51 protein-coding genes, 1 other RNA gene and 1 pseudogene (1 of these 53 running past the window's edge) are annotated in these 57,671 nt (G+C 40.7%); 47 read left to right on the top strand and 6 right to left on the bottom strand.

All coding sequences use genetic code 11. The features are described 5' to 3' along the window. The 22 genes from DXB52_RS06305 to DXB52_RS16795 all read left to right on the top strand — a co-directional run. Positions 1-1,077, top strand: partial view of a Y-family DNA polymerase gene (locus DXB52_RS06305; RefSeq protein ID WP_118106772.1) — the 3' portion only. The gene continues 159 nt to the left of window position 1, outside the view; 1,077 of the gene's 1,236 nt are visible here — the last part of the coding sequence; the start codon falls outside the window, past its left edge; the stop codon is at positions 1,075-1,077. A gap of 15 nt (positions 1,078-1,092) precedes the next feature. After that, positions 1,093-1,551: an acyltransferase gene (locus tag DXB52_RS16815; protein ID WP_472519992.1), complete on the top strand. Its 459-nt coding sequence runs from the start codon at positions 1,093-1,095 to the stop codon at positions 1,549-1,551. Next, positions 1,527-2,105 (top strand): acyltransferase family protein, encoded by a 579-nt coding sequence (locus DXB52_RS16810; protein WP_472519991.1) that lies wholly within the window; start codon positions 1,527-1,529, stop codon positions 2,103-2,105. The genes DXB52_RS16815 and DXB52_RS16810 overlap by 25 nt, the downstream gene beginning before the upstream one ends. A gap of 111 nt (positions 2,106-2,216) precedes the next feature. Beyond that, positions 2,217-3,683: a UDP-N-acetylmuramoyl-L-alanyl-D-glutamate--2,6-diaminopimelate ligase gene (locus tag DXB52_RS06295; protein ID WP_118106771.1), complete on the top strand. Its 1,467-nt coding sequence runs from the start codon at positions 2,217-2,219 to the stop codon at positions 3,681-3,683. 4 nt (positions 3,684-3,687) lie between these two features. Then, positions 3,688-5,913, top strand: coding sequence for a replication restart helicase PriA (gene priA / locus DXB52_RS06290; RefSeq protein ID WP_118106770.1), 2,226 nt, complete (start codon positions 3,688-3,690; stop codon positions 5,911-5,913). A gap of 18 nt (positions 5,914-5,931) precedes the next feature. Next, the gene (gene def, locus DXB52_RS06285; RefSeq protein WP_117497775.1) at positions 5,932-6,429 is read left to right on the top strand and encodes a peptide deformylase; all 498 of its coding nucleotides are present in this window, start codon (positions 5,932-5,934) and stop codon (positions 6,427-6,429) included. A gap of 3 nt (positions 6,430-6,432) precedes the next feature. Further along, complete coding sequence (fmt, locus tag DXB52_RS06280) at positions 6,433-7,371, top strand: methionyl-tRNA formyltransferase (protein WP_118106769.1); 939 nt, start codon at positions 6,433-6,435, stop codon at positions 7,369-7,371. 46 nt (positions 7,372-7,417) lie between these two features. Next, the gene (locus DXB52_RS06275) at positions 7,418-8,125 is read left to right on the top strand and encodes a zinc metallopeptidase (RefSeq protein WP_117497779.1); all 708 of its coding nucleotides are present in this window, start codon (positions 7,418-7,420) and stop codon (positions 8,123-8,125) included. 66 nt (positions 8,126-8,191) lie between these two features. Further along, the gene (rsmB, locus tag DXB52_RS06270) at positions 8,192-9,583 is read left to right on the top strand and encodes a 16S rRNA (cytosine(967)-C(5))-methyltransferase RsmB (protein WP_118106768.1); all 1,392 of its coding nucleotides are present in this window, start codon (positions 8,192-8,194) and stop codon (positions 9,581-9,583) included. 88 nt (positions 9,584-9,671) lie between these two features. Beyond that, entirely contained in the window at positions 9,672-10,712 is a 1,041-nt protein-coding gene (rlmN, locus tag DXB52_RS06265) for a dual-specificity RNA methyltransferase RlmN (protein ID WP_118106767.1), read from the top strand. Between the two features lie 5 nt (positions 10,713-10,717). Next, positions 10,718-11,458: a Stp1/IreP family PP2C-type Ser/Thr phosphatase gene (locus DXB52_RS06260; protein ID WP_020436380.1), complete on the top strand. Its 741-nt coding sequence runs from the start codon at positions 10,718-10,720 to the stop codon at positions 11,456-11,458. After that, positions 11,455-11,670, top strand: a complete 216-nt coding sequence (locus DXB52_RS16805; protein ID WP_472519990.1) for a hypothetical protein — start codon at positions 11,455-11,457, stop codon at positions 11,668-11,670. The genes DXB52_RS06260 and DXB52_RS16805 overlap by 4 nt, the downstream gene beginning before the upstream one ends. Further along, positions 11,652-13,667 carry a Stk1 family PASTA domain-containing Ser/Thr kinase gene (gene pknB, locus DXB52_RS06255; protein WP_472519993.1) on the top strand — a complete coding sequence of 672 codons (2,016 nt, stop codon included), beginning with the start codon at positions 11,652-11,654 and terminating at the stop codon, positions 13,665-13,667. The genes DXB52_RS16805 and pknB overlap by 19 nt, the downstream gene beginning before the upstream one ends. Before the next feature lie 17 nt (positions 13,668-13,684). Further along, complete coding sequence (rsgA, locus tag DXB52_RS06250) at positions 13,685-14,563, top strand: ribosome small subunit-dependent GTPase A (protein WP_117542236.1); 879 nt, start codon at positions 13,685-13,687, stop codon at positions 14,561-14,563. A gap of 4 nt (positions 14,564-14,567) precedes the next feature. Continuing rightward, complete coding sequence (rpe, locus tag DXB52_RS06245) at positions 14,568-15,230, top strand: ribulose-phosphate 3-epimerase (RefSeq protein ID WP_015528369.1); 663 nt, start codon at positions 14,568-14,570, stop codon at positions 15,228-15,230. Then, entirely contained in the window at positions 15,223-15,882 is a 660-nt protein-coding gene (locus DXB52_RS06240) for a thiamine diphosphokinase (protein WP_117861767.1), read from the top strand. Before rpe ends, DXB52_RS06240 begins: the two co-directional genes overlap by 8 nt. A gap of 316 nt (positions 15,883-16,198) precedes the next feature. After that, entirely contained in the window at positions 16,199-16,765 is a 567-nt protein-coding gene (locus DXB52_RS06235; RefSeq protein ID WP_118106766.1) for a type III toxin-antitoxin system ToxN/AbiQ family toxin, read from the top strand. Between the two features lie 211 nt (positions 16,766-16,976). Further along, positions 16,977-17,630: a response regulator transcription factor gene (locus DXB52_RS06230; protein ID WP_118106765.1), complete on the top strand. Its 654-nt coding sequence runs from the start codon at positions 16,977-16,979 to the stop codon at positions 17,628-17,630. Position 17,631: 1 nt separating this feature from the next. Further along, positions 17,632-18,585, top strand: coding sequence for a sensor histidine kinase (locus DXB52_RS06225; protein ID WP_227159278.1), 954 nt, complete (start codon positions 17,632-17,634; stop codon positions 18,583-18,585). Between the two features lie 68 nt (positions 18,586-18,653). Continuing rightward, positions 18,654-19,337, top strand: coding sequence for an ABC transporter ATP-binding protein (locus DXB52_RS06220; protein ID WP_118106764.1), 684 nt, complete (start codon positions 18,654-18,656; stop codon positions 19,335-19,337). A gap of 11 nt (positions 19,338-19,348) precedes the next feature. Continuing rightward, on the top strand, positions 19,349-20,605 hold the full coding sequence (locus DXB52_RS16800) for an FtsX-like permease family protein (protein ID WP_472519989.1): 1,257 nt from the start codon (positions 19,349-19,351) through the stop codon (positions 20,603-20,605). Between the two features lie 20 nt (positions 20,606-20,625). Next, positions 20,626-22,089, top strand: a complete 1,464-nt coding sequence (locus tag DXB52_RS16795; protein WP_472519988.1) for an ABC transporter permease — start codon at positions 20,626-20,628, stop codon at positions 22,087-22,089. A 424-nt stretch (positions 22,090-22,513) separates the two neighbouring features. Here DXB52_RS16795 and DXB52_RS06210 read toward each other — a convergent pair whose 3' ends face one another. Further along, a complete protein-coding gene (locus tag DXB52_RS06210; RefSeq protein ID WP_118106763.1) occupies positions 22,514-23,665 on the bottom strand; it encodes an IS91 family transposase in 1,152 nt (383 codons plus the stop codon). Next, positions 23,658-24,509, bottom strand: coding sequence for a tyrosine-type recombinase/integrase (locus DXB52_RS06205; protein ID WP_118106762.1), 852 nt, complete (start codon positions 24,507-24,509; stop codon positions 23,658-23,660). Before DXB52_RS06205 ends, DXB52_RS06210 begins: the two co-directional genes overlap by 8 nt. A gap of 287 nt (positions 24,510-24,796) precedes the next feature. Between DXB52_RS06205 and DXB52_RS06200 the strand changes: the two genes are divergently transcribed. After that, complete coding sequence (locus tag DXB52_RS06200) at positions 24,797-25,114, top strand: hypothetical protein (protein ID WP_081733101.1); 318 nt, start codon at positions 24,797-24,799, stop codon at positions 25,112-25,114. Between the two features lie 289 nt (positions 25,115-25,403). On the opposite strand, the gene ssrA is transcribed toward DXB52_RS06200, so the two are convergent. After that, positions 25,404-25,748: a transfer-messenger RNA gene (gene ssrA / locus DXB52_RS06195) on the bottom strand. 292 nt (positions 25,749-26,040) lie between these two features. Between ssrA and DXB52_RS06190 the strand changes: the two genes are divergently transcribed. The 7 genes from DXB52_RS06190 to DXB52_RS06165 all read left to right on the top strand — a co-directional run bounded on the left by DXB52_RS06190 (position 26,041) and on the right by DXB52_RS06165 (position 37,568). Next, positions 26,041-28,779, top strand: coding sequence for a response regulator (locus DXB52_RS06190; RefSeq protein WP_118106761.1), 2,739 nt, complete (start codon positions 26,041-26,043; stop codon positions 28,777-28,779). Between the two features lie 369 nt (positions 28,780-29,148). After that, positions 29,149-29,970: a zinc dependent phospholipase C family protein gene (locus DXB52_RS06185; RefSeq protein ID WP_117825874.1), complete on the top strand. Its 822-nt coding sequence runs from the start codon at positions 29,149-29,151 to the stop codon at positions 29,968-29,970. A 76-nt stretch (positions 29,971-30,046) separates the two neighbouring features. Next, positions 30,047-30,751 carry an ABC transporter ATP-binding protein gene (locus tag DXB52_RS06180; protein ID WP_015529299.1) on the top strand — a complete coding sequence of 235 codons (705 nt, stop codon included), beginning with the start codon at positions 30,047-30,049 and terminating at the stop codon, positions 30,749-30,751. 9 nt (positions 30,752-30,760) lie between these two features. Next, positions 30,761-31,822, top strand: a complete 1,062-nt coding sequence (locus tag DXB52_RS16790) for a hypothetical protein (protein ID WP_472519987.1) — start codon at positions 30,761-30,763, stop codon at positions 31,820-31,822. Between the two features lie 80 nt (positions 31,823-31,902). Next, the gene (locus DXB52_RS06175; protein WP_318550715.1) at positions 31,903-34,347 is read left to right on the top strand and encodes an FtsX-like permease family protein; all 2,445 of its coding nucleotides are present in this window, start codon (positions 31,903-31,905) and stop codon (positions 34,345-34,347) included. A 252-nt stretch (positions 34,348-34,599) separates the two neighbouring features. Beyond that, on the top strand, positions 34,600-34,911 hold the full coding sequence (locus DXB52_RS06170) for a metal-sensing transcriptional repressor (RefSeq protein WP_015529301.1): 312 nt from the start codon (positions 34,600-34,602) through the stop codon (positions 34,909-34,911). A 59-nt stretch (positions 34,912-34,970) separates the two neighbouring features. Then, a complete protein-coding gene (locus tag DXB52_RS06165) occupies positions 34,971-37,568 on the top strand; it encodes a heavy metal translocating P-type ATPase (protein ID WP_118106760.1) in 2,598 nt (865 codons plus the stop codon). Positions 37,569-37,651: 83 nt separating this feature from the next. Here DXB52_RS06165 and DXB52_RS06160 read toward each other — a convergent pair whose 3' ends face one another. After that, positions 37,652-38,920, bottom strand: a complete 1,269-nt coding sequence (locus DXB52_RS06160; protein ID WP_117542020.1) for a dihydroorotase — start codon at positions 38,918-38,920, stop codon at positions 37,652-37,654. A gap of 168 nt (positions 38,921-39,088) precedes the next feature. On the opposite strand from DXB52_RS06160, the gene glf reads away from it, so the two are divergent. The 5 genes from glf to DXB52_RS06135 all read left to right on the top strand — a co-directional run bounded on the left by glf (position 39,089) and on the right by DXB52_RS06135 (position 45,196). Then, positions 39,089-40,189, top strand: a complete 1,101-nt coding sequence (gene glf / locus DXB52_RS06155; protein WP_015529304.1) for a UDP-galactopyranose mutase — start codon at positions 39,089-39,091, stop codon at positions 40,187-40,189. A 158-nt stretch (positions 40,190-40,347) separates the two neighbouring features. Next, positions 40,348-41,364 (top strand): hypothetical protein, encoded by a 1,017-nt coding sequence (locus DXB52_RS06150; protein WP_118106759.1) that lies wholly within the window; start codon positions 40,348-40,350, stop codon positions 41,362-41,364. A gap of 475 nt (positions 41,365-41,839) precedes the next feature. Beyond that, a complete protein-coding gene (gene modB / locus DXB52_RS06145; RefSeq protein WP_118106758.1) occupies positions 41,840-42,544 on the top strand; it encodes a molybdate ABC transporter permease subunit in 705 nt (234 codons plus the stop codon). 3 nt (positions 42,545-42,547) lie between these two features. After that, complete coding sequence (locus DXB52_RS06140; protein WP_118106757.1) at positions 42,548-43,606, top strand: sulfate/molybdate ABC transporter ATP-binding protein; 1,059 nt, start codon at positions 42,548-42,550, stop codon at positions 43,604-43,606. Positions 43,607-43,828: 222 nt separating this feature from the next. Further along, a complete protein-coding gene (locus tag DXB52_RS06135; protein WP_118106756.1) occupies positions 43,829-45,196 on the top strand; it encodes an MATE family efflux transporter in 1,368 nt (455 codons plus the stop codon). On the opposite strand, the gene DXB52_RS06130 is transcribed toward DXB52_RS06135, so the two are convergent. Beyond that, complete coding sequence (locus tag DXB52_RS06130) at positions 45,184-45,498, bottom strand: hypothetical protein (protein ID WP_118106755.1); 315 nt, start codon at positions 45,496-45,498, stop codon at positions 45,184-45,186. The two genes, DXB52_RS06135 and DXB52_RS06130, sit on opposite strands and share 13 nt — an antisense overlap. Positions 45,499-45,621: 123 nt before the next feature. Further along, positions 45,622-46,692, bottom strand: coding sequence for an ABC transporter substrate-binding protein (locus DXB52_RS06125; RefSeq protein WP_118106754.1), 1,071 nt, complete (start codon positions 46,690-46,692; stop codon positions 45,622-45,624). A gap of 137 nt (positions 46,693-46,829) precedes the next feature. On the opposite strand from DXB52_RS06125, the gene DXB52_RS06120 reads away from it, so the two are divergent. The 12 genes and pseudogenes from DXB52_RS06120 to DXB52_RS06060 form a co-directional block, all read left to right on the top strand. After that, the gene (locus tag DXB52_RS06120) at positions 46,830-46,976 is read left to right on the top strand and encodes a helix-turn-helix domain-containing protein (protein WP_181989170.1); all 147 of its coding nucleotides are present in this window, start codon (positions 46,830-46,832) and stop codon (positions 46,974-46,976) included. 394 nt (positions 46,977-47,370) lie between these two features. Beyond that, a pseudogene (gene dfrF / locus DXB52_RS06115) lies at positions 47,371-47,866 on the top strand (trimethoprim-resistant dihydrofolate reductase DfrF). Positions 47,867-47,970: 104 nt separating this feature from the next. Continuing rightward, positions 47,971-48,627 carry a hypothetical protein gene (locus DXB52_RS06110; RefSeq protein WP_002303420.1) on the top strand — a complete coding sequence of 219 codons (657 nt, stop codon included), beginning with the start codon at positions 47,971-47,973 and terminating at the stop codon, positions 48,625-48,627. 181 nt (positions 48,628-48,808) lie between these two features. Continuing rightward, on the top strand, positions 48,809-49,339 hold the full coding sequence (locus tag DXB52_RS06105; protein WP_002303421.1) for a dihydrofolate reductase family protein: 531 nt from the start codon (positions 48,809-48,811) through the stop codon (positions 49,337-49,339). A gap of 398 nt (positions 49,340-49,737) precedes the next feature. Then, the gene (locus tag DXB52_RS06100) at positions 49,738-50,952 is read left to right on the top strand and encodes an XRE family transcriptional regulator (protein ID WP_009243662.1); all 1,215 of its coding nucleotides are present in this window, start codon (positions 49,738-49,740) and stop codon (positions 50,950-50,952) included. Between the two features lie 985 nt (positions 50,953-51,937). After that, on the top strand, positions 51,938-52,147 hold the full coding sequence (locus tag DXB52_RS06090; RefSeq protein WP_002303258.1) for a hypothetical protein: 210 nt from the start codon (positions 51,938-51,940) through the stop codon (positions 52,145-52,147). 111 nt (positions 52,148-52,258) lie between these two features. Beyond that, on the top strand, positions 52,259-53,872 hold the full coding sequence (locus DXB52_RS06085) for a recombinase family protein (RefSeq protein ID WP_009243663.1): 1,614 nt from the start codon (positions 52,259-52,261) through the stop codon (positions 53,870-53,872). A gap of 64 nt (positions 53,873-53,936) precedes the next feature. Further along, a complete protein-coding gene (locus tag DXB52_RS06080) occupies positions 53,937-54,683 on the top strand; it encodes a transcriptional regulator (protein WP_237985236.1) in 747 nt (248 codons plus the stop codon). A 33-nt stretch (positions 54,684-54,716) separates the two neighbouring features. Further along, positions 54,717-55,355, top strand: a complete 639-nt coding sequence (locus DXB52_RS06075) for a methylated-DNA--[protein]-cysteine S-methyltransferase (RefSeq protein ID WP_055147406.1) — start codon at positions 54,717-54,719, stop codon at positions 55,353-55,355. Between the two features lie 173 nt (positions 55,356-55,528). Continuing rightward, the gene (locus DXB52_RS06070) at positions 55,529-56,485 is read left to right on the top strand and encodes a ketopantoate reductase family protein (protein ID WP_118106752.1); all 957 of its coding nucleotides are present in this window, start codon (positions 55,529-55,531) and stop codon (positions 56,483-56,485) included. Positions 56,486-56,522: 37 nt separating this feature from the next. Continuing rightward, positions 56,523-56,783, top strand: a complete 261-nt coding sequence (locus DXB52_RS06065; RefSeq protein ID WP_015529502.1) for a hypothetical protein — start codon at positions 56,523-56,525, stop codon at positions 56,781-56,783. A 141-nt stretch (positions 56,784-56,924) separates the two neighbouring features. Then, a partial coding sequence (locus tag DXB52_RS06060; protein ID WP_147343354.1) for a HipA domain-containing protein occupies positions 56,925-57,671 on the top strand: 747 nt, incomplete at its 3' end.

Below are 57,671 nucleotides of genomic sequence, written 5' to 3'. Positions count from 1 at the left end.
TCACTTGCCAAATCCTATGGGATTCAGACGGGTGAACCTGTAGTAAATGCATTTCGAAAATGTCCGAATCTTGTGACAGCACCGCCGAATCATAAGATGTATCGAGAAAAGAGCCGGATGCTGATGGATTTCCTGCGGACATATACAAAGAAGATCGAGCAGGTCAGTGTCGATGAATGTTATATGGATTTTACAGAGCTTGTCGGGCGATATCCAACACCGGTGGACGGTGCAATGGAGATCAAAGAAGAAGTGAAGAAGCGTTTTGGATTCACGGTGAATATTGGAATCTCCAGTAATAAGTTACTAGCGAAGATGGCTTCGGATTTTCAGAAACCGGATCGGATCCATACATTATTTCCGGAAGAGGTTCCGCAGAAAATGTGGCCGCTTCCGATTGGAGAACTCTTTATGGCAGGGCGTTCAAGTGTGGAGGTCTTCAAGAAACTTGAAATTAATACAATTGGAGATCTTGCTCATGCGGATGTAAATGTAATTACGCTGCATTTAAAAAGTCATGGACGGATGCTTTGGAATTTTGCAAATGGAATTGGAGACGATAAGGTACAGTATGAACCGGAAGAGGCAAAGGGAGTAGGAAATTCAACGACTCTGTCGGAGGATGCAACGACTTATGAAGAGGTGAGAGATGTATTTCGTGAGCTTGCGCAGAGCGTGGGGAACAGGCTGAAGAAGGCAGGAAAGAAAGCCGGGATGGTGAGCATGGAGGTTCGCTATTATGATTTCAGAAATATGTCGCATCAGGTGCAGCTTCAAAAGCCGACGAATGATCCGGTTATCTTATGTGAGACAGCCTGTAATTTGTTTCGTGAAAGCTGGAGTGGAGAACCTGTCCGTCTGCTCGGAATCCGAACGTCAAAGTTAGTAGAAGAGAATGCACCGGAGCAGCTGACAATTTTTGATATTGAATTTCCAAAAGAACCGGACGAGAAACATAAGAAATTAAATGCCGCATTGGAACAGCTGAACAATCGTTACGGAAAGGGTGCGGTTGTGAAAGGCACATTTTATAAACCGGACGGAAACAAGAAAAAAGATGAAAATCAGAAGAGATAGAAAGAGGAATGTGCATTGAAAGAGAAAAATTATAATCTGGAATTGATTCGAATGATTTCCTTTATATTTGTTATTGTGATTCATGTATCGAATTATTATTGCAGAGCCTATGGCGATATTACGATTGGGGAGTACAGTTTTTCACTGCTATTAAATCTGCTGGCAAGGATAAGTGTACCATGTTTTTTCATGATTACAGGAGCACTTCTGCTTGGAAGACAGGAATCACTTCATAAACATGCAAAAAGAATCTTTCGTTTTCTAATTGTTCTGCTTGTGTGGAGTGTAATATATATGATCTGGAATGCAGTTTATATGAAGGATCCTTATCAAATCAAAGATTTATTATATAAGCCGGTAGAACAGCATCTGTGGTATCTGTATGCAATGATTCCGATCTATCTGGTACTTCCTTTTTTCCAGGTTATGTGTAAAGGGATGAACCTCGGATGGAACGCGCATTTCTTGTGGTGATTACGGCGGCTGTTTTGTTCAATTATATTTCCACATTTTTTGATGAAAAGATGTATTATTCCGTCCCAATGGTGGGGGACAGAATCTATTCTTATTATGTATTTATCGGATATTATATATATAAATATCGTAAGCATGTGATGAAGGGGAAAATGATTCCGGCAGGTATTTTTGTAGTATGCATGGTATTAAATTATGGGCTGACTTACGCGGTAACCTTGCAGGATGGAGAACATTATGAACGTCTGCTGGAATATGGTAATCCACTGCTTGCACTGGCAGCAGCGATGGCATTTCTTATGTTAGTACGATTGAAAAAGAGCGAATTCAATCCGTCCGAACAGGCAAAGAAGTGGATTGACAGATTTTGTGGATGTTCCTTTGGAATCTATTTGATCCATATCATGTTTCTTGATGTTTATAAGAGAAATATTAAGCCAGAGACATTTTCAGCCTGGATCATGATTCCGGTAGTGAGTGTGGGACTTGTGTTATTGTCATTTGGATGTGTCTGGCTGATTCGAAAGACGAAAACAGGACGAAAGATTATGTAGGTTTTTTTGCATATGCGGTGAGATTATGTTATTCTATAAAGGTTAAGACAATCGTTATTTGCCTGAAAGTCAATGATGCAATACACCAGTTCAGAACAGGAGGGTTAGATCATGAAATTAGATAAATTATTAGAACGCCTAGACTACACAGTAGTACAGGGAAGTGATTCTACGGAAGTAACAACACTGATCAATGATTCAAGAAAAGTGGAAGAAGGATCTGTTTTCGTATGTATCAGCGGAGCAGTATCTGATGGACATAAATATGCAGCGGATGTTGCGGCGAAAGGCGCGGCAGCTGTTGTTGTAGAGAAAGATGTCGAAGTGCCGGAAAATGTGACTGTAATTAAGGTAGAGGATACTCGTTATGCACTGGCTCTGATGTCAGCAGCTTACTTTGGATATCCGGCAGATAAGATGAAAGTCATCGGTATTACAGGAACAAAGGGAAAGACAACAACAACTTACATGATCAAGTCTATTCTTGAAGAGACAGGACATAAGGTTGGATTGATCGGAACAATCGAGGCAATTATCGGAGACAAGAAGATCCCGTCATGCAATACAACTCCGGAGTCTTACACGATCCATAAATATTTTGCAGAGATGGTAGAAGCAGGTTGTGACTGTGTTGTTATGGAAGTTTCTTCTCAGGGACTGATGCTTCACAGAACAGCAGGAATCCCATTTGAGATCGGCATTTTCACAAATCTTGGAAGAGACCATATCGGACCGAATGAGCATAAGGATTTTGATGATTACAAGAGATGTAAAGGTCTTCTGTTCAAGCAGTGTAAGCTCGGAATCGCCAATGTGGATGACAAGTATTTTAAAGATGTATTTGAAGAATCTACATGTAAGATCGAGACATTCGGATTTTCACCGGAGGCGGATCTTCATGCAGAGAATGTAGAACTTGTATCAAGACCGGGATATCTTGGTGTGGCATATCATGTTGCAGGCGTGATGGATTTTGATGTAGAGATTGATGTTCCGGGTAAATTCAGTGTTTACAATTCACTGACTGCTATTTCTGTCTGCCGTCATTTCCAGGTGCCGGTTGAGATGATCAAGGATGCACTCAAGAAGGCCAAGGTAAAAGGACGTATTGAGATGATCAAAGTGTCTGATGAATTCACATTGATGATCGATTATGCACATAATGCGATGAGCCTTGAGAGTCTTCTGACTACATTAAAGGAATATAACCCGAAACGTCTGGTATGTCTGTTCGGATGTGGCGGAAACCGTTCCAAAGACAGAAGATTCGAGATGGGTGAAGTATCCGGAAGACTGGCAGACTTGACGATCATTACATCAGATAATCCGAGATTTGAAGAACCACAGGATATTATTAATGACATCAAGACCGGAATTGCGAAGACAGATGGAAAATATGTGGAGATCTGTGATCGTAAAGAGGCAATCAAATATGCGATCGAGCACGGCGAACCTGGGGATGTTATTGTACTGGCAGGAAAAGGACATGAGGACTATCAGGAGATCTGCGGCGTGAAGCATCCGATGGATGAGCGTGTGCTGATCAAGGAAGTTCTGGAAGAATTAAAAGAGAAATAAGATTGTGTTTGCAGATGTTATTGTAGATATACAACATGAAAAACTGGATAAGATCTTTCAGTACCGAATACCGGAACGACTGAAAGACGAGCTGCATCCGGGGATGGAAGTAATTATCCCTTTTGGAAAAGGAAACCGACAGATCAAAGGTTATGTGACTTCATTATCAGAGACTTGCAATTATGATCTGTCAAAGGTGAAGGAGATCACAGACATTTCCAGAAACAGCGTGGCAATCGAAGCGAGACTGATCGCGCTGGCGGCATGGATGAAAGAGCAGTATGGCGGAACAATGATCCAGGCACTTAAGACAGTGCTGCCAATCAAGCAGAAAGAGAATGCGAAGGTGAAGAAACATCTCCGTTTGCTGCTTACTGAGGAAGAGAGTCGGGAGAAGCTGGCTTTTTATCAGAAAAAGAATCAGAAAGCAAGAGCGAGACTTCTGGAAGCTTTGATGGAAGTACCGGTTCAGGATTATGAGCTGGTGACGAAAAAATTAAATGTGACGTTGCCTGTGATCCGGGCATTGGAAGAGCAGGGCGTGCTGAAGATAGAGTCAGAGCAAGTATACCGTAATCCGGTGAAACAGGCAAAGAAATCACAGCAGGAAATCATCTATACAGAAGAACAGCAGCATGTGATCCAGGGATTCCGGCAAGACTATCTGTGTGGAACAAGGAGAACTTATCTGCTTCACGGAGTGACCGGAAGTGGGAAGACAGAAGTCTATATGGAGATGATTCGCACTGTGGTCGGGCAGGGAAGGCAGGCAATCGTTCTGATTCCGGAGATCGCACTGACCTATCAGACAGTGATGCGGTTTTACCGCTGTTTCGGCGACAGAGTTTCTATCATGAACTCAAGACTGTCTGCCGGAGAACGTTACGATCAGATGATGCGTGCAAAGAGGGGGGAGGTCGATGTGATGATCGGACCACGTTCTGCACTTTTTACTCCATTTCCGGATTTGGGGCTGATCGTTATTGATGAAGAACATGAACCAACCTACAAGAGTGAGCAGGTGCCACGCTATCATGCAAGAGAAGTGGCAGTCCACAGGGCAGAAGTAGAAGATGCCAGTGTAGTGCTTGGAAGCGCAACTCCGTCCATGGAGGCCATGTATCGGGCAAGACTTGGTGAATATCAGCTTTACGAGATGAAGAACCGTTCCCATATGCAGCAGATGGCAACTGTGTATACAGTAGACATGCGTAAAGAACTGAAGAATGGAAACCGATCCATCTTGAGTGAGAAGTTGCAGGAACTGATCGAAGACAGATTGAATGCAAAAGAGCAGATCATGCTGTTTTTGAATCGCAGGGGATATTCTGGTTTTGTTTCCTGCAGAGAATGTGGCCATGTAGTGAAATGCCCGCACTGTAATGTATCCTTGTCGGTACACAAAGGTGGAAAAATGGTCTGCCATTACTGTGGATATGAGCAGCCGAAGGTGACGAAGTGTCCGGAATGTGGATCCAGGTATATCGGAGAATTCCGCGCAGGAACTCAACAGATCGAGGATATGGTGAAGGCAAGATTCCCACAGGCAAGAGTACTACGCATGGACATGGATACAACGAAGAAAAAGGATTCCCATGAACAGATTTTATCTGCATTTGCGAATGAAGAGGCAGATATTCTTGTGGGAACACAGATGATTGTAAAAGGGCATGATTTTCCAAAGGTCACGTTAGTCGGTGCATTGGCAGCGGATATGTCACTTTATACAGATGATTATCGTTCCGGTGAGCGAACATTCCAGCTTTTGACACAGGCAGCAGGCCGTGCCGGAAGAGGTGACAGACCGGGTGAGGTTGTGATCCAGACTTACGATCCGGAGCATTATGCAATCGAGGCTTCAGCAGCGCAGGATTATGAAGCATTCTATGAGAAAGAAATTCGCTACCGCAGTCTGATGGGATATCCACCGGTGGAGAACCTGATGGCAGTACTTGCGGCATGTGAAGATGAGGCGCTTTTGGAGAAAGCGTGCAAGTATCTGAAGGAATACATTTTGCGGATCAAAGGGCAGGCACAGCTCAATGTGATCGGCCCGGCAAGTCCGGGAGTGGATAAGATCAAAGATATTTACCGGAGAGTGGTTTACGTAAAAGCTCCGGAATACCGAACCTTAGTTGTATTAAAAGACAGGATGGAACAATATATAGAAATTAACTCAGGGTTTCAGAAAATGAGAATCCAATTCGATTTTAACCCAATGAATTTATAGAAAAGAGAGGAAAGAATAATGGCAATCAGAGAAGTAAGAGAGATGGGCGATGACGTTCTTGAAAAACAGTGTAAACCAGTGACGAAGATGACACTTCGTACAAAGATTTTAATTGAAGACATGCTTGATACGATGTATGAGAAGATGGGTGTGGGTCTTGCCGCACCGCAGGTTGGTATTCTCAAACAGATTGTAGTGATTGATGTCGGAGAGGGTCCGATCGTTTTGATCAATCCTGAGATCATTGAGACATCCGGTGAGCAGACAGGCGAAGAAGGTTGCTTAAGTGTGCCGGGAAAATGGGGAATCGTGACTCGTCCGAATCACGTAAAGGTACGTGCACTGGATGAAAATATGGAGGAATTCGAGATAGAAGGAGAAGAACTTCTTGCAAGAGCATTCTGTCATGAGATCGATCATCTGGGAGGACACCTCTATGTAGAGAAAGTAGAAGGAGAACTGCATGATTCACCGGCCTACAACGAGGAAGATATGGAATACGAAGTGGAGGAATAATTGATGAGAATAATTTTCATGGGAACACCGGATTTCTCTGTGGGAACACTGGAGGCACTGGTGGAAGCAGGACATGAGGTATGTCTCGTAGTGAGCCAGCCAGATAAACCAAAGGGACGCGGCAAAGAGATGCAGCCAACTCCGGTGAAAGAAGCTGCGATGAAACATGGAATTCCGGTTTATCAGCCTAAGAAAATCCGTGATCCGGAATGTGCAGAGGAACTGAGAAAATATAATGCAGATGTGATGGTTGTCATTGCATTTGGTCAGATCATTCCGAAAGAAATCCTGGAGATGACACCATATGGATGCATTAATGTACATGCTTCACTTCTTCCAAAATACCGTGGTGCCGCGCCAATCCAGTGGTCTATCATCAATGGCGAGGAAGTAACAGGTGTTACAACAATGCAGATGAACGAAGGACTGGATACAGGAGACATGATCCAGAAAGTCGAAGTGCCGATCACAGAAGAGGAGACAGGAGAAAGCCTTCATGATAAGCTTGCTGAAGCGGGAGCGAAACTTTGTGTAGAAACTCTGAAAGCCATTGAAGATCATACAGCAACTTTTGAGAAGCAGGGTGAGAGTCCAACAGAATATGCTAGAATGCTCGATAAAAAGCTTGGAAATATTGACTGGAATACATCCGCAGTACAGATCGAACGTCTGGTGCGTGGCCTGAATTCCTGGCCAAGTGCTTATACACATTGGGGCAAAAAGGTAGTGAAGATCTGGAGAGCAAAAGCTGAGGCTGACGGAACAGCAAAAGCAGAGCCTGGAACAGTTTTGAGCGTAGAGAAAGATTCCTTTACTGTTCAAACAGGGGATGGAGTCTTACGAGTTCTAGAACTTCAGATACCGGGGAAAAAGAGAATGGATACAGGAGCTTTCTTAAGGGGATACACAATTGAAAGCGGAGTTAAATTTACACAGGAATAAGAGTACTCTTGGAGGGGGACTACAGATAACAGGAGGTAATTAAAGTATGTATTATGGATTTTATTATGACTGGACTTATATACTGGTACTGATCGGTGTGGTTCTCAGCCTGTTTGCATCGTCCCAGGTGAAAGGAACATTTGCAAAATATTCGAAGATCCGCAGTTATTCGGGGATGACAGGACGAGAAGCGGCAGAACAGATTCTCAGGAGAAATGGAATCTATGATGTGCAGGTGACTCATATAGCGGGAAATCTGACCGATCATTATGATCCGAGAAACAAGACACTGGCGCTTTCTGATCCGGTTTATAATTCAACTTCTGTAGCAGCAATCGGAGTTGCGGCACATGAGTGTGGCCATGCAGTACAGCATTTTGAAGGGTATGCACCTTTATCAATCCGTGGGGCACTTGTGCCGGTCGTAAATTTCGGCTCCATGATTTCCTGGCCGTTGATCATTATCGGCCTGTTTATGAATGGCCAGATGTCCAGCTTCCTTATTGATATTGGAATTCTCCTCTTTATGGTAGCTGTGGCATTTCATCTTATAACACTTCCGGTGGAAATCAATGCTTCCAGAAGAGCAGTGAAGGTGCTTGGAAATTCAGGAATGCTCCGTGAAGACGAAGTTGGTGGAGTGAAGAAGGTACTTCGGGCAGCCGCAATGACATATGTGGCAAGTGCGGCCGCAATGATTTTACAGCTTTTACGTTTGTTGATCCTGACAAACGGACGAAGAAGGAATGACTGATAAAAAGAAAAAATGCTGTAACTGTTCAGAGCCAACCTCCAAAATGCGGAGAATAGGAGATTATTTATGGGAAAGCAGATCAATGAACGAGAGATCGTTCTAGAGATTTTGATGGAAATAACAGAGAATGGAGCATATAGTCATAAGATTCTTGGAGATGTTCTGTCAAAATATCAATATCTTGAGAAACGTGAGCGTGCATTTATCACCAGAGTTGTGGAAGGTACTCTGGAACATATGATAGAAATTGATTATATCTTGAATCAGATTTCTAAGACAAAGGTTAAGAAGATGAAACCGGTCATCCGTAATATTCTTCGCAGTAGTGTCTATCAGCTGAAATATATGGATAGCGTACCGGATCATGCGGTGTGCAGTGAGGCAGTAAAGCTTGCGGTTCGAAAAGGATTTTCAGGTCTGCGGGGATATGTGAATGGAGTTCTGAGAAATGTTGTCCGCAAGATGGACGAGATCGAGTATCCAAAAGAAGATGTACAGAGATTGTCTGTGAAATATTCTGTTCCGGAATGGATTCTTTCTTTATGGAAGAAAGAATATGGGGAAGAGATCACAGAGAAGATGGCAGCAGATTTTCAGAAAGAGAAGCCAATTACGATCCGCTGTTGTATGAACCGGGTTACACCGGAAGTATTGAAAGAAAAATTGGAAGCAGAGGGAGCGAAGGTAGAAGCACATCCGTATCTTCCTTATGCGTTTTATCTTTCAGATTATGATTATCTGGAAGGCCTGGAAAGTTTTCAGGAAGGACTCTTTGCAGTGCAGGATATCAGTTCTATGTTTGTCGGAGAACTGGCAGCTCCAAAAGTCGGCGATCAAGTAATTGATGTCTGTGCGGCACCGGGAGGAAAATCACTTCATGTGGCAGAGAAACTTCAGCTGGCAGATGAAGCGGCAGCGAGAGAGAACGGAACAGAAGAAAAGGTAGGACGGGTTGAAGCAAGAGATCTGACTGAATATAAGACAGATTTGATCTGGCAGAATATCGACCGTTCTGGACTTGGAAATATTTGTGCAGTATGTAAGGATGCGTCAGTGTTTGATAAATATGACGAGGAAGCAGCAGATCTTGTGATCGCAGATCTTCCGTGTTCCGGGCTGGGAGTGCTTGGCAAAAAGCCGGATCTGAAATATCGTGTACAACCGGAAGATCTTGAAGAACTTGCAGATCTACAGAGAAAGATCCTGACTTGTGCACAGGCAATTGTTAAGGAAGGCGGAACATTGCTGTACAGCACATGTACCGTGAATCCGGGAGAGAACATAGAGAATGTGCACTGGTTTTTAAAAGAATATCCACAATTTGAGCTGGATGATATTACAGAAAATATTTGCAAAGAGTTAAAAAGTGATGTGATCGAGAAGGGATGTATCCAATTCTTCCCGGGAGTTCACGATTGTGACGGATTCTTTATTGCAAGATTTAAGAAAAAAGCATGATTTTCAGGAAATGTGAAAAAATAGAAAAAGCAGATAAACAATGTGAATAACTCACAGAAAAAACGAAATACAGGAGGAAAACTTTAAGATGAAGAAGGATATCCGTGCTTATGGATATGAAGAATTACAGAAAGAGATGGCAACGATCGGAGAAAAAGCATTTCGTGCAAAACAGATTTATGAATGGCTGCATGTGAAGCTGGTAGATCATTTTGATGAGATGACGAATCTTTCAAAGGTTTTGAGGGAAAAACTGGAAGAGAATTATGAGATTCTCCCGGTTGTTATGCTGGAGAGACAGATTTCCCAGATTGACGGTACGAACAAGTTCTTGTTCCGTCTTTATGATGGAAATGTAGTCGAAAGTGTTCTTATGAAATATAAGCATGGAAATTCTGTCTGTATTTCCTCTCAGGTCGGTTGCAGGATGGGATGTGCATTCTGTGCATCAACGATCGGAGGTCTGGTGAGAAATCTTTCTCCGTCTGAGATGCTTGGACAGATTTATCAGATTCAGAAGATAAGTGGTGAGAGGGTTTCAAATGTAGTGATCATGGGAACCGGTGAACCGATGGATAATTACGATAATTTCCTGAAGTTTATTCATTTACTTACAGATGAGAATGGATTGAACATCAGTCAGAGAAATGTCACCGTATCAACCTGCGGAATAGTTCCAAAGATGAAAGAACTGGCGAAAGAGCATTTACAGATCACACTTGCACTTTCACTTCACGGTTCCAATCAGGAAAAGCGAAGAAAATTGATGCCGGTTGCAAATAAATATGATATCACAGAAGTACTCGCGGCCTGTGACGAATATTTCAAAGAAACCGGCCGGAGAGTGAGTTTTGAGTACAGCCTTGTGCATGGTGTGAATGATACGGATGAGGATGCACAGGAACTGATTCATTTATTAAAGCACAAGAACTGTCATATCAATCTGATACCGGTCAATCCGGTAAAAGAGCGTGATTTTGTTCGTCCAAGCCGGAAAAGTGCTTTGAATTTCAAAAATAAACTTGAAAAAAGCGGAATAAATGTTACTATAAGAAGGGAAATGGGCTCTGATATTGACGGAGCCTGCGGTCAGCTCAGGCGCCGCTACGTAGAAACTGAAGGAGAATAGAAGGTATGAAGACATTTTCAATTACAGATGTTGGAATGGTGCGACAGGTAAATCAGGACTACGTCTTTACGACGGGAAAACCACTGGGTATTCTCCAGAACCTGTTCGTGGTAGCGGATGGTATGGGTGGCCATCAGGCAGGAGATTATGCTTCCAAGTGTACTGTGGAAGTGATGATCAAAGAGATTGCGAAGAGCGAGGGCGAGGATATTGAACGTGTTCTTGTAAAAGCAATCAAGGCTGCCAATCGTGAGATTATCAAAGAAGCATCCGGTGACGAACATCTGAAGGGGATGGGAACAACGGTTGTTGCCGCTACTGTGAAAGAACAGATGCTGTATTTTGCCAATGTGGGAGACAGCCGTCTGTATCTGATCAATCAGGGGATCCAACAGCTAAGTAAGGACCATTCTCTTGTAGAAGAGATGGTACGTCTTGGTGGAATTAAGCCGGAAGAAGCGAAGCATCATCCGGATAAGAATATTATCACAAGAGCGATCGGGGCAAAAGCTGATGTGGATGTGGACTTTTATGAACACCGTCTGAAACGGGGAGACATCATTCTGATGTGTACAGACGGATTAAGTAATATGGTGGAAGATGAAGAACTTTTCCATATTGTGCAGGGAAGCCGGGATATCGTCGAGGCAGGTGAGATGCTGGTGGAAGCAGCAAAAGAGAATGGAGGAACAGATAACATCGGAGTGGTATTGTTTGAGCCATTTGCAGATGAGGTGAGTGTATGATTAAAGAAGGAGTATTTTTAGGGAAACGATACGAGATACTTGGCCGTATCGGTTCTGGCGGAATGGCAGATGTCTATAAAGGCAAGGATCATAAGCTGAATCGTTTTGTTGCGATCAAGGTGCTGAAGAGCACGTATCGTTCGGATGAGACGTTTATTAAGAAGTTTTTAAGCGAAGCTCAGGCAGCAGCAGGATTGATGCATCCAACGTAGTTAATGTCTATGATGTAGGGCAGGATCGCGGTCTTTATTATATGGTCATGGAGCTTGTAGAAGGAATTACGCTGAAGGATTACATTGAGAAGAAAGGAAAGCTTTCAGCAAAAGAGACAATCAGTATTTCCATCCAGATGGTGACAGGTATTCAGGCAGCGCATAACTGCCATATCATTCACCGGGATATTAAGCCGCAGAATATCATTATTTCCAAAGATGGAAAGGTTAAGGTTACTGATTTCGGAATCGCGCGGGCTACGACATCAACGGCAACACAGGCAGTAACAACGACAGTGATGGGATCTGTACATTACACATCTCCGGAACAGGCCAGAGGCGGTATTGTAGATGAGAAGAGTGATATCTATTCAGCAGGTATCACGATGTATGAGATGATCACCGGGCATGTTCCGTTTGACGGAGATTCGACAGTGACGGTTGCTTTGAAACATTTGAATGAAGTGATCAAGTCTCCAGCAGAAGAAGTTCCGGATATTCCGTACAGCCTGGAGTGCATTATTATGAAATGTACGCAGAAACTGCCGAATAAGCGTTATATGAGCTGCGAGGAGCTGCTTCAGGATCTGAAGCATTCACTGGTAGATCCGGAAGGGGATTTTGTTGTTCTTGATGGTGTGACAAAACGTATGCCGGCAACATCCCAGGATACAGGTCGGACTACGGTTGTTATGTCACCGGATGAACTGAATCGTATGAAGAATCGTCAGAATTATAATGATGATTATGACGATGATTATGATGATGATTATGAGGACGACTACGATGACCGCCGTAGAAGCCGTTATGATGATGACAATGACTACGACGACCGCTGCAGAAGCCGTTATGATGATGACGATGACTACGATGATCGCCGCAGAAGCCGCTATGATGATGACGATGACTACGACGACCGTCGCAAAGACCGTTATGATGACCGGAATCGCCGTAAGAAGAATGAAGTAAATAAAGACACGAAGAAGATCATGAAGATTCTTATGGTTGTTGCCGGTGTTGTGATCGCACTTTTGATCATGTTCCTTGTAGGAAATGCAGTGGGCGTATTTAAAGGTGGAAAAGGAACGACTACACAGCAAACAGATTCAGAGATGGTAAAAGTACCGGATGTGACAGGCAAGACATATGAGGAAGCACAGAAAGAACTGAACAAATATGATCTCGGAATCCATAAGTCAACTGCGCCTTCCGATACTGTTGCAAAAGGAAAGATTATCAGCCAGGATCCTGCTGATGGAAAGAAAGTAAAGAAGCATACAACAGTCAATGTTGTGATCAGCAGTGGTGAAGAAGCTAAGATGACAACGATTCCAAGTGTTGTTGGTTTGGCAGAAGCTGATGCAGAAAAAGCACTTCAGGCGAAGAACCTTGTTGTGAAGAAAGGTGATCCTGTTTACAGTGATGATGTGGAGCAGGGAGAAGTTGTTTCTGTTAGTCCAAGTGAAGGTGCAGAAGTAAAAGAAGGAACAACGGTTACTCTTGTAATAAGCAAGGGAAATCAGCCGACAAAAGTTCCTAAACTTACCGGAAAGTCCCAGTCGGATGCTGAAGCAGCCCTTTCACAGGCAGGTTTGTCCGGAAATGCAACTGAAGATTACAGTGATACTGTAGAAAAAGGATTGGTTATTTCACAGGATACAGATGCCGGAAAAGAAGTATCTAAAGGTACAACAATTGGATATGTGGTGAGCAAAGGACCAAAGCTGACGGTGGTTCCAGTGCCAAGTATAATTTCTTTTGATAAGAATACAGCAGAGAAAAAGCTGAAAGAAGCAGGATTAACACCAGAGTATATTGGTGATGACTATAGTGATAATTATCCGAAAGGTCAGGTATTTTATCAGTCTGTCAGCGGTGGTACTCAAGTGAAAAAAGGAACAACAGTTCAGTATATGGTCAGCAAAGGACAGCAGCCTACAGATCCGGGACAGGGCTCTGGAACTGGTTCTGAAACAGAAGATTCTGGAAATCAATGATAACAGAGAGCAAGTATATGCAGGGAAAGATAATAAAAGGAATTGCCGGATTCTACTACGTGAATGTAGTAGAATCCGGAATTTTTGAATGTAAAGCAAAAGGTGCCTTTCGAAAAGACGGAATCAAGCCGTTGGTCGGTGATGATGCTGTGATCGAGGTGCTTGATGAAAAAGAAATGACAGGAAATATCACAGAGATCCTGCCGCGTAAGAATGAGTTGATTCGTCCGGCAGTAGCCAATATTGATCAGGCACTGGTTGTGTTTGCAGTGACAAAACCGAAACCGCATTACAATCTGTTAGATCGTTTTCTTGTCATGATGGAACGAAAAGAGATACCTGTCGTATTATGTTTTAATAAGACAGATATTGCAAGCCATCCTGAAATTGCAGAATTGAAAGAAGTTTATACCGGATGCGGATATCCGGTGATCTTTACAAGTGCAAAGGAAGAAGAAAATATCAGTGAGTTAAAATCACTTTTAAAAGGAAAGACAACTTCAATTGCAGGTCCTTCCGGTGTCGGAAAGTCTTCTCTGATCAATCTTCTTCAGAGTGAAGTGAAGATGGAGACAGGAAGTATCAGTAAGAAGATTGACCGAGGGAAACATACAACAAGACATTCCGAACTGATCGTGATCGGAGAAGAGTCTTATATTATGGATACTCCGGGATTCAGTTCTCTTTACGTCAATGATTTCGAAAAAGAAGATTTAAAATATTATTTTCCGGAATTTACACCGTTTGAAGGACAGTGCAAGTTCAATGGCTGTGACCATATTCATGAACCCGGATGCGCTGTGAAAGAAGCAGTAGAAGAAGGGAAGATCCATAAGATCAGATATGAAGATTATACGGAGATGTACCGTGAACTAAAGGAAAGAAAGAGGTATTAAGTTTATGAAAAATATTTTGGCACCATCTATTCTCTCAGCAGATTTCAAGATTTTAGGAGAGCAGTTGAAATTAACAGAAGAAGCAGGCGCAGAGTATATTCATTTTGATGTGATGGACGGAATGTTCGTTCCAAGCATTTCCTTTGGAATGCCTGTTCTCGCATCAATCAAGGGAGCAACAACACAAACACTGGATGTTCATCTTATGGTGACAGAACCGATCCGTTATGTGGAAGAATTCGTGAAAGCAGGAGCAGATATCGTTACAGTTCATTATGAAGCATGTGAAGATCTGCAGGCAACAATTGATAAAATCCATGCAGCAGGAGCGAAAGTGGGAATTTCTATTAAACCGAAGACACCGGTTGATGTACTGCTTCCATATCTGGATCAGGCAGAGATGTTTCTGATCATGTCTGTAGAACCGGGATTCGGCGGACAGGCATTTATTCCGGAATCACTGGAGCGTATCAGTGAATTGAGAAACCTTCTGAATGAAAAAGGACTTACAACTGATATTGAAGTAGATGGTGGAATCTATCATAAAAACGTGGCAGAAGTACTTGCAGCCGGAGCGAATGTAATGGTCTCAGGTTCAGGAGTTTTTAAAGGCGACATCAAAGATAATACAGCAAAGTTTATGGAGATTTTAAACGGCAATGTGTAAGAGAACAGTTATTGTGAGCGGGGGAATGCTGGAAGAAGATTTTATCCTTCCAATTCTTGAGGCAGAAGAGACAGAATTTATTATCGGAGTAGATAAAGGACTCGCATTTCTTTATGAACATAAGATCAAGCCGGATTACATTGTGGGAGATTTTGACAGTGTACCGGAAGAAGTGATCGATTATTATAGAAAAGAAGCAAGTGTACCGATCCGGGAGTTCAATCCGGTAAAGGATGCGTCTGATACGGAGATTGCACTTCGTATGTGTCTTGGACTCAGAAGAAAAGAAATCTGGATTCTTGGAGGAACAGGAAATCGTTTGGATCATTTCTGGGCCAATGTCCAGTGCCTGAATATTGCACTTGAAGCAGGATCTCAAGCGATGATCTTAGACAGTCATAATAGAATTCGTCTGCTTGATCATGGAATCGCAATTCGCAGAGAAGAAGCTTTCGGAAAGTATTTTTCAGTATTTCCGATGCAATTTCCGGTTGAGGATTTCTGTATCAGCGGTGCAAAATATCCATTGCAGAATCATTTGCTCTCATCAGGAGACAGCTTGTGTGTGAGTAATGAGTTCGCGGAAGGTGAAGATGAAGTGAAGATCTCTTTTGTGTTTGGAAAAGTTGTTTTGATGGAAACGAGAGATTGAAATAAGGGATTTATAGGAGCATTCATGTAAGTTTTTGAAGAATTGCCCACTTTGTGGCTCACTAATCTTGGATGTTTTTATCGAAGCTTTAATGCAGTAACAACGCAACAATTACATAAAAAGAGTTGCTATTTTTATGAATTTGTCATATACTATTCTTAGATAGAGAGCCTATCTTCGGGAGAGTTCCTGCCATATAAGTGGAAGATTTTAAACTCGGGAGAGCTCCTGCCATATAAGTGGAGAATTTTAAACTCAAAGGGAGCGTTAGCTCCCTTGTTTTCGTATAAGGAGAAATAAATAAAAGGAGATACGGATGGAAGAATTCAAATTATATAGTGTTTCGGATGATTATGTGGAATGGTTGCGTAAGGATTTTCCAAACGTATATTCTAACAAAATTAATTCTAGAACACATACTAGGAAATATTTGGGTGTAGTTTTGCAGATTGGACAATATCTTTATTATGTTCCGATGTCATCGCCCAAAGATTCGGATTATCAGATTGCAGGAGCAAATAAGGTCATTAAGAAAAGCATTGTGCCAATTATACGAATTGTAGTAAAAAATAAAGATGGTGAAAAAGAATTAAAGGGCACACTCAGAATTAGCCATATGATTCCGGTACCTACATCAGAACTTGAATTATATGATTTGGAAAATGAATCAGATAGTACGTATAAGGATCTCGTTCACAATGAAATGATTTTTATACGTAAACAACGTGAGAAAATTATTTCAAATGCCAAAGTGATGTACAATCAAAAAGTATCAAATGATACAACGGCTGGGTATGTGAAATCAGCACTAGATTTTCAAGCACTAGAGGTGCTATGTGATAAGTATGAAACAATAGATTCAAGCCTGTACCCAGTAGTATAAAATAGTAGATGAAAATTTAGTAGAAAACATATTGATTTTGTGAATGAAATTGGGGAATATATGCACATAAAATAAAAACTTTCGAGGTTTTTATCGGAAATGGTGCTTGCACCAAGTCTGGGTTTGAAAAAGTCCGTTACAATATACAGAGGTGTTATATATATTGTAATGGACTTTTTGTATTACATTCTAGAAAAATCAGGAGGTGTGTATGGTAATAGGAATTATAGAAGATGATAAATTGTTAAGAAAAGCATTAGATAGATCTTTGAAAAATCAAGGTTATACAACGATTCTTGCCGCTTCAAGAAAAGAGGCAATTAAAAATATAGATAGTTCTGTAGATTTGTTGATCGTAGATATTGGATTGCCGGATGGGGATGGAATAAATCTATATCAAGAGCTTCAAAAAAATGGAAAAATTCCAGCTATTTTTTTAACAGCAAAAGATGATGAAAAAGATATGTTAAAAGCGTTTGATACAGGAGCAGATGATTATGTGGTCAAACCATTTTCAATAAAGGTATTGCTAAAACGTATAGAAGTTGTTTTAAAGAGAAAGTCAAATGAAAATACTTTTATATGCGGACAAGTCATTTTGTATTCTGATAGAAAACAGGTTTTCGTCGGAGAGACGGAAATATTTTTGACAGTCAAAGAGTATCAGCTTTTAGAATATCTTATTATGAATCAGAATCAGGTTCTTACAAAAGAGATGATAATGGAAAATATATGGGGAATCGATAGTGAATTCATTGATTCTAACACAATTAGCGTTATGATCAGCAGACTGAAAAAGAAATTGAATGATTCATCGAATGTTATCAGTAATGTATTTGGAATGGGATATAGAATGGGAGATTAGCATGGTTGTAGCAATTTCTACAGTACTTTTAATAGGTTTCATACTCGGAGGAAGTACTGTATATTTAGTGGAAAATCATTTAAGAGCGAAGGAAATGAATAAAATATATAAATTGACGGAATCCTTAATAAACGGCAATGAATTAGATGGTTCAGATATCGGGAAGGAAACGCTTTATTCCAAAACTAGCAATCAGCTAATCCGTTTACAGGAAATGTTAGAGGGAAGAAGAAAAGAGGCCGAAAAAAGTCGATATGAGATACAGAAATTGATTTCTGAGATTGCGCATCAACTACGGACACCGCTGTCAAATATAAAAAATTATACAGAATTGCTGCAAGAATCATTGAATGAAACGCAAGAAGTATTGAATGCAGAATACATGAAAGACTTGCGAATAAGTGAAGAACAATTATGCTTTTTGGTGGAGAGCTTTATAAAAACTGCCCGATTAGAGCAAGGAATCATACAAGTTCACATGCAAAAAGAAAATCTTGTCGAAACGATTCTAAATGCGTTGGGGCAAATACAGAAAAAGGCAGAAGAGAAAGAAATCTTTTTTCAAGTAGAATTGCCAGAGAAAATCATTTGCGAACATGATAAAAACTGGATGTGTGAGGCGTTTTATAATGTGTTTGATAATGCAGTCAAATATAGTAAAAACAACAGCACGATCAATATCACAATGAAACAGACAGAAATGTTTTATAAAATTCAAGTAAGAGATTATGGAATCGGGATAAGAGATGGAGAAGAAAATAAAATTTTTCAAAGATTTTATCGTGGTGAGCAGGCAAGAGGGCAGGAAGGATGCGGAATTGGTTTATATCTTTCCAGAGAGATTGTTCTATTACAAAAAGGGATGATGAAAGCAAAACAAATGAAGCCAGGGCTGCTTATAGAGGTAAATCTTCCGGTAGAGACAGTTCATATGCAGCTTGTAAGAAGTTTGTAAGAGGTACCATGTATAATAGATTATGGCTGAGTTAAAGGTAGCATTTACGAAAGGAGTTTACAGAAAAGATGGATATAATCAAAGCCATGAATCTAAAAAAATATTATACATCCGATACATATGAAGTGCGTGCTTTAGATGGTGTGTCGTTGACTGTGGAAGATGGTGAATTTATAGCAGTTGTCGGTACGTCAGGATGCGGAAAGACAACACTTATGAACATCTTAGGAGGTCTTGATACTCCGGATTTTGGAGGTGTCTGGATCAGAAATACAAGTTTAAAAGATCTTAACAAGGAAGAAAGAACGATATTCAGAAGAAGAAATATCGGATTTGTATTTCAGCAATATAATTTGATACCTTCTCTTAGTATACGTGAAAATATTGTCCTCCCAATGAGACTGGATGGCAAGGAAATCGATGTAGATTTTTTCAATGAGATTATAGAAATACTAGGACTAAAAGATAAATTAGAACGTCTTCCATCAACGCTGTCCGGCGGGCAGCAACAGCGAGTTTCTATAGCACGGGCATTATTAACGAAACCGGCTATTGTCCTGGCGGATGAACCGACCGGAAATCTGGATTCTGTTACAAGTATGGAAGTCGTAGGATTACTAAAATCCTGTGCCGTCAGATTTCATCAGACGATATTGATCGTGACGCATCAAGAGGAAGTAGCGCAGATGGCAGACAGAGTAATACGTATGTCCGATGGGAAAATCTATACAAGAGATTGTAACGATTGTTAGGAGGTATCACTATGTTTCATAAGAACATTCCAAATAACAATGAAGATATAATCCGATTCCTGGCTAAAAATTTTGCGGGCACAAAAAAGGTGAGAAATACGATTTTATTTTGCTCAGTAGTAATCGGTATTGTTGCTATAACCATGGTCTTCGGAATCTCCTGTGGAAAAATACAAGCAGAAGAAATAAGATTAACCCGAGAAAATGGAACTGCTTCTTCGGGCAGAATAGAAGATGGAACAGAAGAACAATATGCAAAATTAAAACAACTGGATTATATAAAACGGGTTGGAAAAAGTATTTTTGTAGGTGAAGCTACAGACATTTCAGATGATAATGCAAAAACGATATGTGATGTAGTATGGGCTGACTCAGAAAGCTGGAACAATTTTTTGAAGCCTGCATATACCAATATAATTGGAAGCTACCCACAGAAAAAGGATGAAATTCTATTGTCTAAGCGGGCATTGAAAAAACTTGGTATTTCTGAACCGGAACAGGGAATGGAAATAAACTTAGATGTATACAAAGGTCTGTTCGAACATTCGAAAGAAAAATTCAAACTATGTGGATGGTATACGGACTCTGGAAATAAATTAGCAATCGGATATATTTCACATGACAAAATTAATGAGTTAAACCTGGAAAAGGGTCCCTATACTTTACTTTTCAGTCAGAGCAATCATTTAAGCAGAAGCAAAACAGAAGAAAAATTATATCAGGCATTGCCGATGAAGAGTGCAGATCAGAAGATATACGTTTCTGATACAGCACAATATACTGCCGTTTCTAAATTCGCAGGTGGATATGAGATGGTGATATTAGGAACGCTAGGTATTTTGTGTGGAATATATTTCCTTGTGCGTAATGTTCTTTGGATATCCATGAGTGAAGATATTCAAAATCTCGGATTACTCCACACGATTGGAGCCACAGAAAGACAGATCACAAAAATATACCGGAAACAAATGCGGTTACTCATGTTAAAAGGTTCTGTCTTAGGGAGTTTGATTTCTGTATTGATTTTGGTCTTATTGATACCGGAAATATTAGGGTTTCATTTTTATCAGGAAATGGGAGGAAATATGATACTTTCCTTTTTCAGACCATGGATTCTTTTTCTTTCTGTTGTATTTGTAAATGGAATTTTGTGGATGGCATCAGAAGGCGTTATTAGAAAAATCACGAAGCTGTCTTGTGTCGAGAGTGCCACTTATGATGGAAATATGGGTGACAAAAAAATAAAACATCCTGGAAACTGGTGTTGAAACGCTCTGAGACAGGAGAAATGTTTTATATTGCATGGGGAAATATAACACGTCATAAAGCACGATTTATCATTACAAGTATTTCCATCTTTTTAGGAGTCCTGTCTTTTATTCTAATGAATGTACTTACAAATGGATGCGATTATAAGCATCTTCTTGAGAAACGCCCTGATTTTTTGTTGGCAGGAGAGTTTAGCGAATTCGGGAAAAGCCAGGGATGTGGGGAAGAATATAAAACCAGAGAAATCGATGTTGATCCTTTGTTAACACAGGGAGACGGTTTGGAACTGTTGTATGACAATGATTATGATGAATTTTCACCAATCTCTCAAGAGTTAGAGGAAAAACTACACGAGATAGATGGCATTGATTGGGAGAACTCCAATCTGATCGAAGGAGCCTATGTAACTACGGTTATATCTAAGAAGGGAATTCGTCCTTATGACGAGGGGCTTTCGAATCTTACAGATGGCAATATGGTGGAAGGATTTAGCTGGGATACTGTACAAGTTATAGATGAAAATCAAATCTTGTCACTTAAGAAATACGTGCAGGATAATCAATTGAATATTGACGTAAAATCTTTGGAAGAAGGAAATGGCGTATTAATTATACATGATCATATGCTGACTCCGGAACAGCAAAAACTTGCAGATGAAGCAATTGGAGAACCGGTATATTTTAAAACGCTGCTTTCAAAAGAAGATGCAATTCGTAGAAAAGAACAAAATAATTCTGATAGTAAAGAGAAACAACAGGAAGACGATTTCCTACAAAAGGAATCCGCAACATTTACTCTATGCGGTTATTTAGACCAGCAAAGCGATAATTTCCCGGAAATACATCAATCCTGGCATGGAGAAGGCAGTTTATATTATTTTATCAGTGAGAAAGGTTTTCAAAAGATACCGACTGAGAAAAAGATATTAACAATGGAATTAACTGCTGATCCGGAAAAAGAACCTTATGTGAAAACACAGATCAATGAGCTGATATCCGAGGAAAATAAGAAACGATCCGAAATGACAGAAGTATCAATGGATGAGGGAACCGGCGAAGCAGGAGTTTTTGTTATCTGTAAATCAGATCTGATGCAGCAAAAAGAAACATATATGAGAGGAAATCGAATTCTCTTAGGTGCTGTAAGTATCATATTATTCATTGCGGGATTGACTAATTATTGTAATGTTGTATTTACCGGGATGTACACTCGGAGAAAAGAATTTGATATTATGAAAAGCATTGGGATGACCGATAAGCAAATGAAATTAATGCTTTTTGGAGAAGGCAGTTTTTATTTTATGTGTGTGATGGGATTGTTGTTTACTGTAGGAATGGTCACTTTGGTTGGAGTAAAGATTTATATGGAAAATAAATTGTCATATTTTACATTTCATTGGCCGATCCTTAGTACTGTAGGTGTAATGTTTTCTTTAGTGCTTATTAATGTTGTGGTTACACATTTCATATGTAAGAAGACCTGAAAGGGAAAAGCCTAAGTGGGAAGATACCATCACAAACCGAATGATGCACTGGGCATATACACCGGAATAGAAAGAAGCAGTAGGATATCGCATAGGCACAGTGGATATGATATACTGTGTCTATGCGATATAAAAGAAAAGTACAAATTCTTTAGGTTAGAATCGATGATGGGGTAAACGAAAAAGCAGTTTTGACATTTCAGTGAACTGCCCCTTCGTTTACTCCATTTTCGATTTGACCTTATTGAACAAAGTGAGCGTCCGAGTAGATACTACCTATGGACTTTTAATCTTTTGTTCTTATCCATGATTATACAGGATTTCCTATGCAGACGCTACAGAAATCAAGGATTTTTAGATAAATAGATACAACAATAAAACCTCAGGATTTTGAGGCTTAAAAAACATATAAAAGATTTAGATTTTAACACCTTTGCGGTATTCTCAGTTGTGGTTTTCCAAGATGTCCACCGCAGGATTTACATACACAGATGTTTATCCCGTATAGCTGTTTCAGTATTTCCGGCATTTCCTTATCCCTGAGCTTTGAAAGATATTTTTTGCATCCGAGAAGATTCCGGCATAAAGTGAGTTTTTTGTGTTTGCTGCGGGAACATAGAAGTCCATAATGCCGGATCCTGACAAAGCGTCTGGTGGGCACATGCATCAGAAAACGCCGTATAAATTCAATGCCGGAAATGGTCAGTTCCTTCCATTGTCCTTCTTTCCGGTAATCCTTAACAGAAAAAGTAACATTTTCATCATCCATATGGATGATGCGGTGATTGCTGATAGCGATCCTATGGGTATATTTTCCAAGGTAATCAATCACAGATTGTGCACCGTTAAAAGTTTTCTTACAGTAAGGAACCCATTCTGTGTCATAACAGGAATCTATAAGTTCTTTGAATTCATAATGATTACGGTATTTTTCTGCTGTTCCATGAAACTCAAGCTGATCTGTATTCCAGAGATTTTTCAGTTCATCCATATATTTCCCACGAAATACTTTGGAGATAGCCCATATAGGGAGAAAAAACTCCGTACCATTATCTTTCCACTCATTTTTCGGTGTCAGTCCACCGCCGAGCAGTATCATATGAATGTGAGGGTGGAAGTTCATTTCAGAGCCCCATGTATGAAGGATGCAGATATAACCAACGGAAGCTCCAAGGTGCTTTGGGTCTGATGTAAGTTCTTGAATAGTAGCAGAGGCTGCATGATAGAGCGTGTCATATAACAGTTTCTGATTACTGTAAATGACTGGGTTCAGAATATCAGGGACTGTAAACACCAGATGGAAATAAGGTGCATCAAGTACATCTTCCCTGAGGGCATCCATCCACATTTCCTTTTGGACTGCCTGACACATGGGACAACAGCGGTTACGGCAGGAATTATAATGGATCTGGACAGCACCACAGTCTTCACATACACTGATATTTGCACCATAAGCTCCTGTTTTACAGTTCAAGATGTTCCGGGCAGTTTTTGCCTGTTCCGGGGATGGAGAATACTTTTCAAGGTATGCTGTATAAAAATGTCGAAAAATATCCTGGACAGTGGGTTTATTCATGGTCAGCACCATCTTTCCTGTCAAAAGGGCTTTGAATGCCCATGAGGGATTTGTTGCTGACATGAAGATAAACTTCCGTAGATTTCGGATCACGGTGTCCAAGCAGTGCTTGAATGTTATGCCGTTCTATGCCCTGTTCCATCAGATGGGTTGCAAAGCTATGGCGGAGACAGTGCGGGGTTGCTGTCTTTGGAAGTTCTGCATCAGCTACTGCCCGTCGCATTACCTGTTCCAGAGTACTGACTGTTAGATAATTACCGGTAAATTTATTCGGAAACAGGATGCCACGGGGACGACCTTTCTCAAACCAGTATTGTGTAAGGATATCCAGACAACGTTTGGAGAGAATGGTATAACGGTCCATTCTATTCTTGGTATCCCGGACATGGATCTGCATATTTGAACGGGAGATATCATCATAATGAAGATGGATCACTTCAGAAACTCTCATACCTGAGGAATATATGACTGCGAACATAGCCTTATATTTGATATCATCAACAGCATCTAACAGGCAGTCAATCTCAGTGGCAGTCAGTACAGTAGGAAGCTTATGTTCTAGGATCATACGTGGAACTGTGATGTCATCCCAAAGGATATGCAGGACATTTCGATAGAAAAAACGGATGGCAGAATTGTAAAGATTCAGAGTTGTGGCTTTCAGTCCTTCCTCTTTTTTCGCAAGCAAAAAAACCCTGACATCCTGACAGGTAAGTTCTTTGGGATTCTTATTCTGATATTTCAGAAAGTAAGAAACATAGTTTTTATAGCAACTGATGGAACGTTCTTTGAGGTTACGGATTTTCCCGGCTTCCTCAAGCTGTTCTAAATATTTTTCATACATAATAAAATCCTCCATATAAAATCAGTAGTTATCAGAAACACTGCTTTATACGGAGGGGCATTGGGGTCATAAAACCGCTTGCCAACCAAGTGGAAGGGTGGTATTCTTTTCATAGGCAGTGGAGAGGTCGATCCTGTTTGATTGTTATTTTGTGGTGATTTAACAATACTACTTTTAGGACTTGCTTTCCACTGTTTTGTTATAGAAAACAGAAAATCGCTATGCCACAGCCTCGGCAGGCCATCGCGTAGCGATTTTGTTCAATCGGGATTTGAAAGGATGATGATATGATGGATAAATTAAAAAAGAACATGGTTTTCTACCTACTGTTGCTGATAGATTTTTATATCGTTCCTTGGTTTATAAAAAACACAGGAAGTGCAATGATTGTTATGTTAGTAATTATTCCTCTAATATGTTTAATAACCTCTGTTTTTTATGGGATTAGGAATGGTTTTAACTTCTGGTATATTTTGATTGTAGCAATAATGTTTGCGCCATCTATATTTATATTTTATAACTCAAGTGCATGGGTTTATGTAGTTGGATATGCTGTTATTGCATTATTGGGAAATTTAATAGCATTGCCATTAGGAAAAAGATAACTTCAAGTTTGTATGCGACAAACATTTGAACACTTTTTGAACACCGCAACCGTGATGAAGTCTTCAAAGCCCCTTTCTATCAGTATTTGAGATTAAGTAAAACGGTTCGATTCCGGTCTGCGGCATTATTTTTTCTCTGAGATTCTTGTGAAGTCAATGTTTGCGAGCATCTCAGAGTTTTTTATGCATTCCATTTGCAAGTAAGGATATTATTCAAAAAATAACAGCATTGCATCTCATCTTACGAGATACAATGCCGTTATTTTGAAGTCTTCACACTTTCATTGAAAAGTGGACCTGGCGGGAATCGAACCCGCGTCCAAAAACCTGTCCCATGTACTTCTACTATCATAGTCAGTTATTTGACATTCCCTCTGCCGTACGAAAACTAACATCCTTACGGGTTCAGTAGCTTCATAATACGCCTGACGGCTCAAAGCTTTGCCATCATCGTTTCTCACATAGTCGGTGCCAGATTCCTAAAGTGTGAGTGCTTCAGGGCTGACATGCAGCATTTAGGCTGCAGCTAATTCGAAATTATCGTTAGCGTTTAATTTTAAGTTTGCGATTTAACGCATCAGCCTACGGATAGCTTCTCCATCTTCGAGATCCCTGTCGAAACCAGTACAAGCCCTGATCAGGTAGAGTAATGAATACTCTCTACTGTAACAGACACGTCCTTGCGTGTGCTGTACATATTAATATAGTAAAAAGAAATATAAATGTCAAGTGGTTATTGCGTTAAAAGAAGTAAAAAAGCAGTAAAAAAGTTACTGTTCACACGCTACTATCCTGCGAGGCGTTTTGGCATGAATATGCCAAAATCCCGAAACATTGTACAACCTTTACAAATTCATCCATTATCATTGCTATTTTTTAGTAAAAAGAGTATACTTTAAAGCACTAAACATCAGGAGTATAAAATTATGAACACACACTCATCTGGATATTACAGCATAGACAAAGACTATAATATCCTAAGCTATAACGACACTGCCAAACAACTGTACCCCAATCTCCAGCCGGGAGTGAAATGCTATAAGGCACTTATGGGGCTTGATTCCCCATGCCCGCCCTGCCCTGTAGCACTGGGGATACAGGGGCCAAAGACCTACCTGGATCCGATCCGTCATATTTATGAGACAGTTGATGCAGTAGAGACTGTACAGCCCGACGGTAGCAGAGGACATGCACTTGTATTCAGCACAGTAGCCGAAGGAGAAAGCCTGTCAAAGTCTATTCCCACAGGTGAGAACTCTCTCCGTCTGCTGGGTGCCATCAACCTGCTTGCTTCTGACTACATGTCTGTTTATGGCGTAAACCGGGAAACCGGGAAAATCTCCGTATATCGTTCCAGATTTACTGATGCTTTTGCGGATATTAAAGATAATGCAGACTATAAGCTGTCATTTAATTTTATCATCCAGAAATATATTCATCCGGATGAGCGTTCCTATGTGTCCAGACACCTGAATTATGAAACCCTGCTGGAAAGACTTTCTCAGGAAGCCTCTTTCAAAATCCATTTCAGGGTTGTCACAGATACTGTCCATTACTATTATCTGCTCATTGCCAGAAACGGAAACGCCGATGACTATCGGGATTTCGTAATTGCAGTGGCCTGTGAAGACAATGATGTGACAGCACGCAAAATCTATGAAAATCAGCTCCACTCTCTTCTGGCATCCATTACCCATGCTGCCGGCTACTTTCATCTCGACCTTACAGATGATAAGATTCTGAAGATCGGAGGCACTTCTGCCCTGGCCTATAAGATAGATGCTGACGCTTCCATTGACCATTTTATTGCAGAGACTGCTGTTTTTATACCGGTATTAAAGGACAGAAATGATTTCATCAACGCATTTTGCCGCAGTTCCCTGATGAAAAGCTACGAGGACGGTCAGGTAGAGGTCACCAGAGTTTCCCGCTGTCTCTACGATGACAATATAACCAGGCTTTCCAAATATGTGACAAGACTGCTGCTCAATCCTTCCAATAACCATCTGGAAGCAATCCTCTACGGTGAGGATGTCACCAGAACACAGGAAGCCTATGAGACACAGGTAAGTATTGTCCAGACACTGAGCAGCAACTACCTGAACGTATACCTGATCAATCCCAGAGAAAAAACTCTCTCTGTGATCAAGCAGGAAGACCGCGATGTCCCTGCTCCGGACAAAAAACACAACAATACATACCCCTATGATCTTTTCCTCTCAGACTATATCTGGCAGCGTGTATATCCGGATGACCGTACAATGCTGGAAGAATCACTGGAACTGGATAATGTAATGAGTGTTTTGTCCGGTCAGTCCGAATACAAGGGGAATTACCGGATAAATGACAGGGATGGTATCCATTACTATCAGTTCCGCTTTATCAAAAACGAAGACTCCGGTATCATTGTTCTGGGATTTTTGAATGTGGACGATGTGGTGGAATCAGAAATCAGACACCAGAAGCTTCTCAAAGAAGCTCTTGATACTGCCGAACGTGCCAATGCAGAGAAATCCAATTTTCTTTCCCGTATGTCCCACGATATGCGTACGCCGTTGAATGGGATCATTGGTCTGATGGAAATTGATAAAAAGCACGAAAATGATATCGGATTCCTGAAAAGTAATCGTGAAAAAGCATTCATTTCAGCCAGTCATCTGCTCTCTCTTATCAATGATGTACTGGATATGTCCAAGATCGAGGAGGGCGGACTTGTACTCAACCATGAACCTTTTGATCTGATCAGATATGAAAAAGAGACACAGATGCTGATTGATATGCAGGCACAGAAAAACGGCATTGATTTCACCGTTCATATCGCACCGGAGATATACGAACATCCCTTTGTATACGGCAGCCCTCTGCACCTCCGTCGTGCCATGATGAATATTTACAGTAACTGTATCAAATACAACAGAGAAAATGGGGCAATCCATACGGAGATCCATGCTCTCCCTTCTCATGATCATAAGCTGGTCTGCAGATGGACGATCTCTGATACAGGAATCGGCATAAACAAAGAATATCTGGAGAAGATCTTTGAACCCTTTACTCAGGAGAATATGGATGCCCGAAGTGTATATCATGGCACCGGACTGGGTATGAGCATTGCCAAAGCGCTATTTGAACAGATGGGTGGTACCATTGAGATTTCCAGTACTCCGGGTATCGGAAGTACTTTTGTGATCACTTTGCCATTTGAAGAGGCAGAAGAAACGGATATCTCTTCTGAGCCAGAATCTGAGCGAAACTCCATTCAGGGCATAAAGATCCTGCTGGCAGAGGATAATGAAATAAACAGAGAAGTGGCACAGGTACTCCTTGAAGAGGAAGGTGCTGTGGTAACTGCAGTATCCAATGGCAGGGAAGCTGTAAAACTTTTCTCCCGTCACCCCGAGGGGACATTTGATGTGATACTTATGGATATTATGATGCCTCTGATGGACGGATACGAGGCCACACGCCAGATCCGGAAGCTTGACAGGACGGATGCTTCTTCCATTCCCATCATCGCACTGACCGCTAATGCTTTTGCAGAGGATGTACGCCATGCACTGGACTGTGGTATGAACGCACATTTAGCCAAACCACTGGATGTAAAAAAAATGATCCATACGATTGCCTGTTACTGTTCAAGGGGATGCATAAGTCATTGTAAAAAGTGACGAATTTTTATTTTTTTATATTGTGGATAATTATGTTCAGGGGATCCTTGTACACGATCATGACCGGACCTTTTATAATTATGGAACGGATCATCAGGAATGTCTTGCACCAGAAAATATATTTGACAGAGTGTCCAGGATATTTGGATAAAGAAAACCGATGGCTTTAGCTGTTTCCCAGTTTACACCATCGGTTTTCTTAAGTCCAGTTAGCCCTTGAACAGTAACGTAAAAATTTAGCATTTTTAATGTCATTTCACATATTTTTTATAAAGATAATTACTGTCAGACAGGGAAGAATGTGTTAATATAATAATATGAGTAATTATAAATCTTAACAAGAAAATTCAGAAAAAGGAGAGGTTTCTTATGCCAACAACATACGCACATTATAAATTCGGAAAAGAGGTGCTCAGCGCACTTCCAAGACCCCTTCAGAATTCTATAGAAGCGCATAGAGAGTTGTTTGATATTGGGTTACATGGACCGGATATCTTATTTTATTATAATGCATTAAAGAAAGATCCGGTGAATGAACAGGGGCATACACTTCATGAACAATTTGCCGATGAGTTTTTCCATCATGCAGTTGAAGTGATTGAGAAAGCAAAAGATCCGTCTGCTGCGCGTGCATATATTTATGGATTTATCTGTCATTTTGCTTTAGACAGTGAATGTCATCCTTATGTTGAAAAAATTATGCAGGTAGGAAGAGTTTCACACAATGAGATTGAGATGGAGCTGGATCGAATGATGCTGACGGAAGATTATCATGATCCTTTGCGCTATCTGACAGCGAAGCATATTCATCCTAAGATGGAGTATGCGGAAGTGATCGCACCATTTTTCAAAGATGTAACAGCCGAGCAGATCTATAAGGCATTAAAAGGGATGGTTTTTTATCATAAGCTGTTTCTGGCACCGACATCTGGAAAGCGAAAAGCGTTGTTTCTTGGGATGAAGGCAGTGGGGAAATACGATTCATTGCATGACATAGTGATGAGTGTAAAGCCAGATCCGTTATGTCAGAAATATTGTAAGGTTTTAAAACGGCAATATTCAGGTGCAGTGCCGTTAGCTGCGAGTCTGATCGTACAGTATCAGAAGAAATTATTCCAGGATACACCGCTTCCGGAACGTTTTCATGAGACATTCGGTGCAGGAGAAGAGTGGGAGAAACTGCGCCTGTAGAGAATCGAAGAAAAGAGTAACAGACTGCTTGCCAGGAGAGATGCAGAAGAAGAGAAAAAGAGTCAGGAGAATGTAGATGAAGGAATTCGTTAAAGTGCAGGATATCACGAAAACTTATAAAATGGGTGAAGTTGAGATTCATGCAGTGGATCACATCAGCTTTTCGATTGAGCAGGGAGAACTTGTTGTAATTGTTGGACCAAGTGGTGCAGGTAAGACAACTGTGCTTAATATTCTCGGCGGAATGGATACAGCAACAAGCGGGAAGCTGTATGTAGATGGAAAAGATATTACAGCTTATAATTCCAAACAGCTGACAGGATACCGCAGAGATGACATCGGATTTGTTTTTCAGTTTTATAATCTTGTGCCGAATCTGACCGCATTGGAAAATGTTGAGCTTGCGTTGCAGATCAGTAAGGATCCGTTGGATGCACAGGCAGTTTTGGAGGAAGTTGGTCTGGGGGAACGGAAGAATAATTTTCCGGCACAGCTTTCCGGCGGTGAGCAGCAGCGAGTTTCAATCGCGAGAGCATTAGCGAAGAACCCAAAGCTTTTGCTTTGTGATGAGCCAACAGGTGCATTGGATTACAATACAGGAAAATCAATTTTGAAATTACTTCAGAATATGTGTAGAGAAAAGGGAATGACAGTTATTATCATTACACATAATCAGGCACTTGCGCCGATGGCAGATCGATTGATTCATATAAAAAATGGACAGGTAGCAAGAATGGAATCTAATGAGAATCCGACTTCGATTGATGAAATTGAATGGTAGGGGATGTGGATGAAGAAAGCATTACGAAAAAACTTTTATATGGAGATCCGTCATAGTCTTGGACGTTTTTTATCCATTTTCTTTATTGTTGCGATAGGATGTGCATTCTTTTCCGGAATTCGTGCATCAGAGCCGGATATGAGATATTCAGGAGATACATATTTCGATGAGAAGAACCTGATGGATATTCAGGTAATGAGTACAATGGGACTGACAGAAGATGATCTGGATGCAATTCGTGCTGTGGATGGTGTATTGGATGCAGAAGGAAGCTATGCAACAGATGTACTTTGTACGATTCGGGGAAACCAGGTAGCAGTTCATGTTATGGCGCTCCAGGATAAGATGAATCAAGTTCAGTTAGAAGATGGCAGGCTTCCAGAAAAGGAAAATGAATGTGTAATAGATGCAGATTATCTGGATGGAAAGAATCTGAAGATTGGGGATAAGATCACATTATCGAGTGGGACTTCGGATTCTTTGGAAGATACACTCAAGACAGATACATTTACCATTGTTGGTACGGTCAGCAGTCCGGAGTATATTGCATTTCACAGAGGCAGTACAACAATCGGAAATGGAAGTGTCAGTGCCTTTCTTTGCGTTCCGGAGAAAGCATTTTCATTAGATGTGTATACAGAGATTACAGTGCAGGTTGAAAGTGCAAAGGAAGCGACTGCATTTACGAAAGAATATGAAGAACATGTGGATTCTGTGCTGAAAAAGGTGCAGGCAATTAAAGAGGAAAGAGAACAGGCCAGATATGATGAGATTGTTTCGACAGCGCAGGAAAAAGTGGATGAAGCACAAGAAGAGTTAGCTCAGGCAGAGCAGGATCTGGCGGATGGAAAAGAAGAGGCAGAAGAAGAACTTGCAAGTGCAAGAGAGAAACTTGATGCAGCGCAGAAAGAGCTTGAACGGGGAAGAAATCAGCTGGCAGCTCGAAGCTTGAACTGGAGCAGTCGAGAAATCTTCTGGTATCAAAACAAAAGGAACTGGATCAGTCCAAAGCACAAGTTGAGCAGGGAGCACAGGAACTTAGTGAAAAACAGATTACACTTACAACATTAAGAAATCAGCTGGCACAACTGAAAGAGCAGGAAGAAAGTCTGGAAGATCAGAGACAAGAGCTTTTAGAGCAACAGACACAGATGCAGCAAAAGAAAGATGAGCTTCTGAAAGCAAAGGAAGAATTGCAGCAACAGGCAGAAGACTATCAGTCCGCGTATCAGCAGATTTATCAGCCGCTGAAACAGTCTTATGAAGAATTAAATACACAGTATGAACTTCTTTTACAGAACTATGAGGCACTGAAAGAAGAATATGACCGGAAACAGGAAGCAGGAGAAGAAGATCCGGAATTAAAAGCTCAGTTAGAACAGTTGGAAGCTGAAAAAACAGCAATGGAAGAGAAGTTGACTGAATTGAAAGCAAATCTGGATAAAATGGAACTGGAGGCGAAGGCTGCCGAAGCAGAGATTCAGAAAAACCAGACAAAGATCGAAGCCGGATTAACGCAGATCAACGAAGGGCTTCCAGTAGTTGAAGCCGGGATAGCTCAGATTGAAGCGGGTATTCCGGTATTACAGGATAATATACAGAAACTGACGGATGTGCTGACACAGGGGGATGCTGCAATCCTTACCGCAAGTCGGCAGATAGATCAGGCGAAGGCGCAGATTACATCCGGTCAGCAGCAGATTGACAGCGGATGGCAGCAGATCAGTGAGGGACAGAAGAAGATTGAGGAGGCACAGCAGCAATTAAGCAGCGGAACAAAGGAGCTGGAAGACGGTTGGGCAGAGTATGAGGAAGGTCGTATAGAAGCTCAGAAGAAGATTGAAGATGGAGAACGGCAGATTACAGAAGCAAGAGAAGAGCTTGCGAAAGCACAGCAGAAGATTGATGATCTTGAAAAGCCAAAGTGGTATGTCTATGATAGGAACAATCTGACAGAATACAGTGGATATGGAGATAATGCAGATCGTATGCGGGCAATCGGTAAAGTGTTCCCACTCATTTTCTTCCTTGTTGCAGCATTGATCAGTCTGACAACAATGACACGAATGGTAGAGGAGGAGAGAACGCAGATCGGTATTTTGAAGGCTCTCGGATATGGAAATGCTTCAATTGTTGGAAAATATCTTTGGTATGCGATCCTTGCGACATTAACCGGTGGTGTTTTCGGAATTCTGATTGGAGAAAAGATAATTCCATATATCATTATCACTGCATATAAGATCTTGTATCGTCATATGTATGATGTTGTGATCCCATATAATTTGTATTATGCTGTAACAGCATGTGCAGCGGCACTTGCATGTACAGTAATCGCAACACTGTTCTCCTGTATGAAAGAATTACGAGAGCAGGCAGCAGAATTGATGCGTCCGCCGACACCAAAACAGGGAAAACGAGTATTTCTGGAACGAGTTCCGTTTATCTGGAAAAATCTGAATTTCACGTGGAAATCAACCGTGCGCAATCTGGTGCGATATAAAAAACGCTTCTTCATGACAGTATTTGGAATTGGCGGTTGTATGGGCATGATGTTGTTTGGTTTTGGATTAAAAGATTCTATTTCAGCAATCGTTCCGCTTCAATACGAACAGATTCAGCTTTATGATGGAGACGTTATTTTAAAGGAAGATGTGACAGAAGAAGAGAGAAATGATGTCCAGAAAGAACTGGATGCGGATAAGAAGGTATCAGTGACTGCAGAAAATCTTTTGAAAAATATTGAGGTCAGTTCAGGAGAGTCTTCTCAGGAAGTTTATTTAGATGTACCAAAAGATGTGGAAGCATTCAAAAAGTTTGTCGTGATCCGGGATCGGAAGACAAAGGAAATTTATTCATTGGAGGATAAAGGAGCAATCCTGACTGAAAAAGCAGCGAAACTGCTGGAAGTCAATGTCGGTGATAAATTAACGATTGATACAGATGATGGAGAGAAAACAGTCTTGATCAGTGCAATCTGTGAGAACTATATGGGACATTATCTCTATATGACATCTGAAGTCTATGAAAAGACATTCGGTGAGGCTCCGGACTATAATTCGATTTATTATAGAACTCAGGACCGTACAACAGAAGAGGCAAAGGATGTCGGCGAAAATGTAATGAAGTGTGATGGAACACTTAGCATCAGCTATACGACAAGCCTGAAAAAGCAGGTGGATCATATGCTGGAGAGTCTGGATATCGTGATTATTGTATTGATTATTTCAGCAGGAATGCTGGCATTTGTAGTGCTGTATAATCTGAATAATATTAACATTACAGAGCGCAAGAGAGAACTGGCAACATTAAAGGTACTTGGATTTTATGACAAGGAAGTTTCTTCTTATGTCTACAGAGAGAATATCCTGCTGACCTTGATTGGGGCACTGGCGGGATTGGTGATCGGAAAAATTCTGCACCGTTTTATTGTTGAGACAGTGGAGATTGATTCCGTTATGTTTGGACGAAATATAGATCCACCGAGTTTCCTGTATGCCTTTCTGCTGACAGTGGCCTTTTCCTTGTTTGTCAATGGAGTGATGTATTTTAAATTAAAGAAGATCAACATGGTTGAGTCACTCAAGAGTGTGGAATAAGACAGATTTGTCAGGAAATATAATAACGAACATAATAATGGATTGCAGAGAAGCTGCATGGAACATAGATACAATCGTGAAATGTTCCATGACAGCTTCTTTGTTGTTGCCGGCCGCATATAGCGTAAGCAGCAACCGCATGTAGCATGAACAGTAACTTTTTGTTAAAAAGCACTTGAAATATACCTGTAGGGGGTATATATTAATAATTAGAAAATATACCCCTGGGGGTTATACAACAGGAGAAATACAATGGAAGAAAAGAAAGTCTGTCCGGGATGTTGTCACAAGACAAAGGATCGACCGGAAAAAGAATATAAAGATCTGATGAATCGTCTGAGTAGAATTGAAGGACAAGTCAGGGGAGTTCGAAGGATGGTTGAAGAAGGCGCGTATTGTCCGGATATTCTGATTCAGGTATCTGCGGTGAATGCAGCTCTGAATAGTTTCAATAAAGTGCTTTTGGCAAACCATATCCGGACCTGTGTGGCAGATGATATCCGGGATGGAAAAGATGAAACGATTGACGAGCTCGTGACGACACTTCAGAAATTGATGCGATAAAAGATCTGAAGAGAGATCCGGCACAAAAAGTCCGGATCACAACTTGAAGGAGGAGTAAAATGAAACAATATAATGTGACGGGAATGAGTTGTGCAGCCTGCAGTGCCCGTGTTGAGAAGGCAGTTGGGAAAGTCCCCGGAGTTGAGAACTGTTCAGTCAGTCTTCTGACGAATTCCATGGGAGTGGAAGGCACAGCAACAGTAGATGCGGTCATTGCGGCTGTTGAGGAAGCTGGATATGGGGCAACGTTGAAATCTGCAAAGAATGAAGGGCATGGGATGAATCAAAGTGAGCAGAACTGTGCGGAAGATGCGTTGCAAGACAGGGAGACACCGAAGATGAAAAGGCGTCTGATCGCTTCTTTGTGTTTTTTGATTCCGCTCATGTATCTGTCAATGGGGCATATGATGTGGGGCTGGCCACTTCCGGTATTTCTGGAAGGGAATCATGTGGCGATGGGGCTGGCGCAGCTCCTGTTAACGACAATCGTTATGGTGATCAATCAGAAGTTTTTTATCAGTGGATGGAAAGGCATGATTCATAGAGCACCAAATATGGATACGCTGGTTGCACTTGGTGCAGGTGCATCTTATGGATATAGCGTGTATGCATTATTCGCTATGACAGCAGCGCAGACGGCAGGCGATATGGATCATGTGATGGAGCTGATGCATGAATTTTATTTTGAATCAGCAGCAATGATTTTAACGTTGATCACAGTCGGAAAGATGCTTGAAGCGCATTCAAAGGGAAAGACAACAGATGCATTAAAAAGCCTCATGAAGCTGGCACCAAAGACAGCAACGATCCTGCGTGATGGAAAAGAACAGGAAGTTTCGATTGACCAAGTGAGAAGAGGAGATCAGTTTGTTGTAAGACCGGGGGAGAATATTCCGGTGGATGGAATTGTTCTGGAAGGAAACAGTGCAGTAGATGAAGCTGCCCTGACCGGAGAGAGTATACCGGTAGATAAAGCAGAAGGGGATAAAGTGTCTGCGGCTACAATGAATCAGTCAGGTTTTCTGCGCTGCGAGGCGACGAGAGTTGGTGAGGATACAACATTATCACAGATTATTCAGATGGTAAGTGATGCGGCAGCAACAAAAGCGCCAATTGCCAAAGTGGCAGATAAAGTTTCAGGAGTATTTGTTCCGACAGTTATTTCTATTGCAATTGTCACAATGATCGTATGGCTGCTTGTCGGAGAGTCTGTTGGATTTGCACTTGCAAGGGGAATTTCTGTTCTGGTGATCAGCTGCCCGTGTGCATTAGGTCTGGCCACTCCGGTTGCAATTATGGTTGGAAATGGAATGGGAGCGAAGAATGGAATCATGTTTAAGACAGCTGTTTCGCTGGAAGAGACAGGAAAGACGGAGATTGTTGCGCTGGATAAGACAGGAACGATCACAAGCGGAGAACCGAAGGTGACGGATCTGATCCCTGCGGACGGAATGACAGAACATGAATTATTATTTTTTGCAAACGCATTGGAGAAGAAAAGTGAGCATCCGCTTGCCCGGGCGATTCTTGCAAAGGCAGAAGAAAATGGGGAAGCAGGGCAGAAAAGTGAAATCACACAGTTTCAGGCAGTTCCGGGAAATGGTCTGTCAGGAAAACTTGGAGAGGACCGGCTGTATGGAGGCAATTTCAAATTCATTTCTGACAAAATGAAGATTTCTGCCAGCATAAAAGAACAGGCAGAACAGTTGGCTCAGCAGGGAAAGACACCGCTGTTTTTTGGAAAAAACGAGCAGTTCCTTGGTATGATCGCAGTTGCGGATGTGATCAAGGAAGATAGTCCACAGGCAGTGAAAGAACTTCAGAATATGGGAATCCATGTTGTTATGCTGACCGGAGATAATGAGCGCACAGCGAAGGCAATTGGTGAGCAGGCAGGTGTGGATGAAGTGATCGCAGGTGTTCTTCCGGAAGGTAAAGAACAGGTGATCCGCAAGCTGAAAGAAAAAGGAAAGGTTGCGATGGTAGGTGACGGTATCAATGACGCACCGGCACTGACCAGGGCAGATATGGGAATTGCCATCGGAGCTGGGACAGATATTGCAATCGATGCAGCGGATGTTGTGCTGATGAAGAGCCGGTTAAGTGACGTGCCGGCGGCAATCCGTATGAGCCGTGCAACATTGCGCAACATTCATGAGAATTTGTTCTGGGCATTTTTCTATAATGCGATAGGAATTCCACTGGCAGCAGGAATCTGGATCCCGGTCTTTGGTTGGAAATTAAATCCGATGTTCGGAGCGGCGGCAATGAGCCTGTCCAGTTTCTGTGTAGTGACAAATGCATTGAGACTGAATCTGTTTAAAATGTACGATGCCAGCAAAGACAGAAAAAGAAAGATGAAAAAGGTAGAAACAGCAGAAAATACTGTTTCAGATATTGTCTTAACAGACAAAAATGAGTCAGAAAACAAGGAGGAGACAAAAATGACAAAGACAATGAAAATCGAAGGAATGATGTGTGGACACTGTGAGGCGGCTGTGAAGAAAGCTCTCGAGGCACTTGAGCAGGTTGATACAGCAGAAGTCAGCCATGAGGCCGGAACAGCAGTTGTAACACTGAATTCCGAAATCAGTAATGAAGTGCTGAAAAAGACAGTCGAAGACAAAGATTATACAGTAACAGCGATCGAGGATTAATGAGCAAAGAAGAGGTTCCCTGCGGAAATGAAAGATTCTGCAGGGAACCTCTTAGATTATAAAAATAATGTAACAGTTACGTATTAGTCCTTGTATACAATCTTTCCATCACAGATTGTATATTTTACTTTTCCATACAATTCCCATCCGGTAAATGGAGAATTGGAAGACTTAGAGGCATAAGTCTCAGGAATCCATTTCTCATTCGGATCAAACAGTACAAGATCAGCTGCTTTCCCTTCTGTGACAGAACCGCACGGAAGGTGATACAGGTTGGCAGGATTGATCGTCATCTTCTCGATCAGCTGGCTTAATGTCAGGTGTCCCGGACGTACAAGGGAAGTAATTCCGAGAGCAAGGGAAGTCTCAAGACCAATAATACCGCTTGGTGTTTGGGTGATAGGACGGGATTTCTCTTCCGTACTGTGTGGCGCATGGTCTGTAGCAATCAGATCGATCGTACCGTCTTTGAGACCTTCAATGATAGCAAGACGATCCTTTTCTGTACGAAGCGGCGGGTTCATCTTGGCAAGAGAGCCGTATTTTAACACAGCTTCATCTGTCAAAGTGAAATGATGCGGAGTTGCCTCTGCATGTAGATTTGCTCCCATAGCTTTAAAGGTGCGTACCAGTTCAACGGACTGTCCGGAGCTGATATGCTGGATCACGACCTGTGCACCGGAACGAAGCGCCAGCAGACAATCTCTGGCAACAAGAGATTCTTCAGCAATCGAAGGAGATCCGTAGATGCCCAGCGCATCAGATACAGGTCCGTGGTTGATTCCGTTTGTTTCAATAAATGCAGGATCTTCTTCATGAAGACTGATCGGAAGGTCAAGTGCCTTCGCCTCTTCCATTGCCTTATAGAGAAAGGCAGCATTCTTAAGAGGAATTCCGTCATCTGTGAATCCACAGGCACCGGCAGCGGCAAGTTCTTTCATAGAAGTCATTTCCTCACCTTTGAGTCCGCAGGAGACAGCAGCAGCCTGGAAAATATGGATGTCTTCCAAAGCCTCCCGTTCCATCAGTTCTTTGAGAACCGGAACAGAATCGATGACCGGTGAAGTATTTGCCATACAGATCACGGAAGTAAATCCACCGGCAGCAGCTGCAAGAGATCCGGTATGGAGATCTTCTTTATAAGTAAATCCGGGATCACGGAAATGAATGTGTGTGTCAACAAGTCCTGGAGAAATCATAAGTCCTGCAGCATCAAGCTCATCCTCTCCATTTTCAGGTGTCAGAGTTCCGGCATCTGCGAGTGTCTGGATCAGACCGTCTGTGATGCGAAGGTCGACAAGACGTTCTGTATCAGATGCAGGATCAATTAGAAAACCATTTTTTATAAGCATAATTCATCCTCCTTTTGCTGTTAAGTATACCGTATTTTTGATAGAGATTCAAATTTATTAGAAAATGTGTTATCATAAACGCACCGTAACATGAAAAAAAAGAGGGCAGAAAGGTTATCTCTGAATTTTACCGGATCCAGACAATCGTTCTGCGGAAAGAAGGAGTAAATGAAAGAATACGATTATCTGATTGTCGGAGCAGGTCTTTATGGAGCTGTCATGGCACATGAATTAAAGAAAAAAGGGAAGAAATGTCTTGTGATTGACCGAAGAGATCATATTGCAGGAAATATTTACTGTGAGGACATAGAAGGAATCCATGTACATAAATATGGTGCACATATTTTCCATACGTCTGATAAAAAGATATGGGATTACATGAATCAGTTCGCGGAATTTAATAATTACATCAATTCACCGGTAGCAGTTTATAAAGATGAACTTTATAACCTGCCATTTAATATGAATACATTCAGTAAGATGTGGAATATCCGTACACCGCAGGAAGCAAAAGAGATTATTGAAAAACAGCGCAAAGAGACAGGAATCACAGATCCACAGAATCTGGAGGAACAGGCACTTTTTCTTGGCGGAAGAGATATCTATGAGAAGCTGATCAAGGGTTATACAGAGAAACAGTGGGGAAGAAAGTGTACAGAACTTCCGGCATTTATTATTAAACGTCTGCCATTCCGCTTTGTTTACGATAATAACTATTTCAATGACAGATATCAGGGAATTCCGGTTGGCGGTTATACAGCAATCGTTGAGAAGATGCTGGAAGGGACAGAAGTTCGTACAGGGATTGATTTCTTTGAATTCAGAAAAGAGAATCCGGAGATTGCAGAGAAGATTATTTTTACGGGAATGATCGATGAATATTTTGGATATCAGCTGGGAGCATTGGAGTATCGTTCTGTCAGATTTGAGACAGAAGTTCTTGATTGTGAGAACTATCAGGGAAATGCTGTTGTCAATTACACAGAGCGTGAAGTTCCGTATACAAGAATTATCGAGCATAAGCATTTTGAGTTTGGCAAACAGGAGAAGACAGTTATTTCCAGAGAGTATTCATCAGAATGGAGTGTTGGTATGGAGCCATATTATCCGGTAAATGATGAGAAGAATAATGCATTGTTTGAAGAATACAAGAAGCTTGCAGAAAAGGAAGAAAATGTAATCTTTGGCGGACGACTGGGAGATTATAAATATTATGACATGGATAAAGTTGTTGCCGCAGCTCTTGACAGACTGGAAGAATTCAATTAATATGAGAGTCACACTTCAGTCGTTCTGACTGAAGAATCAGGAAAGATTCTGAAGAGTAGTTCGTATCAGATTCTGATAATTTTCAATTGGACAGGTATTGTATCGTGTGCGGTGTGGGGCCGCACACGTTTAGATGACAGATTGCAGTAGAATTAAATATGGAAAAAATGTATGAAGTACTTCGCTTCGTGGAAAAAGGAACCGAATGCCAGCCAAGTATCGATTGCCTGCAGGGAGAACTTTTGATTTATTATCTGCGGGATAATACACAGTTGGATAAAGCGGTGTTGTTTGAATGGTTCCGACAGATTGCCGGAGAAATAAGAAAGTATCAGCAGTCGAGACGTGGGCAGAATTATCGTTGTCTGACCCCATATAGTATTGTTGTGACAGAAGAAGGAGAATTGCTGCTTTTAAATCCGGATGCACAGGAAAATGAATTTGTTATGAAGAAGATGCAGCAGAAAGCGGTGAGAAGTCATTTTATCCGCCCGACAGCGTCAGGAAGCAGGAAGAATTGTTCGGTAGATTTGTTCGGATATGGTAAAATTTTGCAGTTTTTACTGGCATATACAGAGCAGATCCCGGAACTTAGCAGAAGCGAAGAACGCAGATTGGAGAGGATCATTGAACGTTGTACCGGTGGAGGAAGGCGGCATTATGATAAGATCAGCCAGGTGATACGTGATCTTCCGGAGGAACGCGAGGAATGGAATCCGGAACAGAAGCTAAAATTTCGGAATGTCAAACTGGCGGTTCTTTTATTTGCTACCGGGGCAGTAATTGCGGCAGCAGGAATCGGGATGAGCCGAGGAAGGGAAGGTAACAATACAGTTTTGAAAAGTGAAACAGCAGTGCAAGATCAGAAACCAGACGATGCAAAAACAATACCGGGGGAACTCAGCGAAACTGAACAGGACAGAAAAAAAGCACTGGAAGATCTGAAATGGAAGAAAGAGATGGAAGAACAGGTTCAGGAGATTCTGGAATCGGTCAAAGCATGTGAAAAAAAGATAGAAGAAACGACGAAAGAAGAGAATAACGGGGAAAACAAGGAAGAAACAGAGCAAACGGCAGAACAGCAAACAGAGGAAACTGCAGAAAAATCTGTAGAAGAGGAAATACAACAGGAAACGAAACAAGAAGTGATAAATGATCCGGTTGTTCCGGAATAAGAAAAAAGTCTCCATAAAAGGGAGGATGCCGGGTAACCATTTACTGGTTCCCGGCATGTATTATGAAAAAGTTTATTCAAAGTTTTTTGTTTTTTCCTTTGATGCTTATAGTATATGTGAGAGAAATGAAGAAAAAGTGATAAGAAGATGAAAGATTTTTAAATGATAAATGAACAAATTATGAACGACAGATGTAGTTGAAAATAACGGTTTAAAAAAGAATAGCAGTGTGGTATTCTACATCTAAAGAGAACTTGGGAAGTTACTGTTCACTCCCGTGTCAATCACTCCGCTGATTGCACGGAGGATGCGTGTTTTGACTTGAATGCATCTCGCCCCATCGCCAAAGGCGATTTAAAATGGCGAGATGCGTTGCTGGTCGCACATCGTGTGAACAGTAACAGCAGAGGCTGCCAGAAATGAAAAGTTTCGGACAGCCTTTTTCTTATAGTTGTAAAGGAGAGTGAATGATAGAATGGATGAAATGATGGAAATCCTGAAGAATCTGGACTGGAGCCCATTATTTATTTCAATAAAAACAGGAATCGTAGCTACGATATTTTCCTTTTTTCTTGGAATCTATGCGGCACGCAAGGTTGTGAAGACAACTCCGGGGAAAAAGGCTATTATAGATGGAATACTGACCTTGCCAATGGTACTTCCGCCGACAGTGGCCGGCTTCTTTCTGTTATTGATCTTCAGCAGGAGAAGACCGTTTGGAATCTTTTTATTTGAAAATTTTGGAATCAAAGTAGTACAGACATGGCTTGGATGTATCATTGCTGCCACAGTAATTTCATTTCCGCTGATGTACAGAAATGCTCGTGCTGCTATGGAACAGATCGATGTGAATCTGATCTATGCAGGAAGAACACTTGGTATGTCAGATACAGAAATCTTCTGGAAGGTGGTGATCCCGACAGCCGGTCCGGGAATCACATCCGGAACAATTCTGACATTTGCCAGAGCACTCGGAGAATATGGAGCGACATCTATGCTTGCAGGAAATATTCCGGGAAAGACAGGAACGATCTCGCAGAAGATTGCAATGGTCATTCAGGACGGAGATTATATGACAGCAGGTGTGTGGGTTGCGATTGTCATGGTGATCGCATTTCTGGTTATTTTCCTGATGAATCTGATCTCAGGCAAGAAAATGAAAAATGTCAAGAGGTGGTAAGAGATGGCGATAGAAGTAAAGATTCAGAGAAAACTGAATACATTTGAGCTGAACATAGACTTTAAAAGCGATTCTAAACGAATCGGAATCCTCGGTGCATCCGGATGTGGAAAGAGCATGACATTAAAGAGTATTGCAGGAATCGAGCCGCCGGAGAGCGGATTGATCAAAATTGAAGGAAAGACAGTTTACGACAGCGAAAATAAAGTGAATTTAAAACCGCAGAAGCGTAACATTGGCTATCTGTTTCAGAATTATGCACTTTTCCCTACAATGACGGTGGAAAAGAATATCGCCGCCGGATTAAAAGGGAAAAAGCAGGAGAATGCAAATCGTGTACGTGAGATGATTGAGAAATTTCAGCTGACAGGACTGGAAAAACGATTCCCGTCGGAACTTTCCGGAGGTCAGCAGCAGAGAGTCGCACTAGCAAGAATTATGGCTTATAAACCGGATGTGATCCTTTTAGACGAACCGTTTTCAGCACTTGATATGTATCTGAAGGACCGTCTGCAGCAGGAATTACTGGAGCTTCTCAATGACTACGAAGGTACTGTAATCATGGTTTCTCACAGCAGAGATGAAGTGTACCGGCTCAGTGAAGAACTGCTGATCATCGATCAGGGGCAGATTGTGGCAGCAGGGAAGACGAAAGAATTGTTCCAGAATCCGCAGAGAAAAGAAGCGGCACGGCTGACTGGATGCAAGAATTTCACAAGAGCAGTTTATGTGGATGATCATACCGCAGAACTGACAGACTGGGGGATTACGTTGCGTACAGAGCAAAGAAATATTCCGGAAAATATCAACTATATCGGTTATCGTGCGCATGATTTTGTTCCGGTCTGGGGAGGATGTGGAAAGAATCAGATTCCATTTCTATTAGAGAGTAAGGCAGCACTCCCTTTCGAAGATAATTATTATCTGAAACCTGCAAATGAAGAGGCAGATCCGCCTGTGATCTCCTGGTTTGTACAGAGAGAGAATCAGGAGAAGATCCGGGAAAAAGGACTGCCGGGTGCGCTGGAGCTGGTGGAGGAAGAAGTGCTGTTCCTGGAATAGCATCTTCCCATATAGATGATTTTTGAGTGAACCGTTACGTTTTGAAAGAAATGTAAAAACTCCTTTTCAGGATATTTACATCAGGGAAAAACTAGTATATAATAAGCACGTTTTTCAAAAACACATCCCGTCCGTTGGTTACGAAACAATTCTTGTGAACAGTAATCACGAGGGATGTGTTATGTATGTAGTCACTGATAAATACGGAAAAGGAGGAGCAAAATGAAATCAGTACAGAATGATATGACTGTTGGAAGCCCAATGAAGATGATCTTAAGTTTTACATTTCCCATCTTTCTTGGAAATGTCTTCCAGCAGTTTTATAATATGGCGGATGCTGTGATCGTAGGTAAGTTCGTTGGAACGAAAGCACTTGCCGCGGTTGGAAGTACAGGAACAATTATGTTTCTAATCTATGGATTTGTGGTTGGAATGACAGCTGGATTTACTGTTCTCACAGCACAGAAGTTTGGTGCGGGAGATATGCAGGGGATGCGGCGCACCGTTGCAGGGGCAGGAATCCTTTCGTTGTTGATCGGACTGTTTCTTACGGTTACCTTTATGTTATTTATGAAACCACTTTTGCATCTGATGAATACTCCGTCAGATATCTTTGCAGATGCATATAAGTATATTATGATCGTCAGCGGAGGAATCCTGGCGCAGATGCTTTATAACTTGTTATCCAGTATTTTAAGAGCACTGGGGAACAGTAAGATTCCATTATACTTTCTGATTATCAGTGCGTTGCTGAATATCGTGTTGGATCTGTTTTTAATCATTGTGTTTCAGATGGGCGCACCGGGTGCGGCAATCGCGACGGTAGTAGCACAGGGCATATCAGGTGTACTCTGTCTCATTTACATTATGTGGAAGATTCCGCTTCTTCACCTGAAAAAGGAAGACTGGCATGTTGGCGGACAGATTTATGCGATCCAGTTAAAGATCGGACTTCCGATGGCATTGCAATATTCTATCACGGCAATTGGAACTATGATGGTTCAGTCTGCCCTGAATATTTTGGGATCTACGCTTGTGGCGGCATTTACTGCGGCAAGTAAGATTGAGCAGGTTGTGACACAGGCATATGTAGCGATGGGAACAACAATGGCAACTTACGGAGCCCAGAATATCGGAGCCGGAAATGTACCGAGAATCCGTCAAGGTTTCAAGGCGTGTACAATTCTTGGTATCGGTTACTCTCTTGTAGCAGCAACATTTATCATGACAGTAGGAAAATACATGACCTATCTGTTTGTCTCAGAGGATGTGGATATTATCATGAGTTCTGTGGATATCTATCTGAAATGTATCGGACTTTTCTTTATTCCGCTTGCAATTGTGAATATCTACAGAAATGGAATTCAGGGACTCGGTTACGGCCTGCTGCCGATGATGGCCGGTGTTGCTGAACTGATCGGAAGAGGTGTGGTAGCATTGATCGCAGCGAAGGAAAGAAGTTACCTTGGAGTATGTCTGGCAAGCCCGGCAGCATGGGTGCTGGCAGGAGGTCTCCTGATCGCGATGTATTATTATATTATGAATGTTCATATGAAGAAGATGTTTGGGGATTATAATCAGAAAGTCTGATGATTCACAATGTGCATTGCATCGCGACTCGCATTCAACCATTTGGATTTCTCAGTTTCAAAGCGTTCGAAAAGCCAGGCAATGGCTTCATCCATTCCTTCATCGGAGAGCGGAAATGTCTTCTGTTCTTTCTCTTCTTCCGGTGTATCTTCAAAGCACCACGGTTCTGGATAAATGAATACGGTGAAGGTTGTGCTGCTTTTTCCGTCATCTCCGCGAAAGAAATAGCGCATTCCGTGATGTGTACCTGAAAATGGTTCTTTCTTAAGTCCCCCGTAAGGAATCAGTTTTTTATCAATCATAGTAATACAATGTCCTTTCGAAAAAAGTAATTTGTTTTGTTATTGCGTTTTTGAAAAAAGGAAGCCAGAAGTCTGGCTTCCTTTTTATTATAGTGGAATGCGTTTTCTTCTGCAAGAAATGATTTATTCCATCGCTTTTTTGGCAAATTCAGTTGTGACAAGTTTTTCATAAGGAGCGCGTGAATCCAGTTCACCGGCACTTTCCAGAATATCCTGAAGTAGCTCGAAACTCTCTTTTTCAAATATAAGATCTGCTTTCCAGGTGTCCTGTGTATAATAACGGTTTACAATCGCTGTGATGGTTTTAAGGTCTGTTTCAGGAAATTGTGGGGCAATCACGGAAGCAATCTCCTCTGGCGTGTGAATCTGAACAAAATCCATACCTTTTTGAAGCGCATTTGTAAAGGATTGGATAATCTCAGAATGTTTGTCGAGATAGCTCTTCTTTGCGCTGTAGGCAGTGTAAGGAACATAGCCGCTGTCAGTACCAAGTGAGGCTACAACATATCCTTTTCCTTCCATTTCCAAAGCGGTTGCACTTGGCTCGAATTCAACAGTAAAGTCTCCACTTCCCTCTGAAAAGGCGGCAGCAGTGGAACCAAAATCAATTCCCTGGTTGATGTCGAGGTCTGTTTGTGGATCAATTCCATTTTTCTTTAAAATATATTCAAATACCATTTCCGGCATACCACCTTTTCTACCACCAAGAACATCTTTCCCCTTTAAATCAGTCCACTTAAAATCTTTCATCTCTTCTCTGGCAACAAGAAAATTACCGGCGCGCTGAGTCAGTTGGGCAAAGTTGACGACAGAATCGTTAGCACCTTCGTTATATGTGTAGATGGATGCTTCTGATCCCATGAATCCAATATCAGCTTCACCGGAGATGACAGCAGTCATTGTCTTGTCGGCTCCAAAACCAGTTACGAGAGTGAGTTCAATTCCCTCATCTTCAAAATATCCATTTTCAATGGCAACATACATAGGGGCATAGAAGATAGAATGGGCTACCTCGTTCAATGTCACAGAGACAGGAGCAGAACTGGTATCTGATTTGGTTGTGTTGGAGCCGGTTTCTGTTGTGTCGATTTTGGAATTTGCATCATTATCTTTGGAAGAATCAGAACCGCAGGCTGATAACAGTCCAACAGTCAGAGCAGAAGCGAGTATTATGGAAATCAATTTCTTTTTCATAAATCCTCCAGAGTGATATAAGATTCTCGTTTAAAATATGCAAGAAAAAAGAATAGGTGTCAAATTCTACTCCAAAGGGGTGTTCATTTTGGGAAATATCCTTTATGCTTAGTGTAAACAGAAAGTAGGTGAAATGTATGGATCTTGTTAAAATTGGAAAATATATTGCAGGGAAACGGAAAGCCCTGGGAATGACGCAGAAACAGCTTGCAGAAAAATTAAATATGAGTGACAAATCAGTATCAAAATGGGAACGAGGTGTTTCCCAAACAAAAAGATATTAAGAAACAGCCCATGTTTACCTGCTTGCAAACAAAAGAATATTGCTACTAGACTAAGAGATACTACATAAGTGTGTTGGTATCTCTTTTTTGTTGCCGTGAAACAGCAGACTATTTCATTTCTGCTTGATTACCTTAAAACTTATTAGTCTATGGTTTGTCAAGGGCTTGTTGCGTGAGAAATGCTGAATATCACCCTTTACAAAACATAGGCTGATAAGTAACTTTTCAAAAGCAGAAAAGAAATGGCAATGCTTATAACAATATGATATAATGCAGATGAAGACAAAAAAGGAATTTGTCGAGCTGGTTAGTTCGAGATAATTTTGAGTTTGTTAAGATGTGGTGCACTTGATGGAATCACAGGTACGACATCATATTATGGAGGATGAAATAGATGATAGGTTTGATTGTTGCGAGGTCAAAGAATAATGTTATAGGCAAGAATGGTAATATACCATGGAAAATAAAGGGAGAACAAAAGCAATTTAGAGAGTTAACAACGGGTAATGTGGTTATTATGGGGCGAAAGTCTTATGAAGAAATCGGTCATCCGTTGCCTAATAGAATGAATATTGTTGTTTCCACCACAACAGAGTATCAAGGAGATAATTTAGTTTCAGTTAAATCATTAGAAGATGCATTATTATTGGCTAAAGGACGAGATGTATACATATCTGGTGGATATGGACTATTTAAGGAAGCTTTGCAAATAGTAGATAAAATGTATATCACAGAAGTAGATTTAAATATTGAAGATGGAGATACATTCTTTCCAGAATTTGATATCAATGATTTTGAAGTTTTGATAGGGGAAACACTTGGTGAGGAAGTGAAATATACGAGAACATTTTATGTAAGGAAAAAATGAATTGAGTAAATTTTGGATTTAGGGTGTTTTCATAAATATATTGCTTTTTATGCATATATAAATTGTTGTAAGACAAATTCCAGTTTGTATGGGGCGATAAAATCAGAATTTGAGAGAGGATTGAATATGAATAAGGAATGGTCTGAACTTAATAAAACAATGCAGGCACAAATAAAAAAGAAAGATACTTATAAGAGGGGTATTGATACTTTACTTACTTTACGAAGTCAGTTAATACAAACCTTAGTATCTTTCAAAGAAGAATTATGCAGAGAAGATTTTAACTCAATCCCCTTCATAAACGCTGATGGTTATCATAGTAAGACGATTGCTTATTCTATTTGGCATATTTTCCGCATTGAAGATATAGTTGTGCATACAGTGATAAATGAAGATGAACAAGTATTTTTTGCAGGCAATTATCAAGAGCGTATCAATTCACCTATCATTACAACAGGAAATGAACTCATGAAACAGCAGATTGCAGACTTTTCAAAACAGCTTAATCTGGAAGAATTATATTTATATATTTTCGAAGTATGGGAAAGCACTGAGAAAATGCTTGAACGGTTATCTTATGATGAATTGAAAAGAAAAATACCGAAAGAAAGAAAAGGATACTTAGAATCGTTGAATGTAGTAAACGACAATGAAAAAGCAATTTGGCTGATTGATTATTGGTGTAATAAAGATATTTGTGGACTAATTCAAATGCCGTTTTCAAGACATTGGATTATGCACACAGAAGCCTGTTTGCGTATAAAGAACAAGATACATTCATAGGCAAAAATTTCAGTTTGTAGAACTAAGGAAATTGGAATTTAAGGAGGAATAAAGTATGGTTAGTGATTTTATAAGAGCAGCATTTCCATGGATTTTAATGGGTTTATTTGTAGCAATCAGTTGTTCCCTTATGAGTAAAAAAGAGAAATAAATTCCTGTTTGTATTTATAAAAGAGAAAAAATGAGAAAAGTAGTTTTATTTATTGCCATGAGCCTTGACGGATATATTGCGGACGGTAATGGTGGAGTAGCTTGGCTAAATGGTCATGGAAATGACAATGAAAACATCGACACTTATACAGAATTTACCAAAGATATAGATACTGTCTTAATGGGGTGGAATACTTCTCATCAGGTTGTTACTGAACTTTCTCCGCAAGAATGGGTATATAATAAATTTACAACTTATGTATTAACACATAAAGAGTGCAATTCTTCCCAACAAATTCATTTTACAAGTGAAAATCCTGTTTTATTATTGGAACGGCTAAAACAAGAAGCAGGAAAGGATATTTGGATTTGTGGCGGAGCAAATCTTGTTCAGCAGTTGGTAAGCAAAAATATGATTGATAAATATTACATTTCTGTTATTCCTACTCTGTTAGGAAATGGGGTTCGTCTTTTGGGCAACATAGACAGGGAAATAAAGTTAAGGCTTTGTAAAACACAGACTTATAACGGAATAACCGATTTGATTTATATGCGTAGATAACTAGAGAGAAACAGAAAAGCTGTTAAACCGACGGAGCGATCCGACCACGTTGCGGGAAAATCCTTAAGATTTTTCCGCCATGCTTGCAAGGGGGCGGTTCGCTTCGGCGGTTCGGCGAGCTTGCGAGCCGTTCAAAGCCCCCGTTATCTAACAAGGGGGGCACAAAAAACAAGAGTCAATATACATTAACAAGCGGAAAACGCTGTATTTACAAGGCGAAACTGCATTTTACATGGTGTGATATAAATTATGCCATTATCACTTGGGAAAATTGAACAAGACATAGGAAAGACAGTTGATTTCAAACGAGAAATTGATTGTCTTTTTCTTTTGCAGAAATTTAAGTATAGGCAATTATCAAATACGGTAGTTGCTTTTTTGATTGGAGGAATTTTAGAATGAATGATAAAAACTTTATTGAAGAACTAAGACAAAAGCGTGAGGAATACGGAGTAACACAAACAAGGCTTGCTGTTGCCTGTGGTATCAGCCGTGAATATTACAACCGCATTGAAAAAGGGAAACAGCCATTGAATGACGAATTAAGAGAAGTCATAGAAAAACAGATTGAGCGTTTCAATCCGCAAGAACCACTATTCTTATTGATTGATTACTTTCGTGTCCGCTTTCCTACTACGGACGCATTGGCGATTATCCGTGATGTATTACAACTGAAATCTGATTATATGCTTTATGAAGATTATGGAAAATACGGATATGAAAGCAAATATGTACTTGGCGACATCAATATCATGTGTTCCATGCAGGAGCATTTAGGTGTTTTATTGGAACTGAAAGGCAAAGGCTGTCGGCAAATGGAATGTTATCTGCTGGCACAGGAACGCTCATGGTATGACTTCATGCTGGATTGTATGACGGCTGGTGGTGTGATGAAACGGCTTGATTTGGCTATCAATGACCGAGCAGGAATATTGGATATTCCAAAGTTAAAGGAAAAATACAAGGCTGGCGAATGTGTTTCCTATTTTCGTATGCAGAAAGATTACAGCGGTACAGAAAAATGCGGTAGCGATTTACCAAAGAATACAGGAGAAACCTTATATCTCGGTTCAACAAGTAGCGAATTATATATGTGTGCTTATCAGAAAAATTATGAGCAGTATGTCAAGAATGGCACAGAAATTGAAGATACGGAGATTAAGAACCGTTTTGAAATACGCATGAAGAATGAACGAGCCTATTATGCGGTTGTAGATTTACTGACCTATCGGGACGCTGAACGCACCGCTTTTTCTATCATCAATCATTATGTCCGCTTTGTTGACAGAGAGGACGACAAGCCAAAAAGTCAATGGATAACAAATGATGATTGGGCATGGTTTGTAGGGGAAAACAGAGAGCCGATACGCTTAACCACAAAGCCAGAGCCTTACACTTTACAAAAAGCGTTGCATTGGCTACAAAGACAAGTTGCACCAACAATAAAAATGGTACAGGCATTAGACAGAGAAAATCATACAACGATACTGAAAGATATGATTGAGCAGGCAGAACTTAAAGACAAGCATAAACATTTATTACAATTAGAGAAATCAACCATAGAAGAACGTATAGATACCGCTGTTCCACAAGAGAATGACGGTATTTTTTAATGTAATTGAAAAATTTCAGATTTAGTCAGCAAAGAGCTGTTTTCATTCCCTATGTGAAGTGAAAGAAGAAAAATAAATTTTTTATTAAATCTGCAACAAAACGGCTACTTGCGTACAGATATGGTGCGAGAAAAGGAAATCTAAACTTTTTTTGAAAATAGGTCATTAAATCGGGGCTTGCTGTCCCTATATGAAGTGAAAGAAGAAAAAAGTTTTGAAAAAATGACGGAAATTCGTGATTAGTGGACAGTGTTCTATGAAAAGAAGAAAAGCATCATCATTTTGTATTCAAACAGGCATTAGCAGTTGAGTGTTGATGTGAAAAGAGGAAAATACTTTATTCTAAACTTAACAATTTAAGGTTTCCGTTCCCTATATGGTGCAAAGAAAATATTTCATTCTATTGTTGGCAGTAACGGTATGGTTGGGTAGTTAGGGTGTGAAAAGAAAAATAATCTTTTTTCGTCATTAACTTAGCAAAATGACAATGTCTATCCCTATATGGTGCAAGAAAAGAAGTTAAAATTTTTCCATTTCAACTTAGCAAATGGACGTTTGCTGTACAGATAGTAGTGAAAAAGGAGAAAATCAACCGTTGATTGCCAAAATGAACCGTTCCATTTGTACTAATAACGGAAAAAGTTTTGGATTTTGGTTACGTTTCCCCTCTTTTCCAACGCGGTATATAGGAAAGATGATTTTCTTCTTTCTTGTTCTTTGACAACTGAATAAAGCAATTCAATACGTTTGACAGACAGCGAGCCGTTGAAACAAATACGCCACGACCTTTCCCCTGCAAGAGCGAGCGAAAACCTATTTGTGTTCTTATAAAAGATTTGTCCTCTTTTATCGCCATGACCTGTACTGTCAGATAATGATACTCCCGTACAGCCACAGCTTGAGCGTTCAGAGCGTCGCACGCAATGGGTACGGCTACATAAGAACTATGCAGAGGTGGAACTCCTGTGGGCTATGACAAAAGCCGTTGAATTGCTTAGAAAGATTTTACAGAAAGGGGGTATGTGTTATTGATAATGCTGTAAAAACAATTCAAAAGAAAAATGGCAAGTGTGGCATTGGCAACAGAGGAAAGACAAAGATTGTAGTAAAAGAGCATTTTTCCGAAAAGGGCAAAACAATGGAAGAACTTCTAACTGATGTCATGCTGGAAAAAGCAAAGCAGACAATCGCATAAAATCAGTGCAGTTGTAAGAAATAGATTGAATGACAAAAAGTACCCGTGTTATACTTTACTTGCAAGCAGGTATTGTAAACACGGGTTAGTTATAAAGGAGGATAACTGACAATGAAACAACAGATTTACAATACTGCACTTTATCTTAGGTTAAGCCGAGATGATGAATTACAGGGCGAAAGTTCCAGCATTACCACACAGAGAAGTATGTTGCGTTTATATGCAAAAGAACATCATTTGAATGTCATTGATGAATATATTGATGACGGCTGGTCGGGAACAAATTTTGACAGACCGAGTTTTCAAAGAATGATTGAGGATATAGAGGCAGGAAAAATCAACTGTGTTGTAACGAAAGACCTTTCCCGTCTTGGCAGAAATTATATTATGACAGGACAATATACAGAATTGTATTTCCCTAGTCATAATGTCCGCTACATAGCGATTGATGACGGTGTAGACAGCGAAAAAGGCGAAAGTGAGATTGCACCATTTAAGAACATCATCAATGAATGGGTGGCAAGAGATACAAGCCGTAAAGTCAAATCAGCATTTAAGACAAAGTTTGCGGAGGGGGCTCATTACAGTGCTTATGCTCCGTTAGGATATAAGAAACACCCTGACATCAAAGGAAAACTGTTGATTGATGATGAAACAAAATGGATTATTGAAAAAATCTTTTCCCTAGCCTATCAAGGTTACGGAAGTGCAAAAATCACAAAGCAGTTAAGAGCAGAAAAAGTTCCGACAGCGTCATGGCTAAATTTTACAAGATACGGTACTTTTGCACATATCTTTGAGGGAAAACCCGAAAGTAAGCGTTATGAGTGGACGATTGCTCATGTCAAGGCGATATTGAAAAGTGAGGTTTATATCGGAAACAGTGTTCACAATATGCAGTCTACGGTATCGTTCAAGAGTAAAAAGAAAGTGCGTAAACCCGAAAGTGAATGGTTTCGAGTAGAAAACACTCACGAGCCGATTATTGACAAGGAAGTGTTCTATCGTGTGCAGGAGCAGATAAAATCAAGACGCAGACAGACAAAGGAAAAGGCAACGCCGATTTTTGCAGGGCTTGTCAAGTGTGCGGATTGTGGCTGGTCTATGAGATTTGGAACGAATAAGGCAAATAAAACGCCTTACAGTTATTATGCTTGCAGTTACTACGGGCAGTTTGGCAAAGGTAATTGTTCTATGCACTACATTCGTTATGATGTGCTGTATCAAGCCGTATTGGAACGCTTGCAGTATTGGGCTAAGGCAGTACAGCAGGACGAAGAAAAGGTATTGAACAAGATACAGAAAGTCGGCAATGCAGAGCGAATACGGGAAAAGAAGAAAAAGGCAAGTACATTGAAGAAAGCCGAGAACAGACAAAATGAGATTGACCGTTTATTTGCGAAAATGTATGAAGATAGAGCCTGTGAGAAGATAACAGAGCGAAATTTTGTGATGTTGTCCAGCAAGTACCAAAAAGAACAGATAGAACTGGAACAGCAGATAACAAGCCTAAGAGAAGAACTAAGTAAAATGGAACAGGATATGATAGGTGCTGAAAAGTGGATTGAGTTAATCAAGGAATATTCCGTACCAAAGGAACTGACAGCACCATTATTAAATGCCATGATAGAAAAAATCCTCATACATGAAGCAACAACGAATGAGGATAACGAAAGAATACAGGAAATTGAGATATATTACCGATTTATCGGAAAAGTTGAGTAATCAACAAGAGTAATATTTTTAACTAAGGGAAACCGGCGTTTGCTTACCTGATGTGTCGGTTTATATGGAACTATGTGAGATATTGGGAATCAGCATAAATGAATTTCTTGCAGGGGAGGATATTGACGCAGAAAATGTAGAAAAAAAGTCAGAAGACAACATTATACAAGTTACGAAAGATAGTAAAAAGAAACAGAAAAATTTAAAGAGCATTTTAGCAGTGGTAACGACATTTGCAGTAATCATGGTTCTGGTTTTAGGAGCAGTTTTCGTTCATAAGGTGATGCAGCCGAAGAATTATATTACAGCAGTTGACCGGACAAGTGCAGAAATGAAAACCGCAGAATTATTGTCGGGAGCAGATGGGGCATATCTTTTTAATTTTTATGCAAAAGAAGAGTATAAGACATTGACAATTTATTTGTCAGAGTATCAGGCGGGAGAATTGATTAATAAAAGTAAAGTGGCAGATTTGGACTATGATGGGATCGAATCGGCTAAAAGAGGTGTGATTGCTGTGATACCGGATTTTGAATTGTTTCGAGTGAAATTGATCATAGCAGACGATTATTCTAAATGTTCTACAGATTTTCCGATTCTGGAAAATGTAGAAAACAGAGAATATTATGGAAGAAGTGCGACACAAGTGGAAGGTGAAGTTCCGATTCAGCGGGATACAGAACAGGGTCTGATGGCATTGATTTACGGAGAAGATGGATTGGAAGCAATTCCGGTAAAAGAAATGGAGCAGGGAAATTTTAGGGAGAAGAATGATTATGTCTATTATCTGTCCTTCCGGTTTGGAAAATAATTACGTAAATGAAAATATGAGAGGTAAGATGAGATGAAAACAAGAGAAGAAGCTGCTGCCTATGGATTAACTTTCCCGGACAGCTATGAAGACAGGCCTTTTAAAGACCAACGATGGCAGGTGATCCGTGTAAAGCCGGGGAAAAAGATATTTTTGTGGATTTACGAAAAAGACGAATTGATCCATTTGAATGTAAAGACGGATTCGAGATGGAGAGATTTCTGGCGTGCAGCGTATCCATCGGTAATTCCGGGATATCATCAGAATAAAGAGCATTGGAACACAATTATTCTGGATGGATCTGTTCCGGACAAGGATATTGAACGGATGATTGGTGAGAGCTATGATCTTGTGACAGACAGTCCTACAAAAAGAATTTATGAAGCTGTAAAACGGATTCCAAAAGGGCATGTGGCAACCTATAGACAGGTTGCGAAGATGGCAGGAAATGAAAAGATGTCAAGAGCAGTTGGAAATGCGCTTCATAAGAATCCGGATCCGGATCACATTCCATGTTTCCGTGTTGTGAATGCGAAAGGCGAGCTTGCCGGAGCATTTGCATTTGGCGGAGCAGATGTACAGGCAGAGCTTTTGAGAGAAGACGGTGTGGAAGTAGTAGATGGAAAGGTTGATCTGACAAAGTATCAGATAGCGGATCTGATGGAAGAGTAAGATAGTACTGTTTCTTTTGGGAAAGATAGTGTATAATACTTACGAGTGATTGCTGTTCGCAAAGTACTGCGAACAGCATCTTTGTATAGTGCAAAGAGCAGGAAAGAATACATCATTATGGTTTTGTTTTTGAAGGGAAAAAAGTGTTGATCAGATAAGAAATGGAGAAATGAATGAAAATTAAGAAAGTGGCAGTCCTCGGTGCCGGAGCAGTAGGCTCTTATGTAATCTGGGGATTATCGAGCAGAAATGACATAGAGCTTGGAGTGATCGCAGAAGGAGAACGAGCAGAGAGACTGAAACAGAATGGATGCACAATTAACGGAAAAATATACCATCCCGAAGTATGGAATCCCGGAGAAACAGACGCTGTCGATTTACTGATTGTTGCATTGAAGTATGGCTCACTTTCGGCGGCATTGGAAAGTATCCAGAAAGCAACCACGGAGAATACGGTAATTATGAGTCTGATGAACGGGGTAGACAGTGAAGAGATTATTGCAGAAAAAGTAGGAGTGGAGCATCTTCTTCCGGCAGTGATCAAGGTCGCTTCACATAAGGAAGAAGATGGATATCATTTTGATCCTGAGACAACAATCGGAATTATTTTTGGCGAACTTACTGCACCTTACGATAGTGATCGCATCAGGGCAATCGAAGAACTGTTCAAGGATACCGGAATCCATTTCCGGGCGACAGAGTATGCAAGAGAAGAGATGTGGAGCAAGTTTCGGCTGAATGTCTGTAACAATCTGCCACAGGCAATTCTCGGCGCGGGAGTTGGATGTTACCGTGACAGTGTGCATATGAAGGCAATCAGTGATGGACTGAAAGGAGAACTGGAAGCAATTGCACATGCGAAAGGAATCGATCTGAGTAAGACTGAGGCGTCTTCCGGGCGTGGAAGTGCAGTACCACCATCTGCGCGTTATTCTACTTTGCAGGATTTGGATGCAGGAAGACACACAGAGATTGATATGTTTTCAGGTGCACTGATCCGTATGGGAAAGGAACTTGGAATTCCGACACCGTATAATGAGTATACATATCATATGATTAAAGCACTAGAAGAGAAAAATGACGGACGGTTTAATTATACAGGAGATGAAGAACCGACCTGGTCAAAATAATAGAGTGATTCATGACAACAGAAAGGACAATAAGAAAATGAAAGAATTATACGAAGCAATCGAAGCAAAAATTAAAGCAAGCGGTTATCCGAGAGCAATCTCCGGAGAAGATGTATACAATGACATCTGTGATCAGATTGACGGAAAAGAGAATGGAAGTTATGTATTGTTATCCAAGTTCGAAGATGATGTGATTTTTGAGTATCATATCACGATTCAGGATGAAGATTTCAACCTGGGGATTTTGACAATGCGAACACCGGAAGGCGTGTTTGAGACAGATTTTGATGCGGAATAATGTGGAATAAGAAAGCTGTAGATTGTTCGAGTTGACAATTTACAGCTTATTTTTTGGGAAAAGTATCAAAATAAAAATACACCCTATTGACACTACAAAACGTAAAATGTTATGATGGGAAAAAGAGAGGTGTGAAGAAAAATGGATTATTCAAAATATAAATCAAGTGGTCGATATTATACAGGTGCTGAAAGAAAAAAAGGGATTTTGATTCAGGGAGAGCCTTATATTGTGAAATATGCTAAGAATTCACCACAGGGATTAACTTGCAGTTATTTATCAGAATATATCGGTTCACACCTTTTTAGAATAGCAGGAATAGAAGCTCAGGAAACATTTCTAGGAAAATGTGATGGTCTTCCTGTAGTGGTGATGAAGGATTTTATTGGTGGTGATGAAATTTTCGTGCCGTTTAATGACGTGGGAGACAGTACTTTAGAACAAAGCAGAGAAAGATATAAATACACATATGAAGACATCATGCTCATGTTGGAAGAGAATATGAAGCTTACTAATGTAGAAGAGACAGTGCGGCATTTTTGGGATATGTATTTGATCGATGCCTGGATTGGGAATTTTGACCGACATGGTTCAAACTGGGGGTTTTTAAAGAAAGATAATCGGTACCGTATGGCTCCGGTCTACGATAATGGATCTTCTTTATTTCCACGCCTGAATACAGATGAAAAACTTTCAAAAATAATGGAATCAAAAGAAGAGATGGAGAAAAGAGTTTATCAATTTCCAACATCACAGATTTTATTAAAAGGGCAGAAGAGTTCGTATTATGAATTGATTAATAGTTTACATTACAAAGAATGCAATGAGGCACTAATTAGAATAAAGCCAAGAATTAATATGACAAACGTTGAAAAAATGATTGATTCA

This window comes from Ruminococcus sp. OM04-4AA (genome assembly GCF_003462585.1).
GTDB lineage: Bacteria > Bacillota > Clostridia > Lachnospirales > Lachnospiraceae > Mediterraneibacter > Mediterraneibacter faecis.
This window is presented reverse-complemented; position numbering and strand designations above follow the sequence as displayed.

Bases quoted from the DNA above. Each gene is read 5' to 3' on its own strand.
- DXB52_RS06235 (WP_118106766.1), top strand. From the start codon at position 16,199: ATGGAAGAATTCAAATTATATAGTGTTTCGGATGATTATGTGGAATGG.
- DXB52_RS16800 (WP_472519989.1), top strand. From the start codon at position 19,349: ATGTTTCATAAGAACATTCCAAATAACAATGAAGATATAATCCGATTC.
- DXB52_RS06295 (WP_118106771.1), top strand. From the start codon at position 2,217: ATGAAATTAGATAAATTATTAGAACGCCTAGACTACACAGTAGTACAG.
- glf (WP_015529304.1), top strand. From the start codon at position 39,089: ATGAAAGAATACGATTATCTGATTGTCGGAGCAGGTCTTTATGGAGCT.
- DXB52_RS06190 (WP_118106761.1), top strand. From the start codon at position 26,041: ATGAACACACACTCATCTGGATATTACAGCATAGACAAAGACTATAAT.
- DXB52_RS06275 (WP_117497779.1), top strand. From the start codon at position 7,418: ATGTATTATGGATTTTATTATGACTGGACTTATATACTGGTACTGATC.
- rlmN (WP_118106767.1), top strand. From the start codon at position 9,672: ATGAAGAAGGATATCCGTGCTTATGGATATGAAGAATTACAGAAAGAG.
- def (WP_117497775.1), top strand. From the start codon at position 5,932: ATGGCAATCAGAGAAGTAAGAGAGATGGGCGATGACGTTCTTGAAAAA.
- DXB52_RS06130 (WP_118106755.1), bottom strand. From the start codon at position 45,498: ATGATTGATAAAAAACTGATTCCTTACGGGGGACTTAAGAAAGAACCA.
- DXB52_RS06120 (WP_181989170.1), top strand. From the start codon at position 46,830: ATGGATCTTGTTAAAATTGGAAAATATATTGCAGGGAAACGGAAAGCC.
- DXB52_RS06125 (WP_118106754.1), bottom strand. From the start codon at position 46,692: ATGAAAAAGAAATTGATTTCCATAATACTCGCTTCTGCTCTGACTGTT.
- DXB52_RS06180 (WP_015529299.1), top strand. From the start codon at position 30,047: ATGAAGGAATTCGTTAAAGTGCAGGATATCACGAAAACTTATAAAATG.
- DXB52_RS06065 (WP_015529502.1), top strand. From the start codon at position 56,523: ATGAAAGAATTATACGAAGCAATCGAAGCAAAAATTAAAGCAAGCGGT.
- rsmB (WP_118106768.1), top strand. From the start codon at position 8,192: ATGGGAAAGCAGATCAATGAACGAGAGATCGTTCTAGAGATTTTGATG.
- DXB52_RS06210 (WP_118106763.1), bottom strand. From the start codon at position 23,665: ATGAATAAACCCACTGTCCAGGATATTTTTCGACATTTTTATACAGCA.
- DXB52_RS06200 (WP_081733101.1), top strand. From the start codon at position 24,797: ATGATGGATAAATTAAAAAAGAACATGGTTTTCTACCTACTGTTGCTG.
- DXB52_RS06175 (WP_318550715.1), top strand. From the start codon at position 31,903: ATGCAGCAAAAGAAAGATGAGCTTCTGAAAGCAAAGGAAGAATTGCAG.
- DXB52_RS06205 (WP_118106762.1), bottom strand. From the start codon at position 24,509: ATGTATGAAAAATATTTAGAACAGCTTGAGGAAGCCGGGAAAATCCGT.
- DXB52_RS16795 (WP_472519988.1), top strand. From the start codon at position 20,626: ATGTTTTATATTGCATGGGGAAATATAACACGTCATAAAGCACGATTT.
- DXB52_RS06150 (WP_118106759.1), top strand. From the start codon at position 40,348: ATGGAAAAAATGTATGAAGTACTTCGCTTCGTGGAAAAAGGAACCGAA.
- DXB52_RS06225 (WP_227159278.1), top strand. From the start codon at position 17,632: ATGGTTGTAGCAATTTCTACAGTACTTTTAATAGGTTTCATACTCGGA.
- DXB52_RS16805 (WP_472519990.1), top strand. From the start codon at position 11,455: ATGATTAAAGAAGGAGTATTTTTAGGGAAACGATACGAGATACTTGGC.
- DXB52_RS06110 (WP_002303420.1), top strand. From the start codon at position 47,971: ATGAATAAGGAATGGTCTGAACTTAATAAAACAATGCAGGCACAAATA.
- DXB52_RS06240 (WP_117861767.1), top strand. From the start codon at position 15,223: ATGTGTAAGAGAACAGTTATTGTGAGCGGGGGAATGCTGGAAGAAGAT.
- DXB52_RS06135 (WP_118106756.1), top strand. From the start codon at position 43,829: ATGAAATCAGTACAGAATGATATGACTGTTGGAAGCCCAATGAAGATG.
- DXB52_RS06170 (WP_015529301.1), top strand. From the start codon at position 34,600: ATGGAAGAAAAGAAAGTCTGTCCGGGATGTTGTCACAAGACAAAGGAT.
- DXB52_RS06260 (WP_020436380.1), top strand. From the start codon at position 10,718: ATGAAGACATTTTCAATTACAGATGTTGGAATGGTGCGACAGGTAAAT.
- DXB52_RS06140 (WP_118106757.1), top strand. From the start codon at position 42,548: ATGGCGATAGAAGTAAAGATTCAGAGAAAACTGAATACATTTGAGCTG.
- DXB52_RS06075 (WP_055147406.1), top strand. From the start codon at position 54,717: ATGAAAACAAGAGAAGAAGCTGCTGCCTATGGATTAACTTTCCCGGAC.
- DXB52_RS06080 (WP_237985236.1), top strand. From the start codon at position 53,937: ATGGAACTATGTGAGATATTGGGAATCAGCATAAATGAATTTCTTGCA.
- rsgA (WP_117542236.1), top strand. From the start codon at position 13,685: ATGCAGGGAAAGATAATAAAAGGAATTGCCGGATTCTACTACGTGAAT.
- DXB52_RS06100 (WP_009243662.1), top strand. From the start codon at position 49,738: ATGAATGATAAAAACTTTATTGAAGAACTAAGACAAAAGCGTGAGGAA.
- modB (WP_118106758.1), top strand. From the start codon at position 41,840: ATGGATGAAATGATGGAAATCCTGAAGAATCTGGACTGGAGCCCATTA.
- DXB52_RS06230 (WP_118106765.1), top strand. From the start codon at position 16,977: ATGGTAATAGGAATTATAGAAGATGATAAATTGTTAAGAAAAGCATTA.
- DXB52_RS16790 (WP_472519987.1), top strand. From the start codon at position 30,761: ATGAAGAAAGCATTACGAAAAAACTTTTATATGGAGATCCGTCATAGT.
- fmt (WP_118106769.1), top strand. From the start codon at position 6,433: ATGAGAATAATTTTCATGGGAACACCGGATTTCTCTGTGGGAACACTG.
- DXB52_RS06185 (WP_117825874.1), top strand. From the start codon at position 29,149: ATGCCAACAACATACGCACATTATAAATTCGGAAAAGAGGTGCTCAGC.
- DXB52_RS16810 (WP_472519991.1), top strand. From the start codon at position 1,527: ATGGAACGCGCATTTCTTGTGGTGATTACGGCGGCTGTTTTGTTCAAT.
- DXB52_RS06165 (WP_118106760.1), top strand. From the start codon at position 34,971: ATGAAACAATATAATGTGACGGGAATGAGTTGTGCAGCCTGCAGTGCC.
- DXB52_RS06220 (WP_118106764.1), top strand. From the start codon at position 18,654: ATGGATATAATCAAAGCCATGAATCTAAAAAAATATTATACATCCGAT.
- DXB52_RS06085 (WP_009243663.1), top strand. From the start codon at position 52,259: ATGAAACAACAGATTTACAATACTGCACTTTATCTTAGGTTAAGCCGA.
- DXB52_RS06105 (WP_002303421.1), top strand. From the start codon at position 48,809: ATGAGAAAAGTAGTTTTATTTATTGCCATGAGCCTTGACGGATATATT.
- rpe (WP_015528369.1), top strand. From the start codon at position 14,568: ATGAAAAATATTTTGGCACCATCTATTCTCTCAGCAGATTTCAAGATT.
- DXB52_RS06160 (WP_117542020.1), bottom strand. From the start codon at position 38,920: ATGCTTATAAAAAATGGTTTTCTAATTGATCCTGCATCTGATACAGAA.
- DXB52_RS06070 (WP_118106752.1), top strand. From the start codon at position 55,529: ATGAAAATTAAGAAAGTGGCAGTCCTCGGTGCCGGAGCAGTAGGCTCT.